Raw genomic sequence first — 57,671 nt, 5'->3', positions numbered from 1 at the left:
ACCTGGTAGCCCTTTGCTTTGCCATTTTTGCCTGGCTGAACAGGAAGACGGCGGCGATTTGGAGAATACCATATCTGGTGACTCCCCTTCTGATGATCAAATGTCCAGCCAGCATGACGTAAAAGCGTCTGAAACTCATCAAATGTGAGATCTTTTGGATTGTTCTTAGCTCGAGACAGGAGTTTCTCTCTCTTCGTCATTTTGTAACTATATGTGGTTATAACATTCTTGTCAAGACCTGCAAAGTACGTTTTCGACATGCCTCAAAGCCCTCATATCGATACGCCAAACACTTTTGGACGCTCAAAACTTCATGCTTTTCATGTTCTTCGCCTATTCCTTATGTTACGTTTTTGATCCGAGAGATTTTTAATGATAATTGATAATAATCTTGTACAGTTACGTATAGATCCGGGTGGTGCCGGAGGCAAAAGTTGTCTGTAAGGGGTGAAAATGGGCTATTTTAGAAGGTTAAACTTAATAAAAACAAGCTCTTGCTGGTCTCAGAGACCTGGCCTCTCACTCAGAGACCTGGCCCTAACCTTATGTTGCGATGCTTAATTGCCCAAAAAATACCAAGCATAAAATGGGTAACGAAAGGGCTGAATTGCCCACATTAGGCAATGCAAGAAATGGGGAATCTGGGGGATTAATTGCCCAAAACATACCAAGCATGAAACGGGGAAGGTATTTTTTCCAATACTCAAGAGGTTGTAGTTTTGGAAAGAAGAAAAATGAATGGAAAGAATTCATGCGGGGTCAAGAAAAAATCAGGGATCAGCGTTGAGTACTGGAGCCTGACCACTGACTCCTGACTCCTGGGAACTACCTCAAGGGCGGGGTATGCGGGGTATATGTCTATACCGGGTGAGGCGGGGTGGATCCATTCTGTTGAGTCGAAACTTCCTTTAGGGCATTCAAACAGGGCGGGGTATGCAGGGTACGTTAAAAAAAATACTAAAGACAGGCGGGGTATAGCGGGTTATCGCGGGATACTGGCAACATAACTAAACTCGCAACATAATGTCCCTTAGCTCTTAATTGTCGTTCATCACTAAAGGCTGGAATTGCCGCCTGTTTTCGTTTTGCTCCTCCAGGCGGCGTTTTGCGCAGGAAACGTGGTCTGTCCCCACTGGCTCTAAAAGCAGGAGTGTAAGGCGGGTTACTGGCAACATAATGTCCCAGTTCTTCTTAATGTTGTCAGTATTCGGTGTTAATTTTTCGAGACGACAGGTTTAGGCAGCCATGTCAATAACTTCTATTTGGCTGCGTTTAGACTTGGCTTCTGAGACAATTCTTTCCAGATCTTCAGCGACTGAATCCATGATCCACGCCTCTCCGCACTGGTCGCACACCATGGCCGGTACGTTTCTCACCACCACCAATACGCTGCCTTTGTCTACTGTGAAGGTAGTCGTACCTGGATTTTGCTTTCCGCCACACAAGGGGCATCCTTTGGTAAAAAACATTTACTGCCTCGCTTTTCTTGCTATACCATTTTCTTGAAAATGATCCTCATCAGGGATATATGCTGTTATGATATAGACTGCTTGTGCTCCATCGTCCCACGAAGCAACCACATGTATCCGCTTATTCCCTGAAAATCCGGATATAAGATAACTTGGATATGGCTTGTCCTCCGGATAAGACTCGATAATTTCTCCATCCTGTATAGCGTTAAACACATCATCCCTGGAGATATTGCGCTCCAGCATTCGAGATAGAACATGTCTGCGCCATATAATATTTCTCTTTTCCAAAGCTTCTTGCATTTTGACAAGCGTATTCAAAAATCATCCCTCTGCTGTTTATCCCATGATTCTTTCTTTGCATGTTGTGCAATAAAAAACTTAATGGCTAATCCCCGGATTTGCAACCCTTTCCCACCTCGTAGTCAAGATCAGTCCAGGGCGTTTTGCCGGTAAACGTATGCCAGAGCATCCGCAAGGCTCCGGTGTTCTCATGGTAATGTTCATAGCAGGCCTGCAGCTCATAGATGAGGCCTGTCAGGCCCTTCATTGGCGACACCGGCCCACTCCGCCAAAATTAGATCAGGGCATATCCTGTCTGTGAACATGCTGGGAGCAGTAAATTCAAGTCTGGCCCAGTCTCTTCATGGAATACAAACCATCCACACCACCAACCGGGGTTCACCCGGTTAAACCCTGCTATGCAGGAGGCCTTACGGCCTGTTTAACTGGGTAAATTTGCGCATGCCCAGTTAAACATTTATCCGGTTAAATCTTCTTCCATTTAACTGGACGGCGAAGCCGTAGACCGGAGGTCTGTTTAACTGGGTGAATCCTTGGAGCCCAGCAGGTATTTGACCTGGTCGAATATTTACCCCGTAAAATTCCGGCCCGGTTGAATTTCTTCACATTCAACTGGGTCTTTCCATTTTACTGGGGCCTCCTGAACAAAATCCTTCCCTCCGATAACCCCGGAATCTGTTTACCCGGTTAAACACTGCAGAGCCGTAGACCTTCGGTCTGTTTAACCGGGTGAAATACCGGCATCTGAAGCGTTCTACCCTGGAAATCTTGTAGCCTTTTTTCCTGGCTTTTTCCACCCTATGGTGATTGGAAAGAAAGCAATCTACTTGAATGGGAGATTTTTGATCCGAGAGATTTTTAATGTTAATTGATAATGATCTTGAATGGTTACGTATAGATCCGGGTGACGCCGGAGGCAAAAGTTGTCTGTAAGTTTACCCTGGGTAATTGACGCAGTCACAAGCGCAGCGAATTACACTAGGGGGGTGAAAATGGGCTATTTTAGAGGGTTAAACTCAATAAAAACAATCACTTGCTGGTCTCAGAAAACTCTCACTTGCTGGTCTCACAGACCTGGCCCAGCGAGACCTGGCCCAGCAACCGGGTAAACTCGCAACATAATGCCCCCTATTTCTTCTCTTTTCTGGCAACATAATGTCACCAAACCGTCTTTCCCGTGGATTACGCAGTCCATGCCAGAAAAACCAAACGCTTAGTAAGAAGTGTTTGAAGAGTGATGCTCATTAAAGTATTTTCGTAAAGCTCGGTTAACTGATTCTGAATCAGGAAAAAATTTAAACAGATCAGGTTCAATATACACTAAATTTGTCCCCTCTTCACGATATTTTTTGGCAAATTTACCACGTTCTCCTGACTTGATAAGTTCCGAGGGGTATTCGGGGCGTAAGGTATCGTTATGATTCATATGCTGTTCGCTCCTTGCGAGTCATTTGTCTGGCTGATATAATTCTAATTGTTCCTGTACACTCAGTAAACGATACTACCAAACTTCTTCCTTTTGATGTTGTACCGAAAAGCAGGTAGCGGTCTTCCTCAACCGAATGATCGGGATCCGATACGCAGGATGAGAAAACATCACCAAAAACCTCAGTGGCTTCGACGAATGAAACTCCGTGTTTTTTTAAAGTTTGACCTGTCTTTTGTATCATCCCAAGTGAAATCCACAGCTACACAATTCTCTTCTCATGGTTATATGTAAGGGTGTCAGGTACATCCTCAATGGCGTTTTTCAATATAGCGGTATAGTGTTTGGGCTGAACTGATGCGGGCATAATATATCGTTTGATAAAATATCTTAATGAAAATGCAACTTAAAGAACCTGTCCCCACTTTCGCTCGCTGATTTTCCGCGATCTTCGCGTCAATCCCCTTCTTACCTGTCCCGGTTCTTCCACCGGTTCTTCCACTCTCTGGGTTTGCATATGCTCAATTTGACTTAAATCTTACGCTGACTTGCATTTAAAATTGTCATTCCAATAACCTCGCCATGTTCGTACCGAATAATTACATCGTCATCTGTCATTTCACTGTCGTCTGCATAACTTGGCTTTTTAAAATTTATATATAACACATCCGCATCAACGTCGTAGGTAGTCCAAAATGTTTTTTTAGGTGCCATCCTGACGGCAGGCATGACTTTTAAAAAATCATTGATTGCTATCTGGGCCATATCTGCTTTCTCCTTTGCAATGATTGTATTCTTCTCGTTAAGAATGCGGTTATTATAAACCCATCCTTGTTAATTTCTCGATAAGGAACCACAAGATGTTTCTTTGTATCAAATTCACGTACCGCCAGGAACTCTCCACTATTTCCCGCCAATACGATGTCAGGATTACTGACAGTTAGTAAAACAAAATCCATCATTTCACCTAACTCAGCATGTTCCTCTACAATATGCCCCCATCGTTCATTGGTCAGTCGGATACTGATTCCATTTATTGATGTAGTGGTGTATGACATGGAAAATTCCAGAATAAAAAATTAATTTTATCCCAACCTCTTCAAGGAGTAAACCCCTTCAACCCCTCCAATCGACGTAAATTTCCTTGTATCCTTGGAGCCAAGCAGGTGCTTGACCTGGTCGAATATTTACCCCGTAAAATTCCTGCCCCATGAAATTTTTGCCCTGTTGAGTTTCTTCCCATTTAACCGGGGTCTTCTCATTTCATTGGGGTCTTTTCATTTTACTGGGGCCTCCTGAACAAAGTCCTTGCTTGCCTTGTGAAATGCCGTAACACGGCCCTGCTACGCAGGATTTCACTGGGCCGCCGATAACCCCGGAATCGGTTTGCCCGGCTAAACCCGGCTCCGCGTGACCCAGCGCTCACTTTTCCATTTGTTTGTTTATGATGGAGCCGAAAATATTAAAGTGAGTGCTGGGTGTTTAACCGGGTGAAATACCGGCATCTGCACCTGAAGCGCTAAACGGGATATAGCAGTTGCTGGTCTCAGAGACCTGGCCAAACACCTGGCCAAATCCGTAAAGGCAACCTGCCCAGAGATGATATCTGGACTACGGAACTGGCCGTGGGCAGCAAAAGCTATGTTGAACAGCTCCGTTTAAAGATGGGTTATACATCCAAGGCTACCCAGGAGCACCCTGCAGTGCATGATGAGCAATTGCCCTATGGTGATCGGACAAAAAGCAATCTAATTGAATGGGAGATTTTTGATCCGAGAGATTTTTAAAGCTAATTGATAGTAATTTTGAATGGTTACGAGTATATCCGGGTGGTGCCGGAGGCAAAAGTTGTCTGTAAGTTTACCCTGTGTAATTGACGCAGTCACAAGCGCAGCGAATTACACTAGGGGGGTGAAAATGGGCTATTTTAGAGGGTTAAACTCAATAAAAACAATCACTTGCTGGTCTCAGAGACCTGCAGAGCAAAGATATTCAGCAGGCTTAAGCAACCTTCAATCCAGGAGCCACATTCCTTGTCAAACGATAATACAAAGATTCTGGTGCAACATCAAAACCGCACTCCCAAGCTAAAGTTGGCCATGAATCCAAGAAAAACTCGGAGAATTTCTGGGGGTCCTGCAAAGGAGCAGCAACCTTATACTTCATTATCAGATCTTCAAGGTCAACAACACCGGATTCTCCAGTGTTGAACTTTAGAAAAATCCGATAATTATCAACATATTTAGCTTCAACCAAATAAATTGAATTCACTCAAGCCTCCCTTAAACTAAAGGATTAATTTTATGAAAATCCTTGGTTATCCACATATTCAAAAGTTCTTGCTGATATATTTCTGCCCATTCCTGAACAAGTCCACGGACTTTTGCAGGTAAATATCCTGCAATGACGTTAAGTTCCTGAATACTTACAGCAGCGCGATATTCATTATATCGTACATGAAAATGTGGTGGCTCATGATCATCAAAGTACATGGAAATGATAATTCCTAAAAACCTGGTGATTTCTGGCATTCGATTGTGGTCTATATTGAATGTCTTGAAAATTAATAGTCTATGGCAAGCGCATATCCTCGAGTATCCGGCAGGATGTTCTTAAGCAGACTAATGGCATTTTCCCGGTCAGCCATCACGCGCTTGAATATCTTGTCGTGTGGTCCATGGATAACATGCATAAAAATTAATATAGTTAGTTTTTACGGGACAGGCAAGGGAAAAATGAAAGGGTCAGACTACGAACCACCCAGTCTCTTCATGGAATACAAACCCTCCACACCGCCAACGGGAGTAAATTTGCGCTCGTCCTTGGAGCCCAGCAAGTGCTTGACCTGGTCAAAGACTTCCTGAACAAAATCCTTTCCGCCGATAACCCCGGAATCAGTAAAATACCGGCATCTGTATCTGAAGCGCTCTACCCTGGATATTTTGTAGCCTTTTTTCCTGGCTTTTTCCACAATCTTTTTTTCAATGGTCTTGCCTTTGCCGGCATCTACTGCTCCGGTTTCGTAAACAAATTGTCTATATTTGCGGACAATCTCTCTGGGGTCCAGCTCGTTCCATTCCTTGAGCCCGAAATCAATATCCAGCAGGCCGTCTTTATTGCCGGTCTGGGTATGGTAGCCAAGTGAGCTCCAGCGGTAATTCTCCGGTTTCTTCACAATACCTGCACGGATAGGGTTTAAATCCACATAGGCCAGCAAATTAACAAGAGTACTGCCTTCCTGGACAATCATACTCTTAAACCGGCCACCCCAGAAAAAACCCTGCCGCCTGTGCTTTTTGTTGTAATACCGGGTAAAGTTCTGCTTGATGTCCTTCACATAGGCACCAAGGCTGCAAAGCCTCTTCTTGACCTCAACCATCCGGTCTGTGGGCACCTGGGCTTCATCACCATAATATTTCTGCCACCTCTTGATGATGTCTGAAGTGGAAATTTCATCCTCAGGGTGCATCCGGGCTACCAGGTGGAAATGGTTACCCATGACCGCAAACCCAAGCACGTCAACAAAGTAAAGCCTGCTCAGTCTTTTGATAAGCCCCAGCAGATAATCCTTGTCAGTATCCTTGATGGGTAGGCCGGGCAGGGCAGTACGGGATATGACATGGTAGACGGTGGCTTGGTCACTACGGATAAAACGGGCTATGCGGGGCATGAGATACCTCCTTTAAGGCTGGTGGTTGAGCTGTTGGAAGAATGGATAGCATAAGCTGAAATAAAACGCAAGAAGAGACTGTCCCCTTCTTCTTTCTCTCCAGGGATGTACGGATACCATCTTGCTGAGCGGCCAGGTCCACGAAGACGATTGACGAGGATGCAGGTTCCCGCAGCCAGCCTGGGACCTCAGAGGGCATAAGTTCCAAAACCTCTGTCCCTGAAGTATCAAAGCGCTTTTCATTGGTGACAATGGAAGTCGGGCTATTTAACAGGGAGGCTGCACGAACAATCTGGGCATCTTCCAGGTCCGTACGCGAAAGTAAATTGTCATCCTGCTGGAATCCAAAACAGCTCAAAACAGAGACGTACTCAAATAGTTGCTCCATTAGCTGCCTTGAAGTGAGCTTGGCTGTGTGGGGATCAGCACCGTCTCTTTTCAGTTCCCTGCGGGTAACGTATTCAAGTACATGCAGGCTGGAGCTGCATATCCAACAGTTATACCCATCACCCGTTCCCGATTCCAGAATACCAGCCAGTTGCAGTAGTTGAGCTTCGGATTTGCGCTCCAGCCAAAGGTCGAGGATGACATTGACATCAAAAACAAGGTTTTTCATTGTCCGTATTTTTCCCCAAGAGCTTCTGCATAGGCATCCTTATCTTCTCCCACACTTGCAGAAGGTCGCTGCCTGTGCATCGAGCCCAGGATTCTGCGAAACTTTGCCAGAAGCTCAGATCCCGCCTCCTCTGAAGACGGGGCAGATTTCTCCTGTTTTGAGCCGGCCTCTGTGGATAAAACTACATCATCCGGAAGATCCACTAGCACTGTAAATTCATCCCGGCTAAGCCTGATGGGAACTGAAAATTCAAGGCAGCCCCGATTGTAAGTGGCCTTTATCTGCATGATTATCTCCAGAATTTAGGTTTTCAGCTATCTGAATCTATGCCTTCTCCGAGGATATACACTAAGGCTGGCTGTGTCTGCAACACAAAAAATAACGATTTGCTTCGCCCATCCCCGGTTGAATAAAAGGCCCCGATAAAACAGCCAGAGGTTTTATCGCAATGTGCTGGAAGTACGCGGGGCCAGGAAGGCAGAAATTCAACGAGGCAAACAGGTTGCACGGCTTGCACTGACATTGATTCTAAGCCGTTAACTTATGACTTTCCGGATCACAAATGTACTGCTTATTGCATTTGACGCAGACCAGGTCCTCCTCCAGCCTTTCTCCACACATACATACCCAGCCGGTCTGGCGGGCGGGATTGCCCGTAACCAGGGCATGGTCCGGCACGTCCCTGGTGACCACGGTCCCGACTCCCACAAAAGCATAACTGCCGATAGTCACTCCGCAGATAAAGGTGCAGATAGCTCCGAGGGTAGCATGATTTTTGACCAGGGTGTTCCTGACCTGGTCCATCTAGCGGATGGCGGCTCTGGGATTGAAGATATTGGTAAACACCATACCTGGCCAGCAGAAGACACTCTTGGTAACTACCTCAAGGGCGGGGTATGCAGGGTATGTTAAAAAAAATACTAAAGGCAGGCGGAGTATAGCGGGATACTGGCAACATAACTAAACTCGCAACATAATGTCCCTTCCCATTTAGGTTGGCGCTCACAATGGGTAACAAAGGCGCTGAATTGCCCACATCAGGCAATGCATGAAATGGGTAAAAGGTCGCCTTAATTGCCCAAAGTGCGTATTCCACGCAAAGTGGACAGTCAGTACACGGCATGATGGACAGTGTTCCACACTGATGGTGGACAGCATTCCATGGGAAAGTGGACAGTGTTCCACGCTGATGGTGGACAGATGTCATTCACAGAACAAAGCGCTTATCGGAGCGAAGCGACGCGGGATGCCTTGTTTTAATCGAAACTGTTCTTTGAAGTCAACGATGCTTCCAGTTCGCGCATGGAATCTCCCCAAAGATCCATTCGGTGTGCATTGTGGATCAGGCGATCCAGGACAGCGTCAGCCAGGGTGGGATCACCCAGATACTCGTGCCATTTTTGGATTGAGAGCTGGCTTGTAACCAGGGTGGAGCGCAGCCCGTGCCGGTCCTCAAGGATCTCCAGTAGATCTCTTAGCTGTTCAGCTTTAAGCGGGCTTATGCCCCAGTCATCCAGGACCAGCAGATCTGTTTTGGCCAGCTCTTTCATGACTTTGGGGTAACGCCCGTCACCTCTGGATATGCCCACATCCTGCAAGAGACGGGGCATGCGGGTATAGAGGGCGCTGTATCCCTCTCTGCAGGCTTTTTGGGCCAGGGCACAGGCCAGCCAGCTTTTGCCTATCCCTGTGGGTCCTGTAATAATCAGGTTTTGATGCTCTTTTATCCACTGGCAGTCACAAAGCTTGAAGACTTGTGACTTGTCCAGTCTTCTGGGATGACGGTAGTTAATGTCTTCAACCACAGCCCTGTGCCTCAGCTTGGCTTTTTTGAGCCTTGTTTGCAGACGTTTGGATTCTCTTTCCGTCATCTCCCGGTCCAGGAGCAGGCCCAGTCTTTCTTCAAAGGACAGGGCCTCAATTTCCCTGGTTTCCTGCTGTTCCTGCAGGGCCTTAAGCATGCCTGTCAGTCGCATGGTTTGTAGTTTTTCAAGAGTGGGGTGGTTTAACATTTTGTCCTCCTTTTAATGATAGTAGTTTGCGCCCCGGATGTTGTCATGCTCCAGCACCGGAGCTTCAGAATTCTCGGACGGACTTGGTAAAGGCTGTTTGTCCAGGTTGTTCTTCAGGATGGATTCTACGCTCTTGTAGTTTGTCGATCCCAGGGTCAGGGCTCTTAAACAGGCAGATTCAAGCCTTTCTTCTCCATATTGCTTGCCCAGGCGCATGACGCCCAGGCAAGGCCTAAAGCCCTGCTGGGGATGGATCCTTTTGCCCATGATGGTTTTGATCAGCTTGGCCGTGGCAGGTCCAGTCTTGCTGGCCCAGTTTATCAGCCGCTCCGGATTCCAGTAATCATGCTCCCTGTGAGCCTTGGGCATATGTTCTTTGACCGTGGTATAGCTCCTTTTGTTATAGGATCTTTTATGGCTGGCCACCCGGGAGTTCTTGTGGAACAGCTCCACAGTGTTTTCCGTGTACCTGGCATCAAGCCTTTTTTTGACCAGGTGATGGGGAACTGAGTAGTAATGCCGGTCAATCTCCACGTGATAGTCTATGTTCACCTTAACCTTCTTCCAGAGGGCATATTCATAATGTGTGGCCGGAAGCGGCTGCAGAGCAGGTCTGTCTATTTCTTCAAAGAGCGACTTCCTGCTCCCTGGCAGTTTTTTGAAAGGCTTGTCGTTTAGCTTTTCCAGCAGCTTCCTGATTTCCAGGTTTAACTCCCACAGGGAGAAAAACTGCTGATTTCTGAGCCTGGCCAGAATCCACCTGGAGACAAGAAGCACACCGCTTTCGGCTTTGGCCTTGTCCTTTGGCTTTTTTCTCCTGGCAGGGATGACCGCCGTATTGTAGTGCAGGGCCATGTCTTGATAGGTGGGGTTCAGATCCGGCTCATATATATGGGGTTTATTGACTCCGGACTTGAGATTGTCCGGGATTGTAATCAAGGGGACTCCCTGTAGAAACTTGAAGGTCCGGACATGGGAGTTGATCCAGTCCCAGAGGTTCTGGCTCCAGGTGGCTTCCGCATAGGTGTAGTTGCTTGCACCCATGACAGCTACAAAGATCTGGGCCTGGCTTATTTCTCCTGTTCCCGGATCCGTAACCGGTACAGTATGGCCGGCATAATCAACGAAGAGCTTTTCGCCGGCCCTGTGGTTGTGGCGCATGACCAGATCAAGCTTGCCGCGCCATGCTCTGTATTCCCGGCAGAACCAGCTGTACTCGAAGCCGTCTGGGTTGGCCTCTTTGTATTCTTCCCAGAGCAAAAACTTGGTCACACCCTTTTTTTGCATTTCCTGATGCACCAGGTTCCAGTCCGGTACTGGGGTAGATACTTTATGCTCATTTTGCTGCGGAGGAAACAGAAGCTCGTGAAGCCTCTCCTCTGTCATATTCTCAGGCAGCGGCCAGAAAATCCCGGCATTTTTTGCTCTGGATATATAGGTGGCAACTGTGGACTTGCCTATATCGCAGCACTTGGCAATCTGGCGGGTGCTGAAGCCTTGTCCGTATTTTAAACGCAGGATTTCAGAAATTTTTCGCATGGATAACCTCTCCTGTGGCATTTGTACCTCCCGTTTGAATTTGTTTGGAGGTACATGATTGACAGGTTATCCCGCGTCAAACTTAAAAAGAAGAGGTGCTCCTTAGAGCGGCGAGTTCATTGTGAAGGTGTCCATCTTCCCGTGGAATGCTGTCCACCTTGCCGTGGAATGACTGTCCATCATGAGCATGGAATGCTGTCCTTTTTCCCATGGAACACTGTCCACTTTGCTGTGGAATGCTGTCCGTTTTCCCGTGAAATACGCAGCCCAAAGTATACCATGCATGAAATGGGGAAGGTAGATACCGGGGAGTAGGCGATGGGTCGCCCAATTTGTGCGTTGCCTGAAATGGGTAAATGACGTGCTGAATTGCCCAAAACATGCCATGCATGAAATGGGTAACGAAGGGGCTGAATTGCCCAAAGTATACCTAGTTTGAAATGGGTAAAGAGTCGCCTTAATTGCCCAAAGTATACCATGCATGAAATGGGGAAGGTAGATACCGGGGAGTAGGCGATGGGTCGCCCAATTTGTGCATTGCTTGAAATGGGTAAATGACGTGCTTAATTGCCCAAAACATGCCATGCATGAAATGGGTAACGAAAGGGCTGAATTGCCCATAACATACCATGCATGAAATGGGGAATGACAAGGACAAGTTGAAAGCCCAGAATAATCCCAGCTTTTAGCAAAAAGTTGGCCTCAGGATTCACCAAGCCGCTTCATAGAATACAAACCCTCCACCCCGCCAACCGGTGTAAATTTCCTGGTATCCTTGGACCCCAGCAGGTGTTTGACCTGATCAAATACCTCCTGCACAAAGTCCTTCCCGCCAATAACTCCAGAATCAGTAAAATACCGGCATCTGTACCTGAAGCGCTCTACTCGGGATATCTTGTAGCCTTTTTTCCTGGCTTTTTCCACAACCTTTTTTTCAATGGTCTTGCCTTTGCCTGCGTCTACTGCTCCAGTTTCATATACGAATTGCCTGTATTTGCGGACAATCTCTTTGGGGTCCAGCTCGTTCCATTCCTTGAGCCCGAAATCAATATCCAACAGACCGTCTTTATTACCTGTCTGGGTATGATAACCAAGTGAACTCCAGCGGTAATTCTCCGGTTTCTTAACAATACCGGCACGGATAGGGTTTAAGTCTACATAAGCAAGCAGGTTCACCAGAGTACTGCCTTCCTGTACAATCATACTCTTAAACCGGCCACCCCAGAAAAATCCCTTCCGCCTGTGCTTTTTGTTGTAATACCTGGTAAAGTTCTGCTTGATGTCCTTCACATAGGCCCCAAGGCTGCAAAGCCTCTTCTTGACCTCAGCCATCCGGTCAGTAGGCATCTCGACCTTGTCACCATAATAGTCCTGCCATCTCTTGATGATGTCTGAGTTGGAAATTTCATCCTCAGGGTGCATCCGGGCCACTAGGTGGAAATGGTTACCCATGACCGCAAACCCAAGCACGTCAACAAAGTAAAGCCTGCTCAGTCTTTTGATAAGCCCCAACAGATAATCCTTGTCAGTATCCTTGATGGGTAGGCCGGGCAGGGCAGTACGGGATATGACATGGTAGACGGTTTGGCGGTCATTACGGATAAAACGGGCTATGCGGGGCATGAAGCACCTCCTTTAAGGCTTGTGGTTGAGCTGATGAAAGAGTGGATAGCATAAGCTGAAATAAAACGCAAGAAGAGACTGTCCCCTTCTTCCTTCCGTGCCCAGTCCCCAGAACCTCATATCGTTATCTCAGCACTACCCCGGCAACCCGCGGCTCCATACAGCAACAAAGTCGCAGACAGACAATGCGCACACCACTTGCTCGCTGCGGGCCGACCCGGAGGAAGGTGGCCAACGCAGTGGTCCGGCCTTTCAGGCCCAGCGGGCCGATGTTGCTCTGGTTGATCCGCTCGGTGATCTCCTGCTCGATGGGGTTTTGCGTGTCAAACCGGGCAAAGGTCATGGCGTCCAGCATCAGTGACGCTGCCTCGAAATGGGTTCTGCCGATGCCGATGGCCGGAGTACACGGGGTGCATCCTAGCAGGGCCGCGCCCTCCGTCGCCCAGTTCACGATTTCATCTACAATGACTGAGAGTTTGTGCTGGTGAAACACCCTGTACGTCTTGCCCCTGATTTCCGGGCCGCCGCCCTGCATTAGCACATGCAGCCGCAGCACGTCCTCGTCCACCCGCCTGATGCGCACAGGGGCCAGGGCCAGAGCGCCAGGATCATCATCCAATCCGGCTGACTGCTCCAGGCGCTGGACATCGTCGCCCTTGACCGCCATTGGCCTGCACGGCAGTTCGCGCATTCCCAGGGCTATTCCCTGCTGGATGGATTCCAGGGTGTCCGCCCCCACGCTCCTGCTTCCCCCTACTTCAAGCAGAACATGCGGTATGCCCGTATCATCACACATCGGCCGCTGCGACTCCCGCGCAATCTTGGCGTTTTCAAGAATGGTTTCCAGCACCCACCTGGCATTGGGGTTGGTTTCCATTTTTAATGCCTGATGCAGCGTAGAAATTTTGTCATCGGAAAATCGAGTTGATGCACCCATCAGGGCATTTCTTGCCTGCAATGAAATTGCATTCATATCAAAAACCGTTAATCAAAAATAGATTTCCCATGGGCTGCGGCAACAATGCAAGGAAACCCCTCCACCCGCAGCTGATGTAGCGCCTCCATGCCCAGTTCCGGGAAAGCGACCACCCGTCTCTCAATAATCTTGCTCTCCAGCAGGGCAGTAACAGGAGGCAGCACGGCATAAATGGAATTATGATCATCCAGGGCCTTGACGGTTTCCGGGCTTAACCTGCCCTTGCCCAAGTGGATCTTGACCCCGGCTTTGGAAAGAGCGGGAATGGTGCTTTCTATTTCATATTTATTGCTGGATGTCGGACCTACGCCTGCAGGGCTGACCGCAGTATGAAACATGACTGCACACTGGAGTTCTATTCCAGAGGTAGTAAGTTCGCCGGATTCAATAAGGCAAATTAACTTCGGTAGTGCTAAGTCACGCCCGGTATATATAAAGCCTGAAATTAAAATTTTCTTCCCGAGAGATAGACTATTTGTCATTAGCTCAGAAATTGTTGCATTATTAACCACTATAATTTTATCTAAAATTAACACTGTATTCTCAAAAATAGTAATTATATGATAAGTGACGATTAGTTCATTTAACAAAAAAACTAGAATGCTTTAGGCGATTAAATACAGCATTAGCTATAATTGCATAACCATCTGCATTCGGGTGACGTGGGTTGTAGTAGATATTGTTTGTGCTTTTAAAGATATCAACAAGACTGAATACAAATTCGCATGTTTTTATGCGAGCCAGGGCAGATTCATAAAACTCATGTGCGTCATTTAAATACCGTCCATTTGTTTCATGAATATATGCTTCGAGCATCTGCTGTTCCTGCGGCGTAGGATGGTAATCTCCGATACCAAGCGTGGGTTGCAAAAAAGCGTAGTACTTAATGCCATATTCACTGGTTATAGCATTCATCAAGCGGATATTTCTCTCCCATTGGTCCGCTGGCGTAGTTTCTATGGGTGGTCCGAAATTAAGATCATTGATGATATCACCCTTTTGTTTTCCACGTACTTGATTCCGAAGCAATGATTGCAAAATAAAACTGGTGTAAGGGTGATGCATGGGATGCTTTCTTATCGAATGCATAAATCCAAGATCATTGACACCACTCAAAGAAATGACAAGATCAGGGCGTAGTGCTAACCCATCTCGAATGAACTTCAACAATTCCTGGTTTGTTGAGTAGGCACTGACAGCACCATTATACACAGTAGCCGTGATGCCTTCCCGATCCAACATACTTCGAAACTGTCTCGGCCAATTGCCATTAAAATATGGACCGCTTGTGGAGCCGCCAAGGATCATTATCCTAAGGCCATTAACAGAAACTCTATCCCCGCTGCGCATGATCACAAAGCCTGGGATAACAGTCTCGTCATCCCTCAATGGGAGATCATCTTTGCTATACGCAAAAGACAACATAGGGTCGATGCTTCTTAGGCGATGTTTTTCAGTCATTAAATATAACCTCCTAAAGCGTGTAAACATAAGCAGGCAAAACACGGGGGGGGGCGATCTCAGATTTCATTCGGTGCGCAAGTTCAGCCAACTCAGGTGCCCTACTATATAGTTCAGGTGAATCGCGCCATGCAGCTTGTAATATTTCTGTCAATGTTGATGAATCCATAAATGGCAAGTGAAAATCCATTTTTGTCATAATCCTTCTACTTCGCACATGGTAGTATGTTTCTGGATTGATATCAGGTTTCTTAGAATTTGAAGCTACATTATTCTGTGTTATATCAATTTTAGAAAAAGCTTCTGATAAGCATTGACGAAGTTTATCCTGATTGCTCGTGGTGATATCAGTCGAGTTCATAAGCTATCTCCTCATCATAATAATATGTCTGTATACGATTTTGCTCATATTTGAACAGTAGTGTATTCTCTAAAACCAAAATATCCATATCAGTGCGCATGAAACAACGGAATGCATCTTCTGGAGTACATACAATAGGTTCGCCTCGGACATTAAATGATGTGTTCACCAGAACAGAGCAACCTGTTATTTCTTTAAACTCTTTAAGAAGGGCATGGTAGCGTGGATTGCGGACATAGTCGACAGTATGTACCCTGGCGCTAAAATCAACATGAGTAACAGCAGGAATATCCGATCGGGGAGTATTGACTATTGCCAAAATACTGTTTTGGCTTTCTTTTACGCTTTGGATGTCAAATGCATGCCGCCTGGATTCACTTACAGGAGCCACTATTAGCATGTATGGACTTTCGGTGCTCAGATCGAAGTAATCTGCTGTATCTTCCGCCAATACAGAAGGTGCAAAAGGGCGGAATGATTCACGGTGCTTGATTTTCAGGTTCATCGTCGACTGTATGTCTTTTTTTCTTGGATCTCCAATGACAGAACGATTGCCAAGCGCACGAGGCCCATATTCCATCCTCCCACGAAAAATACCTGCTATCTTGCCTTTCTCGAGTTCCAGTGCAAGTGTCCGGTTGAGCGAATGCTCATCCGTAAACGAATGGTAGACTGCCCCGTTAATATCAAGGAAGCGAACTATCTCATCAGTTGTGTATGAGGGCCCTAACAGACAGCCCTTCATGCTGTCCGGCTTTTCAAAAATTCTATCGGCATTAAAATACTGGAAAGCTGCCAAATACGCAGCACCCAGAGCTCCACCTGCATCACCGGAAGCTGGTTGAATCCACATATTGTCAAAACCACTTTGGCCTAATACTTTACCGTTAGCGACGCAGTTGAGTGCAACTCCACCCGCCATTACCAAATTTGGCGAATCAATCAGCGTACGGGCGTGATGTACGAGTTTAAATACCACTTCTTCAGTTACTTTCTGAATTGAAGCTGCAATATCCATATATTTCGAGCTTATTTCACTTTCCTGCTTGCGCTCTGGACCGCCAAACAAATTGCGAAAATTATCGTTAATCATCGTATCACCTGTTAGATAGCCAATATAGTCAACATTCAGGCGAAACGAACCGTCATCTTTGATGTCAATGAGATTGTCCTTGATAATTTCACAATATGTTGGATTGCCGTAAGGAGCAAGGCCCATCAATTTGTACTCTCCAGAATTGACCTTAAAACCACAATACATCGTAAAAGCACTATACAGTAATCCAATCGAATGCGGAAACCTAACTTCCTGAAATAACTCAACAATATTTCCATGTCCACAACCAATGGTAGTTGTAGCCCACTCGCCAACTCCGTCAATGGTTACTATTGCCGCTTCTGAAAATGGAGAAGGAAAAAATGCCGATGCAGCATGTGCCATATGGTGCTCAGCATAAAGTAGCTCATCATTTTTCCCCAAACAACCGAACAATGATCGTAGCTGGCTGTCTAACCAAAGCTTATTCGAGTACATTTGTGAAACTTGGGAAACTGATTGCTCTAAAGCTGAATGACCTGTGTCAAATGCTGTTTTAATAATTCGATCTAATGAAAGAACAGGGTTTTCATAATAGATCACAGCATCTAATTCATCAGCCTTAATATTGGCAGCATTCAAGCAGTACTCTATTGAATTGACAGGTATGCTGAAATCGTGTTTTTTTCTAGAAAATCGCTCTTCCTGTACAGCCGCGATTATGCCATGTTCGTCAATGATTGCTGCAGCTGAATCATGATACAAAGCTGAAATGCCAAGAATGATCATACCTTTTACCTCCACGTGATCATTGCATATTAACTAACAAGTTTATTTATATTCTATGATTTATAGAATGCGTTGCCATTGCTAGTAAACAATGAACGATTTAGACATTCGGTGTTATCTGTAGAAAAAAAACGTAAAACGGCTATCATACGCCGAACCCTGGCATTAATATCCAAAAGGGATCGGCCACGAATAATCGCCCCCATTACACGATTTCGACTGGCAAGATCCTCGCAAGACATCTCCATACCTGGTGTCTTGTGCATATGAAACTCTTCTACGATTCCCTCAGCAATCAGCTCTTCCATGCCTTCGACCCGCTTCAAAGTCCCACCTGTTCCATAAAGATGAACTACAGCAGACATGGAATCAGGCTTTCTGATATTTGACAAATCAACCGGTTCACCAAGATATGAACTGACAACAGAGTCAATAATATCAAATCCTGTCAGCAGCGCAATTTCACGGGAAGACAAGCCACCTCCCACACGCGGCGCGAATTCAATAATTTTTACTGAGTCACCATTGATATTTGCCTGTACCAAAATAGGCGTATTTCTGAGCGAAAATTCCTGAGCTATTTTTGATACCGCTTGTATGAAATTTTCTTTTGCTTTTTCATTTATCTGTTCAGGACCTAGTGTCAAAAATGACTGCAAAGATGTATGACCATCTGTTTCAGGCAGTTTTTTACCTTTGATATATAAATCATATACTTCAACTTCACTGATAAAAAAATAGCCGTTTACTTCCTGGCCTTCATTAAAATTTTCAACGATGGCCCTTCCTGTTCTTGAAAAATTACATGCTTCAACAAGCGCCAGCCTTAGTTCATCAGCATTGCGAACTTTACGCACTCCCTTTGAACCATTGCAGTCACATGGCTTGACTACCTTTGGATAGTCATTGCATTGAAAAGAGTTGACTTCACTAGACGATACATACTTGTATTCAGATGTTGCAACTCCAGCACGAACCAAGCCTTCTTTCATCAATGTCTTGTCAGTAACCCGTAAGGCTGTCTTGTAATCGTAAGGGGCAGGCAATCCTAGTTTTTCAGCGACATAACAGGCTGTCACGTTAGCTTGGTCTACGCATCCTGAAATTACAAGTGATGTATTTTCCTGCTCTGCTATTTTCAGGACAGCGTCCTGGTTAAGAGTACTTTCTTGAATGTGCTTGTCACAAACCGATGCAGCTGGAGGATTAACATAGTAGTCAATAAGTAGAGTACGATAACCACGAGCCTTGAGATTTTCGATCAGAAATTTGTGTGGAACTGTTCCGCCTAGAACAATAGCATTTTTTTTGGTCATTTCAACTGTGTATGATCTTGGCTTATTTTTCATGTCCATCTAACCTCAATACCTAAGCTGCTGGCAGAACTTTCAATATCATTAATTACTCTATTTTTGACCAAAACATATTCTTTGCTATTTCTTATGCTTCTATGAGAAGATTCACCGTGTATCCGAATTTTTTCTGGGTCACCGCAAGACTTTATACTACTTACCAAATAAGCGATTTTCTGCGACCACTCATCAATAGTCATAAAAAAATCCACATTTATAGTCATACAGAGATGACCATAGTTGGAATTTGCACTCATGTCCCCAAGTGGATGTACGTCTCCACCAAACGCAGAACCCGTCAACAAGCCTGCCAAAATATCGATAGCCAGTGAAAGGCCGTATCCCTTATGATCACCGATTGGAATCATGCTGCCTTCAAGTGCCTGGAAAGGGTCACAGGTCGGTTGTCCATTTCCATCCAAAGCCCATCCAAAAGGAATTTTTTCATTACTTTTTGCAGCCTGCCTTACCTTGCCCCTGGCAACAACTGAAGTGGCCATATCCAGTGAAATGGGAAATTCACCTACGGGATTGGGAAAAGCAATACCTAACGGGTTTGTGCCGAAAAGTGGATGACTGCCCCCTGTTGGAGCAATCGCGGGTCCTGAATTGCCGAGAACTATCCCAATCATTCCTTTGGCCGCAGCCTGCTCCGTAATAAAACTTGCAGTTCCAAAATTATTGCTACGCCGGACACCCACAAGGCCAATGCCATAGTAATTTGCTTTATTGATACATAAATCCATGGCTTTTGTTGCAGCGACCTGACCAAAACCATTTTTTGCATCCATAACAGCAAGAACAGGTGTATCTTTAACCAAGTCAGTGCTTGTCTCAGCTGCCATAAAACCGGCCTGTATCTTTTTAACGTAAAGAGGTAGACGGCCAAGTCCGTGTGTTCCCTTGCCTGACTGATGGGCATAAACAATTGAATCAACGATTATTTCAGTGTGCTCAGGCGACACCCCAACATGAATTAGAATCTGCTTGGAGATATTTCGAACTGCACTTATAGTTACTTTTTGTTCCATAAAATAATGACTATATTCCCTTTTCAAATTTTGAACAAAGGGCTTCTGGATAATACGCATCAATCATCCTCTTCACCAACAACACCTGTTTGGCGCGCGCCCGTGCATCCGCATCCGTGGTATCCCAGCTATGGGTCTTGGCAACCGAACCGCCGGTTTTGAGGTAGATGGGCGCAGCCACCCTGATCATTTCAGGTACTTCGTAGTGCCGGATAAAACCGCCCGAGGACGCTGGATTTTCAGTGTGTACATCTAAGGGAATATCTACTGCCTGACGCATGGCGGCCAGCATCTGTAACTGAATGTCACGAACGGGATTGATGGAATCAGCGCCGATGATTTCAAGGAGTCTGGCTGAGCAGGGATTTCCGTGTCCGCAATGCGCGGACACCTTGAACGTGCAGTCGGCGGGTATCTCGCCGGCTTTGCGCATCTCATTCAAAATCCACAAACATCCTTCGTCATAGACCAGAAAGTTTCGACATCCCAAGGCAACTGCGCGCTTGACGTCCTCCACGGCCCGCACGATCTGTTCCTGGCCCCGAAGCCTGTAGCCCATTCGTTGGCCTTCAGGGGTATGGACCGAGGCACTGGTGTCGTACGTAGCCCTGGGGCCAATGGACAATACGAGGTCCACCTGAAAGTCATCAGCCAGGGCGACCATTGCCTGCATATCCTCATCTGAAAGAAGCATAATACCCTTGGTCTGGGTGACCCGATGGATATGGACACCCTGATCGTTCAGGGCCTTCAGCAAGGCTTTCATCGGCCCTGGACCTTGTATTCCCGGCACCTCAAAACGGTATTGCCCTCCATCGGGAAACCTTCTCGCAGAGGTGGGCAAGTCATATGCATCGCCTGGAGGCAATCCGATTTTTTGGAGAAATTCTCTGGTTGATTTCAATTTTCTGCTCCTGAAAAGATTTGCGGTCACAGGCAAGTAAACAGCTCATCCAGGCAATTTTCAATATCCCAAACACAATGGATAATGCTGTCAATATCCGAAACTTTCATCCCACTGAAAGAGGCAAGGGAAGCGAATTTTTGTTCAAGCTCATCCTGGGTCATTGGATTCTCGGGCTCACCTTTGGCAAGAAAAACTTTTTCCCTAAGCACCTTATCGTTATGAGTCGTTACCTCGACAATGGCCGGTCGCTTGTGGGGGACGAGAGCTGAAAGCTGGTCATCGGAAATAATCGTAATTTTTCTTGTTACTGAGACGATATCCGCATTAACAACCGTTTCAGGCGTAAATGCATCCAGTCCAGCGCTGCCGGTTGCCAGGGCCGCGGCAACGCTGAACGGAGTGCTCATCTTGGCTGAAGCAACATTGGGGATGCGGGTGTGATCGTGACCTTCAACCCCCAGGTGATAGGTGAATACCTTGACGGCTTTGATGTTCTCAAGGGCAAGCTTGTGCTTCGATCTCAAGGCTAACACTGCTTCAATGGCTGGATGGCAGTGCCTGCAAGCGGCATAGGGTTTGAAATAAACGTCCTCGATCTCCAGTGCTTCACCCGCACCCAGTTCGGGTCGATCACCTTTAGTCCCTGGGGCCATGATCTCAAGGAATCCCTTTTCTCCGGCCAGGACATCATCCGGCCCCTTAAACCCCGCACGGGCTGTCAACGCCGCCACAAGTCCGTTCAAGGCGGCTTGCCCGGCATTGTACGGTTTCAGCTCTGAACTGTCCCTGGTCATTTTCAGGATACCCGAGGCAGATGTAGCGGCAGCGGAAAGGGTATCCTTCATCTGATTTTGAGGAAAACCAAGCATTGCTGCCACACCAATTGCTGCGCCAAGGGCGCCGCAGGTGCCGGTGGCATGAAAGCCCGCCATTTTATGAGCAGGCTGAACCGCGGTGGCAACTTTGACCGCGGCCTGATAGCCGGTGACGATTCCCTGGAGCAGGGTTGCACCGGAAATCTTTTCGCGCTGGGCAAGGGGCAGTAGGGTCGAGATGACCACCGCGCCCGGGTGGAGCATACCAAAGCGCTGCCCATCATCCAGTTCAGCAACATGAGAGTTTATCCCATTGATGAGCACGGCGCTTTGAACGCCGGATTTTCTGTTTAAGCCAAGGACCGTACATTCGCTTTGACTATTGTTTAGCAAATTAAGCAACTCTTTGGACTTCTGCTCAAGCATCCTTGCCCCGGCCAGGGTAACGCCCAGGTAATCGAGCAGGCATTTTTTGGCCTGCAAGCTTACGGCATCTGAGGGGGGTGCCTTACTTATAGCAAATAAGCTGTCAATAAATAAATCCGTGGTATTCATGGATCATCCCAGAAACAGGCTGACGTAGGAGGCTTCATTCTCTACAACGCCAAAGGCCTTTGCCCTGTTTACGGTTTTATAGGCCCAATTTTTATGAGGATTGATTTCATTCATTTTATTGGCTGTACTGCTTTTAATCACGCCTCCGGTTGTGCCCAAAATCTGGGAGGCATCCTCATACTCTTCCTTGGTCACCGCCTGCATGGCATTCACGTATTTCAAGTGGGATGGATGGATGATGGTTTTTCCCACAAACCCGTTGGCCTTGTCAAGGATTACTTCCCTGAGCAAACCATCAATGGCGTCATTCAGAATAGGGCTTCTGTTCAAGAGGGATCGGTGGATGTCTTTTTCCAGAAGATGTTCGAGATTAACCTTCTTATATGCCAGAAAGTATTCCCAGACAGGAGCTGAAATAATGTAATCCTCATCTTTCCGGTTGAAAAAATTCAGAATGTCGGAAAGGCAGTCTCTGACCGTGAGGATATCATAGATGGAGTAGTTGATGCCTCTACGCACTCCGAAAATGGAAGAAAAGTCCGTCCCGCCGACACGGAGATTGAGAACGATATCTCTGTAGGGTTCCAGCAGGTTGCTGATTTTTCTCAGCTCATCAATCCTGGTTTCAATAAGCGCAATGGACTTACCCTCCAGAATGGGCATGCCATAAAGAGAAACGTTCAAATTTCTGTTCAAGCTTTCAAGGTACCGAAAATATTCGTGGCCATTGCTGCTGTAAAATTTTGGAAACACAAAGCCTGACAGGACATCTGCCTGAGATGGGGACAGCCTTTCCCCGAATTTTGTGAATTGTTTATGATTGCGGACCCTTAAGAAGATCAAAGGGATGTCATCATGGGTTATTTCGCCGTTTTGAAGGGATGATGAAAGTATATCAAGGTGCTTGAGTACATTTTCTTCCGCCAGAGGCACATCTGTTTCCTGAATAGCATCTTCAAAGCACATGACCATCGAGGTCAGGTCCGGCAGGCGTCTTTCACGTATCTTTTCCACCACATCTTTGGTTCCCGGCATGTACAATGTCGCGCCAAGACAATACTGGAGCAGGTTTTTCGGGGTAAATTTGTTGAAATCAACCGGTTCATTAACAAATTGAAATCCAGGATTGTATTGGTGATGTCGCATTATCTTCTCTGATTATAGTATTGTTTCAAAACGAGTAAGCTGAAAAATCAAACAGGAAACATGCCCAGCACCCAGTCCCCAGAACCTAGCTCCCAGCCCCCAGTCCCCAGCTCCTAGCTCCCAGCCCCGGAACATCGGGCACATAGTATTTTTTCGAAATCCTCATCGCTTTATCCGAAAGATCAGAGTACATTCCTTGGAATCATCAAAAAGGTAATCAACCCCACTGGTAATAACGACTTCCATGGCCCGGTCTATAAGCAGATAGCGGTCATGGAGGTCGCGGTAAGCCTGGGTGCGATCCTGTTTAAGCTTCCAGGTTGAACAAATTTTTTTTAGGGCTGTATTCTGGCTCTGCTTAAGAGGATGCGCGAAATCAATGGCAACGGACTTTCGAGGAAAGAGGCCGAAAAGCTTCCTGGCCGCCTCCCAATTAGTTTTTAAATGGCGATCGCAAACGACCACGTTCTTTGCCCCTTCCAACAGCGCCCTCAGGTGGGCCAGCGCCTTTACCCTGGATTCACCGGGCTTGCAGGTGATGGTATAGTGGTTCTGCAAAGGGTCTCCCTGAACATTAACGTAGGGGAAATCACCTTTCTGAGATGAAAGAATAATCTTGTACAGGGTCTTGCGCGCCAGTTCTTCAATGCTCTGGGTAATGAGTCCTGAACCGGCGAGCTGCGCTTTGAGGGGCGCTTCTTCAATGCCCAGTCGCTCTAATTGGCTGACATTGGTGATATGGGGGGGCTTGTAAAGATGTAAAAGTCTCTCTGCCAGTAAAGGATCATGCCCTCTGCCGTGCTTGAAGGCATAAAGAAGCCCTAAAAGGTTATCTTCAAGACAAACAGAATAGCTCATCAGCCCATCACCAGGAGTTCCGCCAAAGTTGAATCAAAAAAGCCCGGTGGAAAAGGCCTTTCCTTCCCCTCCATGTCGCAGAAGTGCCCCTGCCCGTTAATAAAAATTGCTTCAAACGGCTCACGAACACCTGGCTTGTAGTGGATTGCGGCGTTGCCGGCCGGGAGCTGTCGGGTGTAAATCTCATAGCGTACGCGGTTGATCAGATGCTCGCAGTGGGTCTCCACCACAATTTGAACTCCCCTGGCTGTCAGAAACGCAAGCAAGCTTCCAAGCCGGGACTGAGCCCCGGGATGGAGATGAATCTCAGGATTTTCAACGAGAAGCAGATCTCCGGGTTTGGCGGTCAGGCACATGATCAAGAGTTTCAGCAGAAAACTGGTGCCCGCTCCCGTGTTCAGCGGAGAGACATTCTCCACCCCTTCTGAATGAAAGGTGGTTTTAACCGTGGTGGCGGTCACTTTTTCCGTTTTGGCATCGGTTTGCACTCCGATGACAAAGGACAGCCACCAGGCCAACTGGGCTTTCAGCGTGTTGGCATGGGCCTCCGGATGAATGAGGGATGGATGAACCGGCTTATCCTTTCGCCTCTCCAGGAGTCCAAGGGCAAATTGACCGTGCTGGCCAACGCACAGGTCCCGGTTAAGCTCGGACAATTCCTCGGGGCCTGATCTCCCTGCTGACAGATAGAACAGGTTTTCCTCATAACCAAAGGGTTCAGCATCCAGGGCCGGGGTAACATGAAAGCCGGAGCGGTCCAGCACAGCCGTGTACAGACCATTTTCAGCCTGGATATGAACGCGTACTTCATGGGCGTTGGAATAGCGGCACGCCACCTCCTCAAACTGGGAAAACGGCTTTACGATCTCCTTGATATAACTGACGTTTTTTTGCTCCAACCCGGAAAAGGCCAGGAGCATGGCCTGAAGAACCGTGGATTTGCCTGAGGCGTTGGGCCCTGTAAGAAGGGTCAAGGGCGCCAGGGTGAGTTCACAGTCCTCAAGGCACTTAAAGCCATTCACATTAATACGCGTCAGCATGTAAGCTCCCCGGCAAGAGATTCAACCATGCCAAAGCGGTATTCAACCGCAGCGCTGCTATCCACTCTGCTGCTGAAGACGCCGCTTTGATCAAAGGTTTTTTTGAGGCTGTTCAGTCTGCTCTTCAGATGTACCTGGTCCAGGGGCAAGGTCTTTGTCATGGCAAAAAAATAGGCAATGACTTCGAAAAGGGCCATATTTACAGGCCTGCGGTTCACATTGGCCGGAGCGAACCTGAAACCGTCCCCGCCAAGCACCGCGTGGCTGCGCTCCATGGCGCTCAGGAATACCTGCTTCAAGGATTCCAGCTGATGAGGCCTCATTTGATTGATATGTTTCATAGTCGCCGCCAACAAATCGTCCATGTTGCTCTTGTAGGAAAAATTTAGTTTATGGTTTCTGAAAAGATAAAAAGCCAAAAACCTGAGAATCACATATTGATCCCGCATGCGAATAGGCTTGATGCTGTTGCCTGTTGCATCCGTGAAGGCCCTGGCCAGGCTTAGTTCCTTCAAAAGCGCCGTGGCCTGGCCGTTATACAGGGCATGGCGCATTTCCTGACTGTTCAGGAGCGTACCGCCCCGGTTCACCCGGTCAAATATGTCGTACTTGACCCGTTCCGGGGTGGGCGGTTCAATGACGTATACGGGAACCTGATAGCGTTCGACCTTGCTTTTGTAAATGGCCTCAAGGTCGTCGAATTTATCCCCGTTAAAAACAGGCAGCATCTTGAGCCGCTCCAGGGCGTATTCGTTGTTCATAAAGGAAATCATGGTGCTGATGCGCTGCCGGCCGTCAACAACCTGCTTTTTGCCGTTTTCATCCTCAAACACATATATCACGGGAATGGGAATCCCCATGAGAATGCTTTCAATAAGTTCGCATTTTTGTTTTTTGGACCAAACCAGACGACGTTGGAAAGGCGGCGCAATAACCAGCTCATACGTTGTTTCGGCCATCCGCTTGATCTCAAATGCGCTGTATTGATCACGGCTGATCTTGACCACGGCATCCGGGTAGACTTCTGAAGAATCGGGAGCAAGGCCCTCTTCCCCTTCGAGCATGTCGGCTTTTCTGGTTCTAGTGGTTTTCATAAATCACCGCATGATAAATTACACCCGCTGTTTGTTCTGACATCGCTAAGTTCGCTAAAGTCGCCCCCTCGTTTACTACTCATCTCTTCCGGCTTCCCCTCTACCTTCCCACCGGCCTGATCCTCCGGTTGTATTCATCACAAGCCAGTTTCAAAGCAGATGGCGCGTCACCGGGCAAGCCTTCTGCCCTGCAGAGACCTGCAAGACGGGCCACCGCGACCCGGCATGTCCTTTCATGATCAAACTTAGGATAAACCTCATCCTCATTGACCTGCTCTCCATCCAAGTACCGTATCCAGGTCTCAATATTACGGCAGGGCACTGCTATGGCCACCGGCTCCTGGTTGTCCCGGAAGGAGATATTTTTCTGTTCGCATTCAACAGCCAGTTCCCTGATACGTTCATCCGGATTTTTGTTATCTCCATCAACCATGGCCACCAGCATTGTGGAAGCTTTGGTCCTGCGGCTCCGGCAGGCCTGAATCTCTACTGGAAAACGCCTGCGTACCCATTGCTCAGCCGATCCCCTGGCAAAAGGGGATTTTTCAATACGCATCTGGCGGGTATCCCAGCCCATGGTTTTCAGAAAACGTCTGATAAATGATTCATGCTGCGAATCTTCACAAAGCAGAACAATCATCACCCGGCGCATGCTCATGAGACCCAGCCCCTGGCAATGTGCTCGGAAAGTTTTATGGAGGGGTCAAGGTTTTTCGGCATGGGCTTGACCCGCGTAGGCCCCAGGGGTTCGCGCTGGAGCCATCTGCCGTATTCCGGGGCAAGATAGTCGATGAGTTCGGGGTGATGGCTGATCAGCACGGCCTGGGGAAAGGCTTCTTCGCAGGCATCTCTGAGTTCTATGAGCCAGGGTTGGATTTCTGCCAGGGATACGAAGTTTTCCGGTTCGTCCAGGAAAATAGAATTGCCCAGGTTACGCAGACCGTGCAAAATAGAATAAAGAACAATGATCACCCGCTGGCCGTCAGAGAGCTGTCTGAAATCAAAATACAGTGGGGAAGAATGGGCACTATCAGCTGTGAATCCGATCTTGAGAACGCGCTGCTTTCCGGCGGCTTCAAGCTTGAAGGAATGAAACCCTGGTACGATCAGGCGCAGTTCCTCGGTCAGCGCAAAGGCCTTATCCTGATGTTCCTGGGAAATGTACCTGTACCAGGAAGCGAAGTTGGACCCATCATGGTTCAGCCATGACGATTCCTCCACCGTCACTGAATCCATATGCCTGGGCTGCAGGCTGATGATAAAGAGCTTTTCAACCCATTCCCTGAACCAGGTAAGTTTTTTATTGTTTCCTCTGGGCACAATAGTGGCCAGGGCAGAGATTGACCAGTCAAAGGGATATCCGGGTCCGGCTTCAAAATGATCCGTATACAGCTGGACCTCTCCCTGTTTGAATTCAAACAGTGCCTGGTCGTTGATGGTCAGCGTCTCAAGGTCAATGCGCTGCTTGTTGATATCCGGATTATGGGAGATGATCAGCCTGTAAACATATAAGTCCTTATCGTTCCCCACGTGGAGTTCAAAGGTCTGCTTTGTGCCCCCTGCCCAGGCGTTTAATTCTTCAGCCGGAAAGACATTGTTGACCCTGGCATTATCCACAAGCAGACGCCTGATATTGCGCAGCAGATCGAACAGAGTTGATTTCCCGCCGCCGTTGGGTCCCATGAGTATGGTCATTTTACCCAGGTCCAATTCAAAATTGACCAGGCACCGATAGTTGTTAACGTATATTTTTTTTAACATGCTTTTTCCTGACATCGCTAAGTTCGCTAAAGTTGCTTAGTTCGCTCCAGTCGCCCCCTCGCTTACTACTTCACCTCAAGAATCACCAGCCCCAGCAGATACCTGCCATAACTGTTTTTTGCAAGCTCCTTTCCAGCTCCTCTGACGTGATCCCATGTCGAAAGGTTCTTTTCAAGTACAATCAGTGTTTTTCTGGATATGCTTGATAATCTCACAAATCCTCACAACATCCTCTTCCTCCAGCTTATCATAAATGGGCAGGGTCAGGATCTGGTCCGCGACCCTGCGGGCCGTGGTCAGCGGATCTGTCATGGACAGGTGGCGATAGCAGGCAAAGTCACAGATAAGTGGATAAAAATATCTGCGGGTGAACACATTGTACTTTTTGAGCCTAGTATAAAGATCATCCCGGCTCATGCCAAAACTTTTTTCATCCACCCGTACAGGAACATACGCGTAACTGGCCTGAACATCCCCGGGCAGCTCAGGGCTGAACCCAATGCCAGGCACCTGCTCAAGCTCCTGCCTGTAAAGTTCATACAGTTTTTTGCGCCTGCTTATTATCTCGTCCAGGTATTCCAGGACCTGCTCGCCCATGAGGGCCTGGATCTCGTTCATCCTGGCATTGGTCCCGGGCATGTCCACCCGGGTTTCGCTCTTAAAGCCTAAATTCCTGAGATAATCGAATTTTTGCTTCAGGCCCTGGTCCTTGTAAAGAAGCATGCCTCCTTCCAGGGAGTGGTACAGCTTGGTGGCGTGAAAGCTGAACATGGAAAGATCCCCCAGGTTGCCGATGGGCTTGCCATTCACCCGGACCCCGAAGGCGTGGGCCGCGTCATAGATGAGGGCCAGATTGTAGCGCCTGGCAATATCGGCCAGAGCCCTGTATTTGCAGGGATAGCCGAATACATGCACCGCCAGGATGGCCTTGGTCCAGGGGGTGATGGCCTGTTCAACCTTCTGGGGATCAAGGGTGTAATAATCCGGCTCAATGTCCACGAACACCGGCCTGATCTTGTTCCAGTAAAGGGCATGGGTGGTGGCCACAAAGGTAAAGGGAGTGGTGATGACCTCGCCTGTGATGTTCATTCCCTGGAGACCGATCTGCAGGGCCAGGGTGCCGTTGTTGAACAGGGAGAGATTGTCGTTCTGGAAATACCTGGTCAGTTTTCGGGTGTAGCGCTGCAGAACCGGGCCGTTATTGGTCAGCCACTGGTTGTCCCAGATTTCCCGGAGCCCCCGGGTGAATTCTTCCAGGGGGGGCATGAAGGGCCTGGTGACCAGGATCTTTTCATCTGCCACATGTGGCTGTAATGACTTTGCGGGTTCTGAGATCATATTGACCTTATTGAAACCAGTTTTTTAGGGGTTTTGAGCTCAAAGATACAAGCTCAAAGCTCATCATCTACAATAAGACCCAGCAGATACTGACCATAACCATTCTTTTCCAAAGCCTTGCCGGCTTTTTCCAGGTCCGTGTTTGACAGCCAGCCATTCCTCCAGGCAATCTCTTCCAGACAGGCTATCTTGTACCCCTGGCGTTTCTCGATGGTCTCTACAAACTGGGATGCTTCCAACAGGCTTTCGTGGGTTCCGGTATCCAGCCAGGCAAACCCCCGGCCAAGCTGAACCATATGCAAATCGCCTCTTTCAAGATAAGCCTGAATAACACTGGTGATTTCCAGCTCTCCCCTTGGAGAAGGATTGATATTTTCTGCAATTTCTACAACATCATTGTCAAAAAAATACAGGCCTGTAGCAGCATAGCTGGACTTGGGTTTTGCGGGTTTTTCTTCAACAGAGATCACTCTTTTGTATTTATCAAATTCAATAACCCCAAACCGTGACGGATCCTTGACCTGGTAGCCGAAAATTGTAGCACCCTTTTCTTTGGAAGCTGCTTCACGCAGACGGGGAGAAAAGCCATGCCCATAAAAAATATTGTCACCAAGGACCAGACAGACACGATCATCTCCTATGAACCCGGAGCCAATAGTAAAAGCCTGGGCCAATCCGTCAGGACTGGGCTGCAGGGCATAGTTCAAATTGATTCCAAAATCAGAACCATTACGCAAAAGACGCTCATATCCAGCTATGTCTTCAGGTGTGCTGATAATAAGAATATCCTTGATCCCAGCCAGCATCAGAACTGACAAAGGATAATAGATCATTGGCTTGTCGTATACCGGCAAAAGCTGCTTGGATACCCCTCTTGTGATGGGATAGAGACGCGTGCCGCTGCCTCCGGCGAGGATTATTCCTTTTACTTTGCTACTCACTGCTTAAACTCCCTTATTAAAGCGGCGATATTCTCCACATGCTCCATCTCAAGTCCTGGATAAATAGGCAGGCAGATAACCTGGTTTGCTTTTCTGGTGGCAACCGGAAGATTCTCTGGTTCTGCACTGGGCAGTGACTTGTAGGCATTGAAAGTGGATATCAGGGGGTAGAAGTATCTTCGGCCAAAGTAGTTGTGAGCTTTCAACTTCTCATAAATATCATCACGGCATCTGCCGCATTTTTCCTGATCTATAAATATGGGAAAGTAAGCATGGTTGTAGGTTACATCAGGGTCTTGGTGAATAAAGGAAATACCCTCAATGTCAGATAGAAGTTCCTGGTAGCGTTTGGTTATGGCTTTTCTCTGCTCTACCACCTGATCAAAATACTTAAGCTGCAAGAGTCCTATCCCTGCCTGAAACTCGTTCATCTTGGCGTTTATGCCCGGGGCTATTACTGTAGTTTCTCCAACAAAGCCGAAATTCTTAAGGTAATCTATGCGTTTCTTGGTCTTGGCATCATGACAGATGATTGCCCCGCCCTCGAAGGTATTAAAAACCTTGGTAGCGTGAAAGCTGAGGATTGATAAGTCCCCATAGTTCAGGACTGACTGATCTTTATACTTAACCCCAAAGGCATGGGCTGCATCATAGATGAGATGCAGGCCGTAGATATCGGCTATCTCCTGCAGACGTTCCACCTGGCAGGGATGGCCGTAGACATGAACCGGCAGAATGCCAGTGGTCTTGGGCGTGATGGCTGACTCCACCTTTTCCGGATCCAGATTGCAGTGCTCTGGCTCAATATCTACAAACACAGGCCGGATATTGTTCCACCACAGGGCATGGGTGGTGGCCACAAAGCTGAACGGGGTGGTGATCACCTCGCCTGTGACTCGCATGGCTTGCAGGGCAGTGAACAGGGCCAGGGTTCCATTGGCAAACAAGGCCACATACGGAACGCCGAGAAAGGAGGCCAGCTCCTTTTCCAGGGCCTGGTGATATCTGCCCTGGTTGGTCAGCCACTTGCTGTCCCAGATGTCCTGCAAAAACTCCTGGGCCTCTTCCAAAGGAGGAAGAAAAGGCTGGGTGACCAGGATCTTTTTATCTGCTACATATGGCTGTAATGGCTTTGCGGGTTCTGAGTTCATGTTGACCTTATTGCAACCAGCTTCTTGTTTGTCGTAAAGCGGTAAGCGCTGAGCGGAAAGCGTTGGGCAAGGAGCGGGAAGCGGGTGGCGGTAAGCGCAGGGCGTAGTGCGCTGGGCGGCAAGCGGAAAGCGCAGGGCGAAAGAAAAAGAGAAGAAAAATCTCTACGCCATTGCTTTTTCACTCCCCGCTATACGCTTGCCACCTATCACTTACCTCTTACCGCTCTACGCTTGCCACCTACCGCTTACCTCTTGCCGCCTGCTGCCTTGATTTATAATAATTTGTAATCTTGCGGCTCAAGAAATCGCATTCTTCCAGAAGTTCCTCTTTTTCATCATTTTCAAGCAACTCAAGGGCGAAAAATACATGAACCATAGAGGCGTCTTCATACAAGGATCGCCTGGCAATATTCAAGAACTGATCAAATTCTTTTGGATGAATGCTTCCGCAGCCCTCTGCTATGTTATTTGAAATTGATAGGCCAGCAGCTCGAAGCTGCTCTGCATAGCGGAATAGCTTTCGTTGTTCTAAACGGTCCGCTATTCGATGAAACTTAACAGCAAGCTGTTTTGCAAGCTGCCAGATTTCAAGATCTTCAAACCGAAAATGAGCCATTAGTGCTCCGCTGCGGTGTGCGGGAAGCGGGTGGCGGTAAGCGCAGGGCGAGAGAAAAAGAGAAGAAAAATCTCTAGGTCATTGCTTTTTAGCTCCTCGCTCTCCGCATGCCGCCCAACTCTTTGCGCTTCCCTCTTCCCGCTTCCCGCTCTACGCTCAACTCTTCCCGCCTACCGCTTCACGCTTCCCGCGTTACGACTCTTCTATCAGTCCCAGCAGATACTGACCATAACCATTCTTCGCCAAAGCCTTGCCAGCTTTTTCCAGGTCCGTGTTTGACAGCCAACCGTTTCGCCAGGCGATCTCTTCCAGACATGCGATCTTAAATCCCTGCCGCTTTTCGATTGTCTCCACAAACTGGGCCGCTTCCAGCAGGCTTTCATGGGTTCCGGTGTCCAGCCAGGCAAAGCCCCGACCGAGCATCTCCACATACAGATCCCCACGCTTCAGATAGGCCTGATTCACTGCGGTAATCTCAAGCTCACCCCGGTGAGAAGGCTTGACCTGTCTGGCTATGTCCAGCACATCGTTGTCGTAGAAATACAACCCGGTGACTGCATAGCTGGACTTGGGCTTTTGCGGCTTTTCTTCTATGGATATGGCCCGTTTACTGGAATCGAATTCGACCACGCCAAATCGGTGTGGGTCATTGACCTGGTAGCCGAATACCGTGGCTCCTGTCTCTCGCTGTGCGGCCTGCCTAAGCTTTGGCGTAAAGTTCTGGCCGTAGAAAATATTATCCCCCAAGACCAGACAAACTCGGTCTGTACCGATAAAATTTTCTCCTAGCAGAAAGGCTTGGGCCAGTCCGTCCGGACTGGGCTGCTCTGTATAGTCCAGGCTGATACCAATGTCCGAGCCGTCCCCCAACAGGCGTTGGTAATTGGGCAGATCATCCGGGGTGGATATTATCAGAATATCCTGTATCCCAGCCAGCATGAGCACGGACAGGGGATAGTAGATCATGGGCTTGTCGTAGATCGGCAGCAACTGTTTGGATATCCCCCTGGTAATGGGATACAAGCGGGTGCCGGAGCCGCCGGCGAGTATGATGCCTTTCATATTTCTATAGTCTACTGTTTTTGGCGACCCACTAATCTTTAAGCAAGTTAGGTGCATCAACTTTAAAAGGAAAATTATCAATCGGCTCAACAGTTAACCATATGTTTTCGCCAATATTTTTTATTGAAGGATTCTTTCTTAATACGTATAATGTAATTAGCATTTAAAATCAATATTGCTACCATTATCAAAAATAATGGTATCTGTAATGAGAAATGATTTCCATCTAAAAATATGTTTGCAAAAAACATTAAAATTTCTTTCTTTAGAAAATTTATATCACGGAATTGTTAAAAAAAAGAGACGAAGCAGTTTGAAAATATTATTTTATGGTTTTTTAAAAATATTATTTGTTTAAATCAGCAGAAAGAAAATAAATGTTGATTATTGTGTTTACTAATCTTATTAATCAATCCGAAATTGTATTTTGGAACTTGCATATCTGCAGGAACATGGCACACTTTACATGGACAAGTAATAGGTTCTTGGAAAGAAAGTATTGAGCTGGGATTGTCGTATACATTGTGTTTTAGTCCTTTAGACCACCTGAGGCAAACTGATGGAGCCAATGATCCATCAGAACCAATTGAAATTCTGTTTAATCCGGCATAGCAGGACATTCCAGTAAATTTATGCATCCCATTTATTATTAATTCATCAGCAGTATGATAATAGTCTCTTATCCTATTGCATGAAATATCGTAGTATTTGAGTAGAATAGTGCCCTTATTTTCTGTATATTCATTCTGCAGCCATGCAAGATCTTCGCTGGAATACCTTTTGTCTGGAAATGAACCGTAATTTTCTCTGACAACGACTAAAGCTACCTTGAGAAAATCATTTTCCAGATATTTAGCCTCATTATATAGATCTTTTACTTGGTCCATGCGATCTGGTTCCGCACATATTTTAAAAGTGACAGGCACCTTTTTTTCAGTTAAAAAAAGAATATTTTCAATGAACCTATGTTTTTCTGCGTGTTCAAAATGGTAGGATGATGAAAAACTGATTTTGTCAGTTTGCTCTCCGATTCTATCTACAAGGTTTTCGTAAAATTTCAGCTGTCGGCTGAAATTAGTCTGCGTATTGATGGTCACTCGATCTTGAAGGGTGCTGATGGTATGCTCAATGAAGTCCAGGTACCTGGGATGTATAGTTGGCTCTCCTCCAGAAAGAGCCAGTTTTATTTTCTGGTGCGGCAAATCATTGAGTCTGTCTATTACTGAGTTAAGGTTTTCAATCGGCACAAAAAAACCGGTTTTATTGTTATATACTGTGCAATAGCTGCAAGAATAATTGCACCTTCTTGTTAAAATCCAGTCTACAGTCATTTGATCGTTTTCGATAACTTCCTGGTTTCCAGCCATTAATAGTTTCAGATTGTTATTTTTGCTTGAAGCGGGTTTTTGGCTATTAGATTGAGAGGAAAAGCAAGATCTCAAAGCCTTAGCTTCAGGATCAGCAGACTTATCGGGATCTTTGGACAACTGGCCAGGATCATTTAATTTTATATCGGGAAGGTGTTTCTCGATTCTTTTAAGAAAGCCTATATTGCCTTTATCAGGCTGTGGTGCTGGCATCAAATTCCGTCCAGCGTCTGCAATATCTTGAAGGACATTAACGTTTAGCTCGCAAAAATCCTCGATTTTCCTGCCTTCAGGGTCAGTGAACAAAATACTCACATGGTCTTGAAAATGTTTGCCCAACGCTTGTTGATAGTCTGAGATTACGCAGCATCCCCAGGCCATGGCATTCCTTACTCGTTCATTTACAAAGTCCGGGTATGTGGGGTTGCAGTTGAGAACCATTTTTGACTCTGAATACAGATCTTCCAGTTTTTTTGTGCTTACTTCTCCTATCCAGTGGATATTTTTTTTGTTTTTGAGTCTGGGGAAAAAGTCGGCTACTTTCGGGCTTGCAGTAATGTTGATCCTTGTACTTGAGGGCAGCCGGTGCAAGCTGTTCAGCAATCTAACCCTGCGGTCCATCCTCACTGTCCAGTCCACGACACTCAATACGTTTAACCATATCCAGTCCTGTTTGGTTTTAGGGTGGCTGAAGACATGCTCTTCGCCGAACTCGTGTTTTATTATATTCTGAAAGTTCTCAAAGACGGTGGTATGGTAATCTTTTCGTGCGGCTTCAAAGAGCGATTCACCGATTTTTTGTGCTTCCTGACCCAGTTGATGCAGCTGCTGTTTTAGTGAAGGTTTCTTGAAGAATTTATGTAGCCCCAGAGGTATCAAGAGATCAATGTGGCGTTTAGACAAAGGTCTTTGCGCAAGAGCTTGGTCGATGTTTTGATTGTGCGGCCCTCCAAGGCTTTCATATACGTCAGTTCTGGTCAGCTGGGGATATATGGCTCGCAACTCTCGATCCAGAGATGGACGAGTAAAAAAAACAGTATTTTCAGCAGCATTGTCAAGCAGCCTCCACATAAAACTGGAGTAAGGATGATCAGCGAGTGTGGCTATTACATTAACGTTTAGATGGTCAAATACATTTTTGTTCAGCTTTCTAGAATTAATAGTCAAATCATAGCCGTTTCTTCCAGCAAATAAGACATATCCTTCATGATTGCTACAATCTGTAATAGCACGTAAAAAATCAGGACTCTCAAGAGCGACAGCTTCAGCATCTATTCCAGCACTTTTTGTTTTATGAACACGTTTTAACGAGCTGTTGTAATGCATGCCATGAGCATCCTTTGTATCTGGATAGACAAAATATATGTGTTTTAGCTTTCCATCAAGCTCGAGAGGTTCAGAGTCTGTGGCAACACTTGCCGATTTGTAATTCTGCAGCGGTTTGCACCAATTGTAGTTTTCTTTATTATTTAACTTTGATGCATGATGATTGGAGCAATCATCCTTATTTATTTGTGTTTTTGTTTCACTTTCTATTCCACAGCATTTCTTGACCTTTTTTCCCGATCCGCAGGGGCATTTGGCGTTGCGACCAATTGATTGTCCTTGGCGTTGCTTGGCAGAAAACATCTTTTGAGAGGTTGATGGATCTGCATGCTGGTTATCTATGGGGCTGGTTATCGCCTGCTGATAATAAGTAGTACCGCTGGAATGATCAAGGCCTTCCTGCCTGTTGCTAACTTGCTCCAGTCTTTGGGACCTTTTGGCTGCCTCGGCCCGGTCACGCCTGGCTTTGGCAGTCTTGACGTACTCCAAGAGAAGTTCTTTATCGTCAGGATAATTTTTCTGACCCTGCTCGATAAGTTTTTCAGCCTTATCCGGGTTACCCTGCATGCGATGAGCCAGGGATAGGGAGGCATAGGCATGGGCAGGGGCCTGGTTCTTATGCTTCAAGAATACTTTTTGCCAGCGCCTGATTGCTTCTGCCCAGTTTTCTTGCTGTATGGCCTCTAAAGCATGAGCTACAGTCTCGTCATCTGGTTGTACAGGTTCATAATGTCCTGGGAAATCTATATTAAAACCAGGATTTATTTCCTTAAGGCGCTTAGCATGCTGGGAGTACCCAAAATTTTCCTCCACATATTCCAGGGCTCTTTGAACCTTCCGATCATAATAATCACTGTCCTGCATAAGTTCATCTATGCGGGCAGCAACTTCAGATGGATGAGCATAAATTGCCACATCTCCAAACAATGATTTGTATTCATGCGGCAAGATTACAGGAACCCCAACTGCCATTGCTTCAATGATGACCCGACCAAAGGCCTCAACCCAGTTGGGGTTTGTATAATATATATAAACGTCTAACTTAGAGAGAAACGCTTGAGGATGCATGCTTCCATAATCATGAACAATCCAGTTTTTTGGTTTATACCCAAGTATACGTTTAGGAGTATTAGCTCCTCCTAAAATATGCACTTCATGTCTATCAGAATCAGGGTAAATGGAGAGCAATTCATTCTTGTCAGCAGGCCACTTGGTTTCATGGTCTCTGGAATGCCTCCCTATTCTGATGTTTGTGCCAGTCTCCGGGCGTGATGCTCGTTTCCATTCGGATACATTAATTATATTGACCCAGTCTTTTTTTGAAAGGTTGATATATGTTAAATCATCGGCATGATAGTCAGTGAGAGCTTTTCTCACCAAGGGTCCAATAGGGTGCCACGTACCAGGATTGTTGAAATATTTAAGCAAATTTTGATGGCAGGATTCTATTTTGTAGCGCAATAATCCTTTCTGACCATAATAATGCAATGGAGGCACATTAGCCATTATTTTAACTTGTTTTGCTTGAACATTGGGAATAGACTTTTGCAAATCCTGAAGTACAGGGGGATATCTCAGGATAAGTAAATCACAACTTACCCTTTCCTCGCAAGTAATCACCTGTACCTTTTCCCCGTCAATATATTCTCTAAATTCTGGGAATTTTTTATGATCATAGTTTAAATCGTAGCGGGAGATCTGAATAAGTCCGGTTTTGAGCCCCATAAGTTTTTGAGCTTTTATTTCCTCCAGATTGGAGTAGTTATTTCCACCAGGGACTCTGAATTCTGATGCAATAATGACATCAAAGTGTCTGCAATCATTAAGTTTATCTTCTGTATTGGGCAACAAGCAGTGTGGCGCAGGAAAAGGGCGTTTGTTTTGAGGAAATTCGTAATGATTACAATTTGTGTTTGATTGATGGTAGTTGCTGCTTTCTAAATATTCGCTGATTGCTCCAGAAAAATATGTAAAATTACGTTTAATTTGAGACTCATGTGGATCAATTGTTTTGTTCATGAAAGATAAAATTCCAGAATTGGTGCTGAAAATCGAGCTTCCCCCAAAAACGTTTTTTATTCGTTGCATGTATTCTCTGTCAGCTCCGTAAAGAACACAATCCCAGTAACCCACAGCATTGAAAACGGGTTCTCGTCTAAACATAAAAGAGGAAAGATTGTCCGTTAGATATCCACCGGGATTTGTCTGGAGCACAAATTTGAAATCAGCATCAATAATTGTCGTCTGAGCAATATTTCCAACACTGTTTGGGTAATTTATAAGGCTGACAACCTGGGTTTCTATTCTCTGGGGATGGGACCATTCCTGGGGTTCGTGACAGGTGACAAATTCGCCTGAAGCTTTTTTCAAAGCAGTGTTTAAAGCCAAGTACTTACCAGCGTTCTCATTTGTCCAGATAATTTTCAGCCTGGAATCCTGCCTGATATTTTCTGACAGCTTTTGTTCAAGATCGTCTTGTCCACCAGCTCCAACAACCAGTATTTCCATATTTTCCCAGGTTTGCTTCAATAAGGATTCAAGAGCTATATTAATATGATGCAAATTATGGTGAGCTGGAATAATTACTGAAACCAGGGGAGAGCTGTGAGCTTGCTCGGCCTTGAGCTTTGCAGCTGAGCAAGCTCTCAACCTTTTTGATGCCGGGGCATTGTTATTACCCGTATCAGGTGTTGAACTTACCTCAGAAAGCCCATGCAAGCGCAAGGCTTTATTGATCCAGGCCAGCTTGTCTGGAAGTTTTGGTTCCAGGTTGGCAGCTGCCATGTATAGATCTGTACGGGGTTCTTGAGATAAAGCATGCTGCAAAAATTTCTTAGCTTCATGATCCTTACCCAGTAAGCTTAGACATTCTGCTTTAATAATTGAGGCGCTTGCAAATTTTGCCGGATCTGCACCAGATTTTTCGACAACAGCAAGCATGTCCAGACACTTTTGAGCGTTAGACCGGCTGAGTTGCCCTGCATACCAGCTAGCAAGTTCCCAGGCAGCAAGCGTTTTTACTATATTTTGATAATTGCCGGTAGCAATATGTTTTAGTTCACCTGAAGCCCTATCTGCAAATCCCAGTTCAAAGAGCTTTTTGCTGATCTTTTCAATCTGATGCTGGGCTGAGCGGTATTGACTTGTATTTTTCTGAGATTTTTGTTTTAGTGTTTTATTATACCTGTCAGTAGAAATTAAATCTTTTTGAGCTTTGCCAACTTCAGCGTGTTCCATCAAGATATCAGCATGCTGAGGGTATTTTTCTTTACCTTCATTGATAATGTTTTCCGCCCAATCCAAAAGGTGCTGAAAGCGATAAGCCATAGACAGCAAAACATAAATATTTGCAGGTGGTTGTTCAGAATATATTGATTTAACTTCTAAAAGTTTTTTGGTAACATATGTCCAGTCATTTATTCGAATAGCTTGCCCTGCAGATACCAGTGCAGTTCTAACCATAAAATTTCTATCGGGACTGCTTTGTTCGGTGAACATCATTTAATCCTTTTGTGTAAAAATATATGCATATAGACTGGATTGAAAACTTATTATTTTGCTGCAACTTGTTTTTTGGCAAAATCAAAATCAGCATTAAAATGCAGGTGTTTGTTTTGTTTGATATCATAAGGAATTCTGGGCAAAGATTCCAGCTGCGTCATATTTTCAAACATGCTTTGGGCTTGAATCAGGTCCTGGGGAAAATCTATCTCGATACATCTGTGACTAGAGATGTCCAAGGTCTTAAAGATAACTCCTGTGTTTATAGCAATTTCCATGCCTTTTTCAAAGTAGTCGTTGTTATGGCATATTTTAAGTGCTTGACGAAACTCTGCCAAGTCTTTTTGCAGGACCTTGTTAATTCCAACGGCTTCTCCCCAGGGTTTTTGAACATGCTTTGAAATCTCTAACAGGTTACCCTGGAAGTCTGCAGTGTATTTGATTTCTTCCGGTCCACATTTTTTTGTATCAACAGCAGCTACGCTATACTCTGCACATACGACTTCCTGTAATACCTCAATGTCGAAGACAACATCTCCATTGACCCAGATCACGTCCTCGTCCAGGTTTTCTAGAGCTAACAACAGGCTTTTCGCAGTGTTGGTTGACGAGAAGAAGGGGTTGTATTTAAACAAGGCCTCGGGGTTCTCTTCCATAACCAGATCTTTTTTGTAACCAACTACCACAATTACCTGTTTAATACCGTGTTTATGAAAAAATCTCATTTGCCTGGACAAAATAGTTTCAGATCCAATGTGATTCAAGCACTTTGGCAAGGATTTTCCAAGCCTGCTGCCCAGGCCTGCTGCTAAAATAACTGCTTTCATGTGATGACTCCGGAAAAATATATCTTGATTGCTCAATGTGTCCCAATAGGAATACCAGGGTGCGACTGAAAAAGTCAAAATTCCAGTCGCAGTAATCAGTAAAATCAGAGAGTTAGATGGTCCATATTTATCACTATTAGTTAATATCTGACATTTTGCAGGTGCATCTAATTAAGATAACGAATTTTTTAAATGCCAGTAAATATTCTCTGAAGCTGTTCTGTTGTTTGGTGGGATAAGATACTTGTTTATTACTTCCAATCTTTTCTGCTCAAGGTTGTCATTGCAATTTATGATAACATTATTGATAAAGTTATCAATTTCATAATGGTTATTTGCAAGAAAGCATGTTTGCATAATCTTTTCAGTAACTTCATTTAATTTGTGCTTTAGGATATACGAGTCTTTTTTTAGATATAGTGCAGGTTTTCCTGTACAAGCATACTCAGTAATAAAAGAGCCACAGTTATGTATTAAACCGTCTGATGTTAGAAATAAATCTTTATATTCTCCTTCTAAAACTTGAGTATTAGTAAAGCTCTCGAATTTTTTGAAATATTTTAAAATCTTATTTTCTTCATTTGGTGCATTTTTGATCAATCTTATTTTTAATATTGGATGTGGCTTGAATGCAATTTGAATATCATTATTGTATTTTCTTGCAAGCTTAAAAATATAGTCAGAAATCTCGAAGAAATATTCAGGATCAGTTGTCAGGTGCAAAGCAAAAATAATTTTTTTGACGTTATCTTTTCTCATTTTCCACGGATTTGAAGGAGAATAAGATTTATCAAAAAAAACATCCAGAGGAGGATAACCAGATACAATTGTATTTGCTCCATTGGCCTTTGAGTTGTTTTTGATTATTTCTTGGTGGGCTTGAGTTTCAAGAAAAAATCTCCATGTCAGATTGTGTGTTGCTTGATCATACTGCTCTTCATTATCTATAGAAACAAAATTGTACGGTACATAGCAAGTCAGTTTATCTGTAAAGTTGTGTATAGTATATTCTTTATTTGTGGATTCCCAAGGTCTGTTAAAAAAAATGATATCTGGATCTATATCTTTTTTAAGATCTATCCACTTGTTTTCCTTGGTATTAAATGAATTAATTACAGCAAAGTTTTTCTTTTTAAGCGCCTCATATGTTTTGTTCATATTATTTATAATGTCGTAAAATCTTTCTTTTTGGGTTCTTTTAGATGAATTGAAATAAGGGCACACAAAAATAAATGACTCAAAATAACTATCTTTCTCCATCAACTTATATATACCGTCACATTTCCACATAGACTCCATCTGTAACAAGAAGGCTACTTTAATGCTAGATTTTTTCTGTAATTGTTTTAATGCAATGTTGTGATTAATATTCAACGCATTGAAATCGATTTCACCGTTGTTATAAATTATATTGTTGTATGTTTTTTTTGTAATTAAAGGATTATTGAAGTCAGTCTGTTTGACCTCAATGTGATCGAATTGTCCATTTTCTTGTGAGCTAATTATTTTTTCTTGATTTTTGTTTTGGGTTTGTTTCCATGCTTTTTGACCCTGTTGCAAATACTCTGGATTTTTTGCACTGTAATTTTCTTCAGGATTGACATTTGAATTTTCATTGTTATCCAGGCTTAACAAGTGTTGTGCTGCCTCAGCCCAGTTTTTTTTCTGCATGGACTTGACTGTTTGTTCAAGAACCTTTTCAATGTCTGGTTTGTTATCGAATGCTGAAGTTTTACATACAGATACAGGCTTTACTTTGATCATGCCCAGCATGATCCTGGTCCAGTTATCCTGAAAGTTGGAAAACTCATCAGGATGCATGGCGTGCAGTAATGACCAGGAAGCAAAAAATTTCATTTTCCTGGTGCTCATATGCTCATTTTCTCTTTGCCAGTCATGGTAAAGTATCGCTTTTGGTGTGTACAGGTGCAGATCATAGCTGTAACCTGCTTTTAACAACCTAAGGCCTAGTTCCCGTCCTTCAGAGCCATAAAACATGTAGTCACTCCAGCCATCTATCTTAAAAAAAGGGTCTGTTAAAAGTGACGAGTTTCCTTCCAGGTTGCTCATGGACGGCATAACCTTGTCTCCCAGATAATAATAGCCTGGAGTAGGTCCCTGGATTGTCTGATAAGTCCCACGGACAGTTACAGCTTTGTAGTTATTGTAGATCTCAAGATGTGATTTGACCAGATCTTCGTGGGCAATGCCGTCATCCTCAATAAATAGCAGGATCGGGGCATCTGCAAAGACAGCTCCCATGTTGCGCGGAAGAGATGCGCCTGCATTCCCTTTCAGCCTGACATAGGTGTTTATATATGGATGCACATTTTGGAAGTCCTTATCAGGACAACCGTTGTTGACAAAAATTATTTCTGCCCGATCACCGGTCTGCTCTCTTAGTTTCTGCAGACATACAGGTGTATGTTCATGAGGCCTGTAGCTGATCATTACTATGCTGATTTCAGGCTTATCTTGATTGTTCACAAATTCAACCCGGTCAAACCAGTAATGATATAGTGGGCGTTTATGCAGCCACTCTTTGTTTTTCAGAGCAGTATCCAGGGGTTGCAGTCTGTCATCTTTTTTGGTTTGACCACTGGCCATAAGTGCGTGTGAAAGAGTGTAAAATGCCAGGACATCCCAACCAGGTTTTTGCATCCCTCTTTCACATTGAGATATGATCTGCGTCAAGTCCATGCCGTGATCGGGGTTTTTTATCTGCTTTGCCTTGTTGACTTCTTCTTGAGCTGCTGCCTTGAACTGCTCTAAAGTTTCTGCCTTCATGAAGTTCATTTTTTCTTCATCTTTTTGACCAAGCTTTCTTGCAGCTGCTGCCAATGTCCTGAAATATTTGGGATTGGAGCTGTCTGCCGCTGCAAAGCCTGCAAACTTGTAAGCATTCTCATGATCACCCATTTTACTGGAGATTACTGCAAATTCATTGTGTGCTTCTTTATTGGTAGGATCGTTTTTTATAACTTTAAAGCACTGTTTGCTGGCTTCTTTCAAGCGGCCTTTTTCTTTGAACTCCCGGGATCTTGCAAGCATACGCGTATCATAAGCCAGGGATTGACCGGTCTTACCCTGGTAATCCAGCAAAGAAATAAAATTGGTTGGGGATGATACTAAGGACTGATTTCCCGACAGCTTTTTCCAGATACTGTGGTTCAGGTGGCCCTCTGATACAAGCGGGCTGTCCGGGGCAATGCTCATGTCGTGACCGGCCCGCTGGGCACTGAGAGCGATGCGGCGCTGCATCTCCAGGGTGTAACTCTGGAGGTTGTTTACCTGGTCCTGCAAAGAGTCACTATGGATGTCCTGGTGATAGCCTGTGGGGTGCTCGAGTCTGGCCAGGGCCTCGGCAACCGCGGATTGCAGCCATGTTCCGGGGGCTTGGTGCATGGAGAGCTGTTCCAGGGAATCCAGGGGGGGGAGAAAGGGTTCCTGTAGCTGAATGCTTGCTTCCTGCCTCAGGCGTTCCAGGATTTTTTTGGCACTGAGCGCTGCCTGGCTGCGCTCTCCCAGGTCTGTCAATACGCGGACCAGGAGCATGGAGTCACTGATATCATATTTCTTGTCCTGCTGCAGGCTGTACAGGAGGTCTTTACTTTGCAGGAGCATTTCATAACGCTGATCCAGGGGCAGGGTCTCATCCCTGGAGGAGAGGTAGAGGTTCAGGGCCTGTTCGTAATCCGGGTCAACAAAGGTGTATTGCCATGTGGGCATGAGATCCCGGGCGTAGGGCAACCGGGCCAGGTGATTTTGCCAGGTGGTTGCAGGTGTATGATTTGTGCTCATGGTGCTGCCTTGTTGGGTTTTTTGTCAGTTTTTTGACTTCTGGGGTGAAAATATTGCTTTATTTAGTGTTTTTGGTGGGGTTTTGCAAGGGGTGTGCCGGGTTGTTGATTTAGGGATTGGGGGATTTAGGGATTTGGGGATTTATGGATTGGGGAATTGGGGAATTGGGGGATTCAAGGCATGGGGGAAGAGGGCATAGGGCATAGGGCTTGGGGCTTGGGGAGTAGAAGAGGGGAAGAGGGGAAGAATTTTTTGGCACGGGCAACTTCGTTGCACACTGGCGGGCAAGGCACGCTCACGGTTGAAGACTGGTGCTTGTCCTGGAGGGTGTCTTGTCTGGCAGGCTGTTTGGTCTAATTCTTCAAAACCGTGTGTGCAAAGCACCCGTGTGAAGCTGGAGGCTTCCCGTGCCTGAGAAGATTTTTTTGGCACGGGCAACTTCGTTGCACACTGGCGGGCAAGGCACGCTCACGGTTGGGGTTGGTTTTTTACATTAGTGCCACCCCGAAGATCACGGCTATGATGGCCACAAGCTGGGCAAATAGAAGACCGGTGGTCCAGCGGAGGATTTTCTGGTTGCCGGCGGCGATTTCTTTGCTGGTTTCTGCACGCAGCCTCTCGATATCCTTTGACAGGTCTGCACGTACCTGCTCAATCTCTCTGGTAAGATCTGAGCGGACTTCTTCTATGCGCAGGCGTAACTGCTCGATTTCTTTCTGCAGGCGCAGTTCGGACTCGCGCACGCCGCTGGCGGTGGCCAGGTCCTTTAGCTCCGGGTAACGGTCTTCCAGGCGTTCGAAGGCCCCGGCAATAATCCGTGCCCTGGCCCGTTCGTCTTCCGCTGCCAGGAGACTGTCGTACAGGTCTATAACCGATGCCGGCTGAGTCATGCCCGATCTCCTTCTGGGTTACAATTCAGGCTGGCTGTTCAGGATATTAAGCCGTAATAATATGTTTTTGTCAAGGAGGGGAAGAAGGCATGGGGCATGGGGCTTGGATTTAAGAATTGGGGGATTGGGGGATTCAGGGATTGGGGAATTGAGGGATTAAGGGATTTGGGGGGATTTAAGGCATGGGGCATAGGGCATAGAGCATAGGGTATGGGGCATGAAGCTTTTGAGGGCACAATTAGGGGGAGGATGCGTCTAAGGCCGGATAATTTGTTCCAGGGGGGTGGGGTGGAAGATGTAGTTGTCGGCTCTGTCTTTGGAGAGCATGTGGTCCTGAAGGGAGAGGATCTGTTCCTGGGTGGCGTATTTTTCAATATGGCTGTCCAGGTCCAGGCCGGACAGAAATGCCTGGAGGTCTTGCAGGAGCTCTTTTTTCCAGGGGGTGTCAGCCAGGGATTCCAGGTGCCTGTCCAGGAGCCTGGGCAGGGTGAAGCTGCAGGCCAGGCCGTGGGGGACCTGGTAATAGCTGGTGAGGGGGTAGGAGATGGAATGGGCTATGGCGGTTTTGGTCCGGCTGATGGCCAGACCGGCCAGAAGGCTTGCATGCTGCATGTTTTGCCGGGACGCTAGATTGCCCGGGTCATCCAGGACGTCTGGCAGGTTTTCCAGGGCCAGAGACAGGGCCTGCCAGGCATAGGCAGTGCTTATGGCAGTGGCGTTTTTGTTCCACAGGGACTCCAGGGCGTGGGACACGGCGTCCAGGCCTGGATAAAGGGTCTGCTTATGAGGCAGGCTAAGGGTCAGCTCCGGATCCAGCAGGGCCAGCTCCGGGTAGGCCAGCTCACTGGAAATGGAGTGTTTTTTGTTGTTTAACCTGTCCCAGACCGTGGCAAAAGGGGTGACCTCGGCACCGGTTCCGGCGGTAGCCGGCAGGGCTATTACCTCCAGGCTGGTGTTCCAGGAGTATTCCTCCCCCTGGCGCAGGACAGCATGCAGAGGGTTGTCCAGGCTGCAGGGCAGGGTCAGGGAGAGAACCTTGGCGGTGTCCAGGACGCTTCCCCCGCCCAGGGCCAGGATGCCCCGGGGCATGTTTTGGCGGTAGTGCCTGGTCAACTGGTCCAGGTGGTCCAGGTCCGGGTTGGGCTCTACCTGGTCATGCACCTGCAGGGTATGGGGGGAAACCAGGGCTTTTAACCTGTCGGTTGTTCCCCGGCGGGTAAACCCCGGGGAGGTGAGCAGAAGCCAGGGATTGCCCTTTAAATGGGAGGCAACTTTCTGGATGCAGCCAGGCCCGGATATAATGCGCACCGGGTGGTAGTGGGTCCAGGTGTCAGGCATGGGCTTTTTCCATGAAGGCCTGTTTGTTTTGTATGGGCGTGGAGGTGGGACGGCCAAGGTCCGCCCTGGATCCGGGCTGGATTTTTATCTCCAGCAGGGCTGGTCCCTGTTTATCAAGCAGGTTTTCCCAGGCCTGCCTGATGCCTGCTTCGTCCCGGGCCTGGTGAAAAAAGCTGTATCCGCAGCCCAGGGCAATGGAGCGCAGATCCATGTTGCCGGCAACAGTGGGCTGACCGCCCACGGACTCATGGGCCTGATTGTTCAGGATGACGTGGATCAGCCCCTGGGGTTTTTGACTGCCTGTGATGGCCATGGTCCCCATGTGCATGAGCATGGCCCCGTCACCGTCAAGGCAGATGACCTTTTTGCCGGGATTGCCCAAAGCCGTGCCCAGGGCAATGGATGAGGCATGCCCCATGGAGCCAACAGTGAGAAAGTCCTGCTGGGGGTGTCCCAGGCTGGTCCTTATTTCAAACACTTCCCTGGAGGTCTTGCCGGTGGTGGAAATGACCAGGCTGTCTCCGGCCAGGCCCAGGAGTGCTCGCAGGGCCTGTTCGCGTTTGAGGCCCTGGGTGGGGGCATTTTTTGCCGCCTTGGTGCAGGCCTGGAAGGTGTTTTTCCGGACCAGGAGGGCTGCCGGGGCGCTGGTGCTTTCAAGGACAGAGAATAAATCGTCCAGCACCGGCTCCGGATCGGTGGCTGCATCCAGTACGCGGTAAGGTATCTCCAGGAGGTCAAGCTGGGCCGGGGTGATACGGCCCATTTTGACGTGCTGGGGCTCGTCCTTTACTCCAGGCTCCCCGCGCCAGCCGATGATCAGGAGCATAGGGATGGAATAGACCTGGGGGTCGGTAAGAGAGGTCAGGGGATTGACGCAATTGCCCAGCCCGGAATTCTGCATGTATACTGCTGCCATTTTGCCGGTGGACATGTAGTAACCGGCGGCCAGGGCTACGGCGTTGCCTTCGTTGGCGGTGAGTATGTGGTTGCCGGTGCTGCAGTGATGGTCCACAAATGCGCAGAGGTGCTTGAGCAGGGAATCCGGGACCCCGGTGAAGAGGCCGATGCCGCGTTCCTGAATGGCTTTGTAGAATGCTTCTGGATTTATCATTTTTTTGTTTATTGTTAATTGTTATTTGTTATTTGTTATTTGTTATTTGTTAATTGTTAATTGGTTTTATGTGAGATGCGTCATTATACTGGCTGGACAGTCAAAAGTTCTATCTTAACACGCTGGAATTGTTATTTTTTTAAATACCCAGCTGTCAAATTTTATTTGAGAGATAACCGCTTGAAATCACAAGTCTTTTTTCTTTAACTATTAACAATTAACTGATAACTTTTTAACTCCCATGATACTGGGCAAAGTCTTCTTTTGTTGTAGATGCATTTGATTTTCCGGCTTTCTGGAGATAATTCATATAGCCGTTAATGAGTTTTACGGCAGTGTAGACAAGTTCACGACCCTGATGTAGAATATCATCAGAGATAAATCCTTCATCATGGGCCGTTATGAGATGGTCCAAGGTTTCCCAACAAGATCCACGGGAATTACTGCAGTATTTGGCGTTGTCCATGTAGTGGAAACGGCCATAGCCTTCGGCTATATTTGCTGTAGTTGACCTGGAGGACCTTGAGAGTTGGTCACCTAAGCGATAGAGTTCATATCTTGGCAATGATGGTTTAACCTGCTTTGATACAAAGATGCGCAAGGCTCGACAGGCTTTCCATGCGTTTAAATCTTCAAAGGTTTGGATTTTCATGATGTTAATTGTTATTTGTTAATTGGTTAATTGAATTGATAGTCATTGTTCTAAATTCCAAATGTCCAGATGCATTAAGGATATATCTCCATGAAATCACGATTCTTTTTCTGAAACTATTAACAATTAACAATTAACTATTAACTATCCGTATTAACAATTAACAGATCTCCTACTTTCCTCCGGGGATGAGTTCCAGGATTTCTTTTATGGGCATCATCTGGTTGTCTGCTTCTGCTGAGCGCTGGTTTTCGAGAATCAATTTCGCGGTCTGGACCATGGCCGGATAGGCGCTGCGCAGGAGCTGATTGCCGTAGATGACCATGTCCACTCCATGGTCCATAAGTTCCTGTTCGGTTACGGTGTTGAAGCTGGAGGGCACCACCACCAGGGGTTTTCTATTGGGCATTTTGTTGTACTCCCGGCAGAAGGAAAAGACTTCATCCGGAGTTTTGCGGCGACTGTGGATCATGATGCCGTCGACTCCGGCATCCATGTAGGCCCTGGCCCTGGTCAGAGCATCCTCCTGGCCTTTGTCCAGGATAAGGCTTTCGATGCGGGCAATGACCATAAAGTCGTCAGTGGCCCTGGCATTTCTGCCCATCTGGATTTTGTGACAGAACTCGTCTATGTCTTCCTGGGTCTGGACAACTTCTGTGCCGAAGAGGGAGTTTTTCTTGAGGCCGTTTTTGTCCTCGATGATGGCTGCCGAGATCCCCAGGCGCTCCAGGGTCTTGACGGTAAAGACGAAGTGTTCCGGCTTGCCCCCGGTGTCTGCGTCATAGACGATGGGCTTGGTGGTCACCTCCAGGACCTCGTTCAGGGTACCCATGCGGGAGGTGACGTCCACGGCCTCGATGTCCGGCTTGCCCTTGGAGGTGGAGTCGGTGAGGCTGCTGCCCCACATGGCATCGAATTCCCTGATGCCCCGGCCGCCGTTTAAATGTACGTGCTCCACAATAAGACCGGTAAGTCCGCTGTGTACTTCCATTACCCGGACTATGGGCTTGGCATTGATGAGCCGGCGCAGGGTGCGCAGGCGCACCTGGGGGGTGGTGCCTATTTCCTTTAAGGTGGTGCGCAGCTGTGTGGAGGATATGCCCTGGGTATAGGGAACCTCGATGAGCTGTCCTCCCCACCTGGCCAGTTTGTCTATGACTCTCTGCCTGGTTTCTTTCTGCACCCCTTCGCGCCAGTCATCGCCGTGGACCACAAAGTCCGGCCTGAGTTTTTCCAGGTTGGGCACGTAGTCCAGGGTGTACTGGGGGACAACGCGGCTTACGCCCTTGATATTCTCCACTACTTCCCGGCGCTGCTCAAAAGTCATATGCGGCAGTCGTTTGTAGCCGGCAATGGCCTCGTCAGTGAGCAGGCCAATGATTACCTCACCCAGCTCAGATGCTTTTTTGATGATATTCAAATGTCCAGGGTGCACAAGATCCGCGCTCATGCCTACATAGACCTGTTTTTTCATGAAAAACTCCTCATGTTGTATTTGACTGTTGTTCCCAAAGGTATTGCGGCAGCTTTTGCTGTATCTGTAGAATTTCTTCCTGGTTTTCGTATCTTTTATAGTTGTCTATGTTTTTTATGGATTCCCAGGGTTTGAAATGCGTGTGTCTGTCCTGACGGGCCGGATCAAGTTTCAGCTTGCGGGCGAGGTCCTGGCGATAGTCTTCAGAGCTGACAAAATCTTCGAACTGAACAGTCCAGACATTATCCCTGTTGTTTTTTAAGTTTTCAATGATGTTGCCGGTATACTCGCGGAAATGTCGATAGGATTCTGCATAGGCAACAGGTCCATTCTTGTAGATCCTGGGGCCGAACTTCCAGTCTTCTTTGACTCTGGCTACATAATTGCTTCTGGGGTCTCTGTAGGTACACAGCACCTGCATATTATCAATGTATTCTATATTATGAATTGTAGATATGTGCAAAGAATTGTCCATGAGAACGTATTCTGTATGCTCATCAGCATAAGATTCACAAATTTTATTTATAAGTAAATTTGCAGCCTGCTTGAATACTTTGTACTTTATTTTATTTCCATCATGAATATGTTTCATAAGTCTCATAAAATGTAATGCACCCTCTGCATATGATATAAAATCCAGCATATGGCGAGACTTTACCTTGCTTCTTTCAAGGCCGTATCTTTGTTTAAAACTTTTGGAAGAACTATATCCAAAGAGAGTGAATCCAAAAAAAAGTACTAAAAATTTAAAAAACTCTCCATGTGATCCTTGAAATGAGCGAAGATTCATCAAACTGATGGTCCCCTCTATGTGTGATATTTCACCAGCATCCACGAAGGTTATGTTTGGAAATTCCTTGAAGTAAGCAGTAAGGGCTCCTGATCCTGACCATCCCATTCCGGCAGGGTTTAATATTTTGTAACCTGACTGTTCCAGTGCAGGTATATTATCATTTTTTTGTTTTTTGGGTCTTTTATTTCTAAGGGAAGCCAGTTCATTAAAGGCCTGTAACCAGAGTTTTTGAGCCTCATGATTCTGGACAGTTTTTTCAAGAATTTTGTTAAAGATTGTTCTGGCCTGCTTTACATATCCCCTGATCAGGTTGTTAAAAGCTTCAGAGGCTTTGAGGTCGAGTTCTTCCTGCTGGTCATACACCACTGTTTTGTAAGCTTTAATCAGGTCCTTGTCGTCTTCTTCAAAAAGTTCAAGCTTGTCTGGGTGGTAGGCGGGACGCTCATGGTGGTCGTTTTGAATGTTGTCCATAAGGCCGTTTATATCCGGAGACGAGCTTCTGGTTGTGTTTGGTGAAGCTGCTAACAGATTGTTTTGCCGTAGTATTTGAGCCCTTTCTTTGCTGCATGCGAAAAGATTGCCCTGGAGAGCAGAGTTGGACTCCTGATATGGTGCCAGAGCATTCAGGCCGGGGATGAGTTTGTAGATATCCAGATTCAGGTCTTTGAAAGTCTTTATAAGTTCGTTGCTGGCCGGAAACATTACCAGGGGGGAGCCTTGACAAAGCTGTTGCATGTCCTGGTCTGAAGATCCCAGGCGGATAAAGTCCAGGGCAGTATGGTCAGGTTCTGTGGTTATTATTTCCTGCAGGCGGTTTTCCTGCAGGCTTTCAAAAAAGAGAGGGTCCGGGTTCAGGGCGATGACTTTGCCGTGGCCTTGCATTTTAGCGGCTATGCTCAGGGCATAAACCCCGTATCCGGTATCGCAGTCCATGGCGGTCATGCCGGTCTGGATAAGGGCGCGGACAAATTCAATCTCCGGTTCATACCAGTCCTCCTGCTCCAAGAGGACATAAGTGTTCATGTTGCTTATGTCTGCCGGGGCAACCACCTTGATGCCGCCCTTGATATTGATGCTCCAGGTAGCTGTGGGCTCCTGGGGCGATGCCTGGGGCGCAGTGAAATCAGATGCAACAGGGCTTTGGGGCTCTGGATGGTGTGATTGATCCTGAGTAAGGGCTTGAGTATCCAGTGCTTCGCAGCATTTTTTATATTTTTTGCCGGAACCGCAGGGGCATTTGGCGTTGCGGCCAATTTTCTGGGTCTGGGGTTTAGGCTGGGAAGGCGTCTCAGGCTCTGCGGGGACTGAAGGGGGTTGCTGCTCCTGTGTATCTGAAATTGATTGAGAGGGCTCTCTGGCATTCTCCAGGGCGGATCTGAGCCAGCCGGCCAAAGTGTCCTGTACGGGCCGGTGGTCAAAGTCGCCTGATGGAGGAAGAAATGGGCGGTCCAGGGGGATATTGTCATTCTGGGCCAGGTTTTTCAGGAGCAGGTCTGCAATGTATGCGGCCTGGTCGGTCTGACCCAGGGCGCTTAGCACCCGGATCAGGGCCAGGTCGGTGGTTATGTGCTCATCACCGCTGTTTTTAAGGGCAGCCAGGTTTTTGCGGCTTTGCTGCAGCAGTTCTTGGCGCCTGGAATCGGAGGTGCCCTGGTCCATGGCCAGTATGTAGTCGTTTAAGGCCTGTTCGTAGTCAGGGTCGAACATGGTCGCCTGCCACTGCATGTACAGGTCCCGGGCGTAGGGCAGGGTGGCGGTGTAGGCTTGCCAGGTGGTCCTTGGGTGCTGGTAGGTGGTCATGGTTTTGCCTCTTTTGTGGTCTTGTGTCATTTATTTGGCGTTTTGACAAGAAAATTTTGCTTGTTTTGTATTTTTTTGTTGGTGTTTTGCAAGGGGTGTGCCGGGTTTCAGATTGAGGGATTTAGGTGTAGGAATTATGGAATTTAGGAATTGGGGGATTTAGGGATTGGGGGAGGGAGAAATGATGAATGCGGAATGATGAAAAGTAAAGACGGGATGCGCAGGGATTAGCCTGAGGTGGCCAAAGTAGTCAGGAAGCTCTGAATATCACTGTCACTCGGTCCTGTCCCTGTATAGGCAACCGCTTCAGACATGTCCACGTCGTCAAAGTAGCAGAGCTGCTCACGGAAAAGCCGCTCATTGAAGGCCCCCTGAAATAATTTTCGACAGTTGGCAACAAGTTCGGGCCAAGTGACATGGCCTTGAAAGAGAAAATACAAGTCAATGTAGTCCTTCCATTTTCCACGCCGTCCAAGGGCGTAAGCTTTCATGGAGGCCAGATCCAGAAGAGAAGGCATAGCCATATCAGTCCGGGGCCAGGTGACCGTCGCAGGGACATGAAAAGGAAAGGAGAAAAAAGTGAGCTTCACGCCTTTAACCACAACGGTCAACTCGTCAATGGAGGAAGCAATGGTATGTTCAATTACTACATTTGCGGCCTTCAAGTGCCGAATGATTCGGTCGGCTTTGATTTCAGTGAACGAGGCAAGGTCGAAATCCAGGGATTGGCGGTGACCCAGTTGCAGAGCAATGGCTGTGCCGCCGCAAAAGATGAAATCCGGGCTGAACTTTTTCAGGACGGATTCGGCCACCTTTTTCTGATTTATGGTCAAAATTTCTTCATGCATGACGTTCAAAATATATTTGGAACAGATTCCGGGTCTGGGCACGGTAGTTATTCCGCTGTCGATTAACTTGTCTCAGGAAAATTTCCCGCACCTGGTCCAGGCCCAACTCGTCAAGGGCTTCCAGAAAATCGGGCCAGTCCCCACGGGCAAGGATACCCTCTACGACGCTATCCAGGGATAAACCGGTGAGGTCGTCCGTATCCCACCAGAGCCAGGGGCGTGGAGCAACCAGGCGCTTGTACTGGGAAAGGGTGATTGAATCTGTGCTGTGGTCAAGATTGGAGTTTGATGGTGTCATAACTGCTCTTCGCCATGTTATTTAGCTGCTTGATCAATTTATCATCACAAGTAATAAAATAATCGACATTGGCATATTCAGCGCATGCAATATGCAGGTAATCCATGCCCATAATTCCATTTTTTTCAATAGTTATCCCTACAGCGAAAATTATAAATATAATGTCGTATCTCAATTGGGGACAGGCACTTTTGCCGGTTATGGATTTGGTCAAAATTCTTGAGTAACCCCAAACTTTGGACCGGCATCAGGCAGCCCTGGTTTCCAGCCTGCCCACGCGCTCCACAAGATCCTGGACAACCACCTTGTCTCTCAGGGCCTTGTTCAGGTCTCCTCTTGCCTCAGCCACTTCCCTGGCCAGATTGTCGATGCGTGCATTGGTATAATCGATTCTTTCTGTGTTTTTCTGGATTTCAGCCTTTAGCTCTGCCCTGGTATTGTCAATGCGATTGTTGGTATCGTCAATGCGCTTGTTGGTATCGTCAATGCGTTTGTTGGTTTCATCGATTCTCTCGGTGTTTTTCTGGATCTCTGCCTTTAGTTCAGCTCTGGTTTCATCGATACGTGAGCTCAGCTCAGCTCTGGTTTCATCGATACGTGAGCTCAGCTCAGCTCTGGTTTCATCGATGCGTGAGCTCAGCTCAGCTCTGGTTTCATCGATACGCCTGCCCTGATCCACCAGGTGGGCGTTTATATCGTCCAGCCTCTTGTTGGTCAGGTCCAGAGTAGTTTTTATATTTTTGTAGTCCTCCCTGATGCTGTTCAGCTCAGGGAGCATCCATTCCTTCATGGCTGAGAGCATTGCTTCCTTGGCGTCCATGAGATCCTCCTGCTGGTTTGTTTAAGAATATTAAGCCGCAATAGATTGCTTTTGTCAAGAAGGGGATATAGGGATTTAGGATTGGGGATTCAAGGCATGGGGCCCCAGTGAAACTCCTGCCCCCAGTAAACCCCTGCTTTCAGCAGTAAATTCGGCTTAAAGCGTATTTGGTTTATCCCGCTTTCCAGCGGGATAAATGCGACAGGGAGCCCTTTGGGCTCCCGGTGAAATCCGCTGACGCTCGTACTGCTGTACATTTCACAGGATAAATGTTTCACGGGGCAGGCATGGAGCAGAGGGCATGGGGAAGAGTTTTTTGGCACCCTGGTAAAATCCAGTGAAATCTTCGCCGCTGACCCAGCACTCACTTTTCCATTTGATTGCTTGTGATTAAACCGAAATTATTAAAGTGAGTGCTGGGTCAACGGCGCTTATGGCTTGACCGGTAGGTCCGAGATTGACTCAGACATAAGTGAACGGCTATATTCGAATGCAGAAAAGAATAAGTTATAAAGGGAGGGATTCTTTGATGAGTGAGTTGAGACTTAAAGCAGAGTACCCGGAAAAAGCCAGTGAAATTTTATTTGATGCCCTGACCCTGGAAAAATCGAGGTTGCAGTACAGCCTTGAATTGAGCCGGAAACGTTTGGCAGAATTTGAGAAAAAATACAACGTGTCATCTTTGGATTTTTGGGAAAAATGGTCTGCTGAAGACCTTGAAGGACAGGACATGGAGTATGTGAAGTGGGCAGGAGAATACAGGCTGTCCTCTTCTTTGTTGCAACGAATTGATATCTTGGATGGAATAACGCATGCAAATACATGATTATTTGCATGAGGTTCGCAGCGCCATTGAGCGAATGGACCTTTATGGCTTCGCTGATGTTATTGATATCCAGGAGGAATTGAGAGCAGGAAAGCAGGCTGTTATTCAGGCCAGCGTTGTCTTGGTGGACGGCAGTTCTTTACATGTCAGGGAATACATTGATGCTGCATATGGCATCAAAAAAGTGAGCTATGGATATCATTACCAGGACAGGCATGGGAAATTAGTTTTTCGGTATGATAACGCCCGGCACAAACTTGCCTTGCAATCCAAAGAACATAAGCATCTGAGTGACAATTCAATAGTTGAGGCTGCAGCTCCTTCAATTTCCGAGCTTGTGGAAGAGGTCGTTAGTTTTTTGTAGGTTATATTACTTTTATGTGGCGGTTTCAAAACCGTTTGTGTGCAAAGCACCTGCCTGCCCGGTATAATTCCGAAGGACAGCAAAGCGCATTTTAGTCGGGTGTACGCCTTAAGGCTTCCCGTGCCGGAGAAGATTTTTTGGCACTGGCAACTTTGTTGCACATCCCAGTGAAACCAGCTACGCTGACCCAGCACTCACTTTTTCATTTGTTTGCTTGTGATGAAACCGAAATTATTAAAGTGAGTGCTGGGTGTTTCACGGGACAGGCGGGCGGCTTTGCCGCTCACGGTTGAAGATGGGTGCCTGTCCTGGAGGGTGTTGTTGCCTGACAGGGTGCCTGGGTTCTTTATTCTAAACCGTGTGTGCGGAGCACCTGCCTGCCCGGTATAATTCCGAAGGACAGCGAAAGCGTATTATACCCGGGTGTGAAGCCTGTAGGCTTCCCGTGCCGGAGAAGATTTATTTGGCACCCCAGTTGAATGCCCTGCGGGCTAGCTCATTGAGCTATTCAACGGGGCAGGCTGGCAACTTCGTTGCACACCCCGGTGAAACCAGCTACGCTGACCCAGCACTCACTTTTCCATTTGTTTGCTTGTGATGAAACCGAAATTATTAAAGTGAGTGCTGGGTGTTTCACGGGACAGGCGGGCGGACAAAGCCCGCTCACGGTTGGGGTTGGTTTTTTACATTAGTCCCACCCCGAAGATCACGGCTATGATGGCCACAAGCTGGGCAAATAGAAGACCGGTGGTCCAGCGGAGGATTTTCTGGTTGCCGGCGGCGATTTCTTTGCTGGTTTCTGCACGCAGCCTCTCGATATCCTTTGACAGGTCTGCACGTACCTGAGCGATTTCCCGGATCAATTCTGTGCGGACCTCTTCTATACGCAGGTTGGTCTTCTCTATTTCCTTTAACAGGTCTGCACGTACCTGCTCAATCTCTCTGGTAAGATCTGAGCGGACTTCTTCTATGCGCAGGCGTAACTGCTCGATTTCTTTCTGCAGGCGCAGTTCGGACTCGCGCACCCCGCTGGCGGTGGCCAGGTCCTTTAGCTCCGGGTAACGGTCTTCCAGGCGTTCGAAGGCCCCGGCAATAATCCGTGCCCTGGCCCGTTCGTCTTCCGCTGCCAGGAGACTGTCGTACAGGTCTATAACCGATGCCGGCTGGGTCATGCCCGATCTCCTTCTGGGTTAAATTCATGCTGACTGTTCAGGATATTAAGCAGTAATAATATGTTTTTGTCAAGGAGGGGATTGGGGGAGGAAGAAATGATGAATGATGAATGCGGAATGGTGAAAGGTGAAGAAGTAGAGAAAGGCTTGGGAATTGAGGAAGGAATTGGGGATTCAAGGCATAGGGCATAGAGCATGGGGAAGAAGGCATATGGCATGGGGAAGAAGGTATGGGGGAACAGGACGAATCTCTGGAATTGTCGCTTAAGCTGCAGGCAGGGTATGTATTCGAATAGCCTTTTCAGTGATAGTGACCATTGCTCCTTGCTGGAGGTCCTGGGTAATCCTGGGCCATACGTTTTGTAACAATCCTGCTAGCTATTTTTAAATTCATTATTTTTTAGCTGTTTGATCAATTTATCATCACAAGTAATAAAATAATCGACATTGGCATATTCAGCGCATGCAATATGCAGGGAATCCATGCCCATAATTCCATTTTTTTCAATAGTTATGGATTTGGTCAAAATTCTTGAGTCACCCCAAACTTTGGACCGGCATCAGGCAGCCCTGGTTTCCAGCCTGCCCACGCGCTCCACAAGATCCTGGACAACCACCTTGTCGCTCAGGGCCTTGTTCAGGTCTCCTCTTGCCTCAGCCACTTCCCTGGCCAGATTGTCGATGCGTGCATTGGTATAATCGATTCTTTCTGTGTTTTTCTGGATTTCAGCCTTTAGCTCTGCCCTGGTATCGTCAATGCGATTGTTGGTATCGTCAATGCGTTTGTTGGTTTCGTCAATGCGCTTATTGGTTTCATCGATTCTCTCGGTGTTTTTCTGGATCTCTGCCTTTAGTTCTGCTCTGGTTTCATCGATGCGTGAGCTCAGTTCAGCTCTGGTTTCATCGATACGCCTGCCCTGATCCACCAGGTGGGCGATCATATCATCCAGCCTCTTGTTGGTTATGTCCAGAGTAGTTTTTATATTTTTGTAGTCCTCCCTGATGCTGTTCAGCTCAGGGAGCATCCATTCCTTCATGGCTGAGAGCATTGCTTCCTTGGCGTCCATGAGATCCTCCTGCTGGTTTGTTTAAGAATATTAAGCCGCAATAGATTGCTTTTGTCAAGAAGGGGATATAGGGATTTAGGATTGGGGATTCAAGGCATGGGGCCCCAGTGAAACTCCTGCCCCCAGTAAACCCCTGCTTTCAGCAGTAAATTCGGCTTAAAGCGTATTTGGTTTATCCCGCTTTCCAGCGGGATAAATGCGACAGGGAGCCCTTTGGGCTCCCGGTGAAATCCGCTGACGCTCGTACTGCTGTACATTTCACAGGATAAATGTTTCACGGGGCAGGCATGGAGCAGAGGGCATGGGGAAGAGTTTTTTGGCACCCTGGTAAAATCCAGTGAAATCTTCGCCGCTGACCCAGCACTCACTTTTCCATTTGATTGCTTGTGATTAAACCGAAATTATTAAAGTGAGTGCTGGGTCAACGGCGCTTATGGCTTGACCGGTA

At 46.9% G+C, this 57,671-nt stretch carries 55 protein-coding genes (1 of these 55 running past the window's edge); 3 read left to right on the top strand and 52 right to left on the bottom strand.

Annotation, left to right across the window (positions count from 1 at the left end):
• Positions 1–200: the 5' portion of a type II toxin-antitoxin system HicA family toxin gene (locus tag DTHIO_RS17390; protein WP_040419400.1), read on the bottom strand. The gene continues 49 nt to the left of window position 1, outside the view; the window shows 200 of its 249 coding nt (coding positions 1–200); it begins with the start codon at positions 198–200; the stop codon falls past the left edge of the window.
• A gap of 386 nt (positions 201–586) precedes the next feature.
• Here DTHIO_RS17390 and DTHIO_RS22140 point away from each other — a divergent pair, with 386 nt between their 5' ends.
• On the top strand, positions 587–787 hold the full coding sequence (locus DTHIO_RS22140; RefSeq protein ID WP_208596444.1) for a hypothetical protein: 201 nt from the start codon (positions 587–589) through the stop codon (positions 785–787).
• A gap of 448 nt (positions 788–1,235) precedes the next feature.
• On the opposite strand, the gene DTHIO_RS17385 is transcribed toward DTHIO_RS22140, so the two are convergent.
• From DTHIO_RS17385 to DTHIO_RS20120, 49 genes are all read right to left on the bottom strand, one after another.
• Positions 1,236–1,469: a type II toxin-antitoxin system MqsA family antitoxin gene (locus tag DTHIO_RS17385; RefSeq protein ID WP_008871562.1), complete on the bottom strand. Its 234-nt coding sequence runs from the start codon at positions 1,467–1,469 to the stop codon at positions 1,236–1,238.
• Complete coding sequence (locus tag DTHIO_RS17380) at positions 1,470–1,772, bottom strand: DUF4258 domain-containing protein (protein ID WP_040419296.1); 303 nt, start codon at positions 1,770–1,772, stop codon at positions 1,470–1,472.
• A gap of 85 nt (positions 1,773–1,857) precedes the next feature.
• Complete coding sequence (locus DTHIO_RS21515; protein ID WP_153305079.1) at positions 1,858–2,019, bottom strand: hypothetical protein; 162 nt, start codon at positions 2,017–2,019, stop codon at positions 1,858–1,860.
• Positions 2,020–2,985: 966 nt separating this feature from the next.
• Entirely contained in the window at positions 2,986–3,198 is a 213-nt protein-coding gene (locus tag DTHIO_RS20685) for a hypothetical protein (protein ID WP_008871560.1), read from the bottom strand.
• Positions 3,188–3,442, bottom strand: a complete 255-nt coding sequence (locus tag DTHIO_RS23030; RefSeq protein ID WP_083804043.1) for a BrnT family toxin — start codon at positions 3,440–3,442, stop codon at positions 3,188–3,190. The genes DTHIO_RS20685 and DTHIO_RS23030 overlap by 11 nt, the downstream gene beginning before the upstream one ends.
• 287 nt (positions 3,443–3,729) lie before the next feature.
• Positions 3,730–3,963 (bottom strand): DUF2283 domain-containing protein, encoded by a 234-nt coding sequence (locus DTHIO_RS17375; protein WP_008871559.1) that lies wholly within the window; start codon positions 3,961–3,963, stop codon positions 3,730–3,732.
• On the bottom strand, positions 3,951–4,256 hold the full coding sequence (locus tag DTHIO_RS17370) for a hypothetical protein (protein ID WP_008871558.1): 306 nt from the start codon (positions 4,254–4,256) through the stop codon (positions 3,951–3,953). The genes DTHIO_RS17375 and DTHIO_RS17370 overlap by 13 nt, the downstream gene beginning before the upstream one ends.
• A gap of 943 nt (positions 4,257–5,199) precedes the next feature.
• Complete coding sequence (locus tag DTHIO_RS17365; protein WP_008871557.1) at positions 5,200–5,469, bottom strand: DUF2442 domain-containing protein; 270 nt, start codon at positions 5,467–5,469, stop codon at positions 5,200–5,202.
• An 11-nt stretch (positions 5,470–5,480) separates the two neighbouring features.
• Complete coding sequence (locus tag DTHIO_RS17360) at positions 5,481–5,729, bottom strand: DUF4160 domain-containing protein (protein ID WP_008871556.1); 249 nt, start codon at positions 5,727–5,729, stop codon at positions 5,481–5,483.
• A 32-nt stretch (positions 5,730–5,761) separates the two neighbouring features.
• Complete coding sequence (locus tag DTHIO_RS21210; RefSeq protein ID WP_144311570.1) at positions 5,762–5,890, bottom strand: Rpn family recombination-promoting nuclease/putative transposase; 129 nt, start codon at positions 5,888–5,890, stop codon at positions 5,762–5,764.
• Between the two features lie 57 nt (positions 5,891–5,947).
• On the bottom strand, positions 5,948–6,868 hold the full coding sequence (locus DTHIO_RS17355) for a transposase (protein ID WP_008871555.1): 921 nt from the start codon (positions 6,866–6,868) through the stop codon (positions 5,948–5,950).
• Complete coding sequence (locus tag DTHIO_RS21205) at positions 6,840–7,484, bottom strand: hypothetical protein (RefSeq protein ID WP_008871554.1); 645 nt, start codon at positions 7,482–7,484, stop codon at positions 6,840–6,842. The genes DTHIO_RS17355 and DTHIO_RS21205 overlap by 29 nt, the downstream gene beginning before the upstream one ends.
• Positions 7,481–7,771, bottom strand: coding sequence for a hypothetical protein (locus tag DTHIO_RS17350; protein ID WP_008871553.1), 291 nt, complete (start codon positions 7,769–7,771; stop codon positions 7,481–7,483). Before DTHIO_RS17350 ends, DTHIO_RS21205 begins: the two co-directional genes overlap by 4 nt.
• A gap of 241 nt (positions 7,772–8,012) precedes the next feature.
• On the bottom strand, positions 8,013–8,288 hold the full coding sequence (locus DTHIO_RS17345; protein WP_050775244.1) for an LbetaH domain-containing protein: 276 nt from the start codon (positions 8,286–8,288) through the stop codon (positions 8,013–8,015).
• Between the two features lie 452 nt (positions 8,289–8,740).
• Positions 8,741–9,496 carry an IS21-like element helper ATPase IstB gene (istB, locus tag DTHIO_RS17340; RefSeq protein ID WP_008869526.1) on the bottom strand — a complete coding sequence of 252 codons (756 nt, stop codon included), beginning with the start codon at positions 9,494–9,496 and terminating at the stop codon, positions 8,741–8,743.
• Positions 9,497–9,508: 12 nt separating this feature from the next.
• Entirely contained in the window at positions 9,509–11,056 is a 1,548-nt protein-coding gene (gene istA / locus DTHIO_RS17335; protein ID WP_008869525.1) for an IS21 family transposase, read from the bottom strand.
• Between the two features lie 681 nt (positions 11,057–11,737).
• On the bottom strand, positions 11,738–12,658 hold the full coding sequence (locus DTHIO_RS17330; protein WP_008871551.1) for a transposase: 921 nt from the start codon (positions 12,656–12,658) through the stop codon (positions 11,738–11,740).
• A 124-nt stretch (positions 12,659–12,782) separates the two neighbouring features.
• Positions 12,783–13,631: a fumarate hydratase gene (locus tag DTHIO_RS17325; RefSeq protein WP_008871550.1), complete on the bottom strand. Its 849-nt coding sequence runs from the start codon at positions 13,629–13,631 to the stop codon at positions 12,783–12,785.
• Between the two features lie 11 nt (positions 13,632–13,642).
• Positions 13,643–14,224, bottom strand: coding sequence for a fumarate hydratase C-terminal domain-containing protein (locus tag DTHIO_RS17320; RefSeq protein WP_008871549.1), 582 nt, complete (start codon positions 14,222–14,224; stop codon positions 13,643–13,645).
• Complete coding sequence (locus DTHIO_RS17315) at positions 14,214–15,095, bottom strand: SGNH/GDSL hydrolase family protein (RefSeq protein WP_008871548.1); 882 nt, start codon at positions 15,093–15,095, stop codon at positions 14,214–14,216. Before DTHIO_RS17315 ends, DTHIO_RS17320 begins: the two co-directional genes overlap by 11 nt.
• A gap of 13 nt (positions 15,096–15,108) precedes the next feature.
• Positions 15,109–15,456: a hypothetical protein gene (locus DTHIO_RS21200; protein WP_008871547.1), complete on the bottom strand. Its 348-nt coding sequence runs from the start codon at positions 15,454–15,456 to the stop codon at positions 15,109–15,111.
• The gene (locus DTHIO_RS17310) at positions 15,443–17,281 is read right to left on the bottom strand and encodes a carbamoyltransferase family protein (RefSeq protein ID WP_008871546.1); all 1,839 of its coding nucleotides are present in this window, start codon (positions 17,279–17,281) and stop codon (positions 15,443–15,445) included. Before DTHIO_RS17310 ends, DTHIO_RS21200 begins: the two co-directional genes overlap by 14 nt.
• Positions 17,282–17,334: 53 nt before the next feature.
• Positions 17,335–18,597 (bottom strand): ATP-grasp domain-containing protein, encoded by a 1,263-nt coding sequence (locus DTHIO_RS17305; RefSeq protein WP_040419395.1) that lies wholly within the window; start codon positions 18,595–18,597, stop codon positions 17,335–17,337.
• A gap of 29 nt (positions 18,598–18,626) precedes the next feature.
• Positions 18,627–19,724: an Ldh family oxidoreductase gene (locus tag DTHIO_RS17300; RefSeq protein ID WP_083804041.1), complete on the bottom strand. Its 1,098-nt coding sequence runs from the start codon at positions 19,722–19,724 to the stop codon at positions 18,627–18,629.
• Complete coding sequence (locus DTHIO_RS17295) at positions 19,675–20,430, bottom strand: peptidase (protein ID WP_208596442.1); 756 nt, start codon at positions 20,428–20,430, stop codon at positions 19,675–19,677. The genes DTHIO_RS17300 and DTHIO_RS17295 overlap by 50 nt, the downstream gene beginning before the upstream one ends.
• A 164-nt stretch (positions 20,431–20,594) precedes the next feature.
• Entirely contained in the window at positions 20,595–21,941 is a 1,347-nt protein-coding gene (locus tag DTHIO_RS17290) for an MmgE/PrpD family protein (protein WP_008871542.1), read from the bottom strand.
• A 3-nt stretch (positions 21,942–21,944) separates the two neighbouring features.
• Positions 21,945–23,087, bottom strand: a complete 1,143-nt coding sequence (locus DTHIO_RS17285) for an HpcH/HpaI aldolase/citrate lyase family protein (RefSeq protein ID WP_008871541.1) — start codon at positions 23,085–23,087, stop codon at positions 21,945–21,947.
• 162 nt (positions 23,088–23,249) lie between these two features.
• Positions 23,250–23,945 (bottom strand): hypothetical protein, encoded by a 696-nt coding sequence (locus tag DTHIO_RS17280; RefSeq protein ID WP_008871540.1) that lies wholly within the window; start codon positions 23,943–23,945, stop codon positions 23,250–23,252.
• Positions 23,945–24,985: an AAA family ATPase gene (locus DTHIO_RS17275; protein WP_008871539.1), complete on the bottom strand. Its 1,041-nt coding sequence runs from the start codon at positions 24,983–24,985 to the stop codon at positions 23,945–23,947. Before DTHIO_RS17275 ends, DTHIO_RS17280 begins: the two co-directional genes overlap by 1 nt.
• The gene (locus DTHIO_RS17270) at positions 24,979–26,079 is read right to left on the bottom strand and encodes a DUF262 domain-containing protein (protein WP_008871538.1); all 1,101 of its coding nucleotides are present in this window, start codon (positions 26,077–26,079) and stop codon (positions 24,979–24,981) included. The genes DTHIO_RS17275 and DTHIO_RS17270 overlap by 7 nt, the downstream gene beginning before the upstream one ends.
• A 100-nt stretch (positions 26,080–26,179) precedes the next feature.
• Positions 26,180–26,737: a hypothetical protein gene (locus DTHIO_RS17265; RefSeq protein ID WP_008871537.1), complete on the bottom strand. Its 558-nt coding sequence runs from the start codon at positions 26,735–26,737 to the stop codon at positions 26,180–26,182.
• Positions 26,734–27,840 carry an AAA family ATPase gene (locus tag DTHIO_RS17260; protein WP_008871536.1) on the bottom strand — a complete coding sequence of 369 codons (1,107 nt, stop codon included), beginning with the start codon at positions 27,838–27,840 and terminating at the stop codon, positions 26,734–26,736. The genes DTHIO_RS17265 and DTHIO_RS17260 overlap by 4 nt, the downstream gene beginning before the upstream one ends.
• 171 nt (positions 27,841–28,011) lie before the next feature.
• A complete protein-coding gene (locus DTHIO_RS17255) occupies positions 28,012–29,142 on the bottom strand; it encodes a DegT/DnrJ/EryC1/StrS family aminotransferase (protein ID WP_244156404.1) in 1,131 nt (376 codons plus the stop codon).
• A gap of 89 nt (positions 29,143–29,231) precedes the next feature.
• Positions 29,232–30,119: a glucose-1-phosphate thymidylyltransferase RfbA gene (rfbA, locus tag DTHIO_RS17250; RefSeq protein ID WP_008871534.1), complete on the bottom strand. Its 888-nt coding sequence runs from the start codon at positions 30,117–30,119 to the stop codon at positions 29,232–29,234.
• On the bottom strand, positions 30,116–31,270 hold the full coding sequence (locus tag DTHIO_RS17245) for a DegT/DnrJ/EryC1/StrS family aminotransferase (RefSeq protein ID WP_008871533.1): 1,155 nt from the start codon (positions 31,268–31,270) through the stop codon (positions 30,116–30,118). The genes rfbA (DTHIO_RS17250) and DTHIO_RS17245 overlap by 4 nt, the downstream gene beginning before the upstream one ends.
• Before the next feature lie 238 nt (positions 31,271–31,508).
• The gene (locus tag DTHIO_RS17240; RefSeq protein WP_008871532.1) at positions 31,509–31,886 is read right to left on the bottom strand and encodes a four helix bundle protein; all 378 of its coding nucleotides are present in this window, start codon (positions 31,884–31,886) and stop codon (positions 31,509–31,511) included.
• A 192-nt stretch (positions 31,887–32,078) separates the two neighbouring features.
• Positions 32,079–32,948 (bottom strand): glucose-1-phosphate thymidylyltransferase RfbA, encoded by an 870-nt coding sequence (rfbA, locus tag DTHIO_RS17235; protein ID WP_008871531.1) that lies wholly within the window; start codon positions 32,946–32,948, stop codon positions 32,079–32,081.
• 359 nt (positions 32,949–33,307) lie between these two features.
• Complete coding sequence (locus tag DTHIO_RS20130) at positions 33,308–39,139, bottom strand: DUF6340 family protein (protein ID WP_008871530.1); 5,832 nt, start codon at positions 39,137–39,139, stop codon at positions 33,308–33,310.
• Between the two features lie 53 nt (positions 39,140–39,192).
• Positions 39,193–39,969, bottom strand: a complete 777-nt coding sequence (locus DTHIO_RS17225) for a phosphocholine cytidylyltransferase family protein (RefSeq protein ID WP_008871529.1) — start codon at positions 39,967–39,969, stop codon at positions 39,193–39,195.
• A 171-nt stretch (positions 39,970–40,140) separates the two neighbouring features.
• A complete protein-coding gene (locus DTHIO_RS17220) occupies positions 40,141–43,770 on the bottom strand; it encodes a glycosyltransferase (protein WP_008871528.1) in 3,630 nt (1,209 codons plus the stop codon).
• Between the two features lie 488 nt (positions 43,771–44,258).
• Positions 44,259–44,660: a hypothetical protein gene (locus DTHIO_RS17210; RefSeq protein WP_008871527.1), complete on the bottom strand. Its 402-nt coding sequence runs from the start codon at positions 44,658–44,660 to the stop codon at positions 44,259–44,261.
• A gap of 255 nt (positions 44,661–44,915) precedes the next feature.
• Entirely contained in the window at positions 44,916–45,998 is a 1,083-nt protein-coding gene (locus tag DTHIO_RS17205; RefSeq protein WP_008871526.1) for a phosphonoacetaldehyde reductase, read from the bottom strand.
• Positions 45,991–47,109, bottom strand: coding sequence for a phosphonopyruvate decarboxylase (gene aepY, locus DTHIO_RS17200; protein ID WP_008871525.1), 1,119 nt, complete (start codon positions 47,107–47,109; stop codon positions 45,991–45,993). Before aepY ends, DTHIO_RS17205 begins: the two co-directional genes overlap by 8 nt.
• Before the next feature lie 232 nt (positions 47,110–47,341).
• Positions 47,342–47,761, bottom strand: coding sequence for a four helix bundle protein (locus DTHIO_RS17195; RefSeq protein WP_008871524.1), 420 nt, complete (start codon positions 47,759–47,761; stop codon positions 47,342–47,344).
• A gap of 172 nt (positions 47,762–47,933) precedes the next feature.
• Entirely contained in the window at positions 47,934–49,235 is a 1,302-nt protein-coding gene (gene aepX, locus DTHIO_RS17190) for a phosphoenolpyruvate mutase (RefSeq protein WP_008871523.1), read from the bottom strand.
• A gap of 10 nt (positions 49,236–49,245) precedes the next feature.
• Positions 49,246–51,828: an SEC-C metal-binding domain-containing protein gene (locus tag DTHIO_RS23090; RefSeq protein ID WP_008871522.1), complete on the bottom strand. Its 2,583-nt coding sequence runs from the start codon at positions 51,826–51,828 to the stop codon at positions 49,246–49,248.
• Between the two features lie 227 nt (positions 51,829–52,055).
• Positions 52,056–52,676: a nucleotidyl transferase AbiEii/AbiGii toxin family protein gene (locus DTHIO_RS17180; RefSeq protein WP_008871521.1), complete on the bottom strand. Its 621-nt coding sequence runs from the start codon at positions 52,674–52,676 to the stop codon at positions 52,056–52,058.
• On the bottom strand, positions 52,669–52,974 hold the full coding sequence (locus DTHIO_RS17175) for a hypothetical protein (protein WP_008871520.1): 306 nt from the start codon (positions 52,972–52,974) through the stop codon (positions 52,669–52,671). Before DTHIO_RS17175 ends, DTHIO_RS17180 begins: the two co-directional genes overlap by 8 nt.
• A gap of 247 nt (positions 52,975–53,221) precedes the next feature.
• Entirely contained in the window at positions 53,222–53,794 is a 573-nt protein-coding gene (locus DTHIO_RS20120) for a coiled-coil domain-containing protein (protein WP_008871519.1), read from the bottom strand.
• Between the two features lie 490 nt (positions 53,795–54,284).
• Between DTHIO_RS20120 and DTHIO_RS17160 the strand changes: the two genes are divergently transcribed.
• Together DTHIO_RS17160 and DTHIO_RS17155 are read left to right on the top strand one after the other, a co-directional pair.
• Positions 54,285–54,620 (top strand): hypothetical protein, encoded by a 336-nt coding sequence (locus DTHIO_RS17160; protein ID WP_244156403.1) that lies wholly within the window; start codon positions 54,285–54,287, stop codon positions 54,618–54,620.
• Positions 54,607–54,984, top strand: a complete 378-nt coding sequence (locus tag DTHIO_RS17155; protein ID WP_008871517.1) for a toxin-antitoxin system TumE family protein — start codon at positions 54,607–54,609, stop codon at positions 54,982–54,984. The genes DTHIO_RS17160 and DTHIO_RS17155 overlap by 14 nt, the downstream gene beginning before the upstream one ends.
• Positions 54,985–55,667: 683 nt before the next feature.
• Here DTHIO_RS17155 and DTHIO_RS17150 read toward each other — a convergent pair.
• Complete coding sequence (locus DTHIO_RS17150) at positions 55,668–56,156, bottom strand: DUF1640 domain-containing protein (protein WP_008871516.1); 489 nt, start codon at positions 56,154–56,156, stop codon at positions 55,668–55,670.
• A 560-nt stretch (positions 56,157–56,716) separates the two neighbouring features.
• Positions 56,717–57,223 (bottom strand): coiled-coil domain-containing protein, encoded by a 507-nt coding sequence (locus tag DTHIO_RS20115; RefSeq protein ID WP_008871515.1) that lies wholly within the window; start codon positions 57,221–57,223, stop codon positions 56,717–56,719.
• Between the last annotated feature and the right edge of the window lie 448 nt (positions 57,224–57,671).

It is taken from the genome of Desulfonatronospira thiodismutans ASO3-1, assembly GCF_000174435.1.
In the GTDB taxonomy this organism is placed as follows: domain Bacteria; phylum Desulfobacterota; class Desulfovibrionia; order Desulfovibrionales; family Desulfonatronovibrionaceae; genus Desulfonatronospira; species Desulfonatronospira thiodismutans.
The sequence above is the reverse complement of the archived record's forward strand: the minus strand, read 5'-3'. Positions and strand labels throughout refer to the sequence as shown.

Excerpts from the sequence above, each read along its gene's own strand:
- DTHIO_RS22140 (WP_208596444.1), top strand. The coding sequence starts at position 587 with ATGGGTAACGAAAGGGCTGAATTGCCCACATTAGGCAATGCAAGAAAT.
- DTHIO_RS17385 (WP_008871562.1), bottom strand. The coding sequence starts at position 1,469 with ATGTTTTTTACCAAAGGATGCCCCTTGTGTGGCGGAAAGCAAAATCCA.
- DTHIO_RS17380 (WP_040419296.1), bottom strand. The coding sequence starts at position 1,772 with ATGCAAGAAGCTTTGGAAAAGAGAAATATTATATGGCGCAGACATGTT.
- DTHIO_RS21515 (WP_153305079.1), bottom strand. The coding sequence starts at position 2,019 with ATGAAGGGCCTGACAGGCCTCATCTATGAGCTGCAGGCCTGCTATGAA.
- DTHIO_RS20685 (WP_008871560.1), bottom strand. The coding sequence starts at position 3,198 with ATGAATCATAACGATACCTTACGCCCCGAATACCCCTCGGAACTTATC.
- DTHIO_RS23030 (WP_083804043.1), bottom strand. The coding sequence starts at position 3,442 with ATGATACAAAAGACAGGTCAAACTTTAAAAAAACACGGAGTTTCATTC.
- DTHIO_RS17375 (WP_008871559.1), bottom strand. The coding sequence starts at position 3,963 with ATGGCCCAGATAGCAATCAATGATTTTTTAAAAGTCATGCCTGCCGTC.
- DTHIO_RS17370 (WP_008871558.1), bottom strand. The coding sequence starts at position 4,256 with ATGTCATACACCACTACATCAATAAATGGAATCAGTATCCGACTGACC.
- DTHIO_RS17360 (WP_008871556.1), bottom strand. The coding sequence starts at position 5,729 with ATGCCAGAAATCACCAGGTTTTTAGGAATTATCATTTCCATGTACTTT.
- DTHIO_RS21210 (WP_144311570.1), bottom strand. The coding sequence starts at position 5,890 with ATGCATGTTATCCATGGACCACACGACAAGATATTCAAGCGCGTGATG.
- DTHIO_RS17355 (WP_008871555.1), bottom strand. The coding sequence starts at position 6,868 with ATGCCCCGCATAGCCCGTTTTATCCGTAGTGACCAAGCCACCGTCTAC.
- DTHIO_RS21205 (WP_008871554.1), bottom strand. The coding sequence starts at position 7,484 with ATGAAAAACCTTGTTTTTGATGTCAATGTCATCCTCGACCTTTGGCTG.
- DTHIO_RS17350 (WP_008871553.1), bottom strand. The coding sequence starts at position 7,771 with ATGCAGATAAAGGCCACTTACAATCGGGGCTGCCTTGAATTTTCAGTT.
- DTHIO_RS17345 (WP_050775244.1), bottom strand. The coding sequence starts at position 8,288 with ATGGACCAGGTCAGGAACACCCTGGTCAAAAATCATGCTACCCTCGGA.
- istB (WP_008869526.1), bottom strand. The coding sequence starts at position 9,496 with ATGTTAAACCACCCCACTCTTGAAAAACTACAAACCATGCGACTGACA.
- istA (WP_008869525.1), bottom strand. The coding sequence starts at position 11,056 with ATGCCACAGGAGAGGTTATCCATGCGAAAAATTTCTGAAATCCTGCGT.
- DTHIO_RS17330 (WP_008871551.1), bottom strand. The coding sequence starts at position 12,658 with ATGCCCCGCATAGCCCGTTTTATCCGTAATGACCGCCAAACCGTCTAC.
- DTHIO_RS17325 (WP_008871550.1), bottom strand. The coding sequence starts at position 13,631 with ATGAATGCAATTTCATTGCAGGCAAGAAATGCCCTGATGGGTGCATCA.
- DTHIO_RS17315 (WP_008871548.1), bottom strand. The coding sequence starts at position 15,095 with ATGACTGAAAAACATCGCCTAAGAAGCATCGACCCTATGTTGTCTTTT.
- DTHIO_RS21200 (WP_008871547.1), bottom strand. The coding sequence starts at position 15,456 with ATGAACTCGACTGATATCACCACGAGCAATCAGGATAAACTTCGTCAA.
- DTHIO_RS17310 (WP_008871546.1), bottom strand. The coding sequence starts at position 17,281 with ATGATCATTCTTGGCATTTCAGCTTTGTATCATGATTCAGCTGCAGCA.
- DTHIO_RS17305 (WP_040419395.1), bottom strand. The coding sequence starts at position 18,597 with ATGACCAAAAAAAATGCTATTGTTCTAGGCGGAACAGTTCCACACAAA.
- DTHIO_RS17300 (WP_083804041.1), bottom strand. The coding sequence starts at position 19,724 with ATGCGTATTATCCAGAAGCCCTTTGTTCAAAATTTGAAAAGGGAATAT.
- DTHIO_RS17295 (WP_208596442.1), bottom strand. The coding sequence starts at position 20,430 with ATGAAAGCCTTGCTGAAGGCCCTGAACGATCAGGGTGTCCATATCCAT.
- DTHIO_RS17290 (WP_008871542.1), bottom strand. The coding sequence starts at position 21,941 with ATGAATACCACGGATTTATTTATTGACAGCTTATTTGCTATAAGTAAG.
- DTHIO_RS17285 (WP_008871541.1), bottom strand. The coding sequence starts at position 23,087 with ATGCGACATCACCAATACAATCCTGGATTTCAATTTGTTAATGAACCG.
- DTHIO_RS17280 (WP_008871540.1), bottom strand. The coding sequence starts at position 23,945 with ATGAGCTATTCTGTTTGTCTTGAAGATAACCTTTTAGGGCTTCTTTAT.
- DTHIO_RS17275 (WP_008871539.1), bottom strand. The coding sequence starts at position 24,985 with ATGCTGACGCGTATTAATGTGAATGGCTTTAAGTGCCTTGAGGACTGT.
- DTHIO_RS17270 (WP_008871538.1), bottom strand. The coding sequence starts at position 26,079 with ATGAAAACCACTAGAACCAGAAAAGCCGACATGCTCGAAGGGGAAGAG.
- DTHIO_RS17265 (WP_008871537.1), bottom strand. The coding sequence starts at position 26,737 with ATGAGCATGCGCCGGGTGATGATTGTTCTGCTTTGTGAAGATTCGCAG.
- DTHIO_RS17260 (WP_008871536.1), bottom strand. The coding sequence starts at position 27,840 with ATGTTAAAAAAAATATACGTTAACAACTATCGGTGCCTGGTCAATTTT.
- DTHIO_RS17245 (WP_008871533.1), bottom strand. The coding sequence starts at position 31,270 with ATGAACTCAGAACCCGCAAAGCCATTACAGCCATATGTAGCAGATAAA.
- DTHIO_RS17240 (WP_008871532.1), bottom strand. The coding sequence starts at position 31,886 with ATGGCTCATTTTCGGTTTGAAGATCTTGAAATCTGGCAGCTTGCAAAA.
- rfbA (WP_008871531.1), bottom strand. The coding sequence starts at position 32,948 with ATGAAAGGCATCATACTCGCCGGCGGCTCCGGCACCCGCTTGTATCCC.
- DTHIO_RS20130 (WP_008871530.1), bottom strand. The coding sequence starts at position 39,139 with ATGTTCACCGAACAAAGCAGTCCCGATAGAAATTTTATGGTTAGAACT.
- DTHIO_RS17225 (WP_008871529.1), bottom strand. The coding sequence starts at position 39,969 with ATGAAAGCAGTTATTTTAGCAGCAGGCCTGGGCAGCAGGCTTGGAAAA.
- DTHIO_RS17220 (WP_008871528.1), bottom strand. The coding sequence starts at position 43,770 with ATGAGCACAAATCATACACCTGCAACCACCTGGCAAAATCACCTGGCC.
- DTHIO_RS17210 (WP_008871527.1), bottom strand. The coding sequence starts at position 44,660 with ATGACTCAGCCGGCATCGGTTATAGACCTGTACGACAGTCTCCTGGCA.
- DTHIO_RS17205 (WP_008871526.1), bottom strand. The coding sequence starts at position 45,998 with ATGCCTGACACCTGGACCCACTACCACCCGGTGCGCATTATATCCGGG.
- aepY (WP_008871525.1), bottom strand. The coding sequence starts at position 47,109 with ATGATAAATCCAGAAGCATTCTACAAAGCCATTCAGGAACGCGGCATC.
- DTHIO_RS17195 (WP_008871524.1), bottom strand. The coding sequence starts at position 47,761 with ATGAAAATCCAAACCTTTGAAGATTTAAACGCATGGAAAGCCTGTCGA.
- aepX (WP_008871523.1), bottom strand. The coding sequence starts at position 49,235 with ATGAAAAAACAGGTCTATGTAGGCATGAGCGCGGATCTTGTGCACCCT.
- DTHIO_RS23090 (WP_008871522.1), bottom strand. The coding sequence starts at position 51,828 with ATGACCACCTACCAGCACCCAAGGACCACCTGGCAAGCCTACACCGCC.
- DTHIO_RS17180 (WP_008871521.1), bottom strand. The coding sequence starts at position 52,676 with ATGCATGAAGAAATTTTGACCATAAATCAGAAAAAGGTGGCCGAATCC.
- DTHIO_RS17175 (WP_008871520.1), bottom strand. The coding sequence starts at position 52,974 with ATGACACCATCAAACTCCAATCTTGACCACAGCACAGATTCAATCACC.
- DTHIO_RS20120 (WP_008871519.1), bottom strand. The coding sequence starts at position 53,794 with ATGGACGCCAAGGAAGCAATGCTCTCAGCCATGAAGGAATGGATGCTC.
- DTHIO_RS17160 (WP_244156403.1), top strand. The coding sequence starts at position 54,285 with ATGCAGAAAAGAATAAGTTATAAAGGGAGGGATTCTTTGATGAGTGAG.
- DTHIO_RS17155 (WP_008871517.1), top strand. The coding sequence starts at position 54,607 with ATGCAAATACATGATTATTTGCATGAGGTTCGCAGCGCCATTGAGCGA.
- DTHIO_RS17150 (WP_008871516.1), bottom strand. The coding sequence starts at position 56,156 with ATGACCCAGCCGGCATCGGTTATAGACCTGTACGACAGTCTCCTGGCA.
- DTHIO_RS20115 (WP_008871515.1), bottom strand. The coding sequence starts at position 57,223 with ATGGACGCCAAGGAAGCAATGCTCTCAGCCATGAAGGAATGGATGCTC.